Annotated in this window: 55 protein-coding genes (1 of these 55 cut by a window edge); 24 read left to right on the forward strand and 31 right to left on the reverse strand. The window is 70.8% G+C overall.

The genetic code is table 11. The features are described 5' to 3' along the window. Positions 1–61 precede the first annotated feature (61 nt). From MED15_RS14780 to deoC, 3 genes are read right to left on the reverse strand one after another with little or no spacing between them, the layout of a single operon-like run. Positions 62–886 (reverse strand): aldehyde dehydrogenase family protein, encoded by an 825-nt coding sequence (locus MED15_RS14780; protein ID WP_112588223.1) that lies wholly within the window; start codon positions 884–886, stop codon positions 62–64. After that, entirely contained in the window at positions 879–2,309 is a 1,431-nt protein-coding gene (locus tag MED15_RS14785; protein WP_112601949.1) for an aldehyde dehydrogenase family protein, read from the reverse strand. The genes MED15_RS14780 and MED15_RS14785 overlap by 8 nt, the downstream gene beginning before the upstream one ends. A gap of 6 nt (positions 2,310–2,315) precedes the next feature. After that, positions 2,316–3,275 (reverse strand): deoxyribose-phosphate aldolase, encoded by a 960-nt coding sequence (gene deoC, locus MED15_RS14790; RefSeq protein WP_091394490.1) that lies wholly within the window; start codon positions 3,273–3,275, stop codon positions 2,316–2,318. Positions 3,276–3,408: 133 nt separating this feature from the next. On the opposite strand from deoC, the gene upp reads away from it, so the two are divergent. Both upp and MED15_RS14800 read left to right on the forward strand, forming a co-directional pair. After that, positions 3,409–4,041, forward strand: a complete 633-nt coding sequence (gene upp, locus MED15_RS14795) for a uracil phosphoribosyltransferase (RefSeq protein ID WP_091394488.1) — start codon at positions 3,409–3,411, stop codon at positions 4,039–4,041. A gap of 72 nt (positions 4,042–4,113) precedes the next feature. Continuing rightward, the gene (locus MED15_RS14800; RefSeq protein WP_112735926.1) at positions 4,114–4,791 is read left to right on the forward strand and encodes a GOLPH3/VPS74 family protein; all 678 of its coding nucleotides are present in this window, start codon (positions 4,114–4,116) and stop codon (positions 4,789–4,791) included. A gap of 13 nt (positions 4,792–4,804) precedes the next feature. On the opposite strand, the gene MED15_RS14805 is transcribed toward MED15_RS14800, so the two are convergent. Together MED15_RS14805 and MED15_RS14810 are read right to left on the reverse strand one after the other, a co-directional pair. After that, positions 4,805–6,472 carry a phospho-sugar mutase gene (locus MED15_RS14805; RefSeq protein WP_112731528.1) on the reverse strand — a complete coding sequence of 556 codons (1,668 nt, stop codon included), beginning with the start codon at positions 6,470–6,472 and terminating at the stop codon, positions 4,805–4,807. Between the two features lie 48 nt (positions 6,473–6,520). Then, positions 6,521–8,587 carry a serine/threonine-protein kinase gene (locus MED15_RS14810; protein WP_112735928.1) on the reverse strand — a complete coding sequence of 689 codons (2,067 nt, stop codon included), beginning with the start codon at positions 8,585–8,587 and terminating at the stop codon, positions 6,521–6,523. Between the two features lie 206 nt (positions 8,588–8,793). Between MED15_RS14810 and MED15_RS14815 the strand changes: the two genes are divergently transcribed. Continuing rightward, positions 8,794–10,377: an acyl-CoA mutase large subunit family protein gene (locus tag MED15_RS14815; RefSeq protein WP_112601946.1), complete on the forward strand. Its 1,584-nt coding sequence runs from the start codon at positions 8,794–8,796 to the stop codon at positions 10,375–10,377. Between the two features lie 456 nt (positions 10,378–10,833). After that, on the forward strand, positions 10,834–12,093 hold the full coding sequence (locus tag MED15_RS14820; protein ID WP_112601945.1) for an amidohydrolase: 1,260 nt from the start codon (positions 10,834–10,836) through the stop codon (positions 12,091–12,093). Here the strand turns inward: MED15_RS14820 and MED15_RS14825 are convergent. Next, a complete protein-coding gene (locus MED15_RS14825; RefSeq protein WP_112736274.1) occupies positions 12,050–13,000 on the reverse strand; it encodes a DUF4349 domain-containing protein in 951 nt (316 codons plus the stop codon). The two genes, MED15_RS14820 and MED15_RS14825, sit on opposite strands and share 44 nt — an antisense overlap. 93 nt (positions 13,001–13,093) lie before the next feature. On the opposite strand from MED15_RS14825, the gene MED15_RS14830 reads away from it, so the two are divergent. From MED15_RS14830 to MED15_RS14845, 4 genes are all read left to right on the forward strand, one after another. Beyond that, positions 13,094–13,726, forward strand: a complete 633-nt coding sequence (locus MED15_RS14830) for an MBL fold metallo-hydrolase (RefSeq protein WP_112601943.1) — start codon at positions 13,094–13,096, stop codon at positions 13,724–13,726. Between the two features lie 4 nt (positions 13,727–13,730). Then, complete coding sequence (locus MED15_RS14835) at positions 13,731–14,714, forward strand: hypothetical protein (protein WP_112735930.1); 984 nt, start codon at positions 13,731–13,733, stop codon at positions 14,712–14,714. Between the two features lie 104 nt (positions 14,715–14,818). Beyond that, positions 14,819–15,553, forward strand: coding sequence for an SCO6745 family protein (locus MED15_RS14840; RefSeq protein ID WP_112735932.1), 735 nt, complete (start codon positions 14,819–14,821; stop codon positions 15,551–15,553). 61 nt (positions 15,554–15,614) lie between these two features. Beyond that, positions 15,615–16,574 carry a GNAT family N-acetyltransferase gene (locus MED15_RS14845; protein WP_112601942.1) on the forward strand — a complete coding sequence of 320 codons (960 nt, stop codon included), beginning with the start codon at positions 15,615–15,617 and terminating at the stop codon, positions 16,572–16,574. A gap of 75 nt (positions 16,575–16,649) precedes the next feature. On the opposite strand, the gene MED15_RS14850 is transcribed toward MED15_RS14845, so the two are convergent. Continuing rightward, complete coding sequence (locus MED15_RS14850) at positions 16,650–17,105, reverse strand: gamma-glutamylcyclotransferase family protein (protein WP_112588201.1); 456 nt, start codon at positions 17,103–17,105, stop codon at positions 16,650–16,652. A 106-nt stretch (positions 17,106–17,211) separates the two neighbouring features. On the opposite strand from MED15_RS14850, the gene MED15_RS14855 reads away from it, so the two are divergent. Further along, positions 17,212–18,615: an NAD(P)H-quinone dehydrogenase gene (locus MED15_RS14855; RefSeq protein ID WP_112588199.1), complete on the forward strand. Its 1,404-nt coding sequence runs from the start codon at positions 17,212–17,214 to the stop codon at positions 18,613–18,615. 13 nt (positions 18,616–18,628) lie between these two features. Here MED15_RS14855 and MED15_RS14860 read toward each other — a convergent pair whose 3' ends face one another. From MED15_RS14860 to MED15_RS14880, 6 genes are all read right to left on the reverse strand, one after another. Further along, entirely contained in the window at positions 18,629–19,198 is a 570-nt protein-coding gene (locus tag MED15_RS14860) for a hypothetical protein (protein ID WP_146766719.1), read from the reverse strand. A gap of 34 nt (positions 19,199–19,232) precedes the next feature. Continuing rightward, the gene (locus MED15_RS14865; RefSeq protein WP_112735936.1) at positions 19,233–19,859 is read right to left on the reverse strand and encodes a DUF998 domain-containing protein; all 627 of its coding nucleotides are present in this window, start codon (positions 19,857–19,859) and stop codon (positions 19,233–19,235) included. A gap of 152 nt (positions 19,860–20,011) precedes the next feature. Continuing rightward, positions 20,012–20,344, reverse strand: coding sequence for a helix-turn-helix domain-containing protein (locus MED15_RS14870; protein WP_112735937.1), 333 nt, complete (start codon positions 20,342–20,344; stop codon positions 20,012–20,014). Next, entirely contained in the window at positions 20,341–20,538 is a 198-nt protein-coding gene (locus MED15_RS34215; protein ID WP_244220463.1) for a type II toxin-antitoxin system RelE/ParE family toxin, read from the reverse strand. The genes MED15_RS14870 and MED15_RS34215 overlap by 4 nt, the downstream gene beginning before the upstream one ends. A 28-nt stretch (positions 20,539–20,566) precedes the next feature. Continuing rightward, entirely contained in the window at positions 20,567–20,707 is a 141-nt protein-coding gene (locus tag MED15_RS34220; RefSeq protein WP_244220464.1) for a hypothetical protein, read from the reverse strand. Positions 20,708–20,751: 44 nt separating this feature from the next. Then, entirely contained in the window at positions 20,752–21,375 is a 624-nt protein-coding gene (locus tag MED15_RS14880; protein WP_112735939.1) for a DedA family protein, read from the reverse strand. Positions 21,376–21,883: 508 nt separating this feature from the next. Here MED15_RS14880 and thrS point away from each other — a divergent pair. Next, positions 21,884–23,101: a threonine--tRNA ligase gene (gene thrS, locus MED15_RS14885; protein WP_112736276.1), complete on the forward strand. Its 1,218-nt coding sequence runs from the start codon at positions 21,884–21,886 to the stop codon at positions 23,099–23,101. Positions 23,102–23,140: 39 nt separating this feature from the next. Here thrS and MED15_RS14890 read toward each other — a convergent pair whose 3' ends face one another. Genes MED15_RS14890 through MED15_RS14905 form a run of 4 tightly spaced genes read right to left on the reverse strand, consistent with a single transcriptional unit; the run spans position 23,141 to position 27,924 of the window. Continuing rightward, positions 23,141–25,246, reverse strand: coding sequence for an ABC transporter ATP-binding protein (locus tag MED15_RS14890; protein WP_373861103.1), 2,106 nt, complete (start codon positions 25,244–25,246; stop codon positions 23,141–23,143). Next, the gene (locus MED15_RS14895; protein WP_112588189.1) at positions 25,243–26,976 is read right to left on the reverse strand and encodes an ABC transporter ATP-binding protein; all 1,734 of its coding nucleotides are present in this window, start codon (positions 26,974–26,976) and stop codon (positions 25,243–25,245) included. Before MED15_RS14895 ends, MED15_RS14890 begins: the two co-directional genes overlap by 4 nt. Beyond that, positions 26,970–27,452 (reverse strand): MarR family winged helix-turn-helix transcriptional regulator, encoded by a 483-nt coding sequence (locus MED15_RS14900; protein ID WP_112730727.1) that lies wholly within the window; start codon positions 27,450–27,452, stop codon positions 26,970–26,972. Before MED15_RS14900 ends, MED15_RS14895 begins: the two co-directional genes overlap by 7 nt. 25 nt (positions 27,453–27,477) lie before the next feature. Continuing rightward, positions 27,478–27,924 carry a DoxX family protein gene (locus MED15_RS14905; protein WP_112735941.1) on the reverse strand — a complete coding sequence of 149 codons (447 nt, stop codon included), beginning with the start codon at positions 27,922–27,924 and terminating at the stop codon, positions 27,478–27,480. 83 nt (positions 27,925–28,007) lie between these two features. Between MED15_RS14905 and MED15_RS14910 the strand changes: the two genes are divergently transcribed. Further along, a complete protein-coding gene (locus MED15_RS14910) occupies positions 28,008–28,568 on the forward strand; it encodes a TetR/AcrR family transcriptional regulator (protein ID WP_112735943.1) in 561 nt (186 codons plus the stop codon). A gap of 188 nt (positions 28,569–28,756) precedes the next feature. Here MED15_RS14910 and MED15_RS14915 read toward each other — a convergent pair whose 3' ends face one another. Then, positions 28,757–30,196, reverse strand: a complete 1,440-nt coding sequence (locus MED15_RS14915) for a GuaB1 family IMP dehydrogenase-related protein (protein WP_112581885.1) — start codon at positions 30,194–30,196, stop codon at positions 28,757–28,759. 159 nt (positions 30,197–30,355) lie between these two features. Continuing rightward, positions 30,356–30,952 carry a LysE/ArgO family amino acid transporter gene (locus tag MED15_RS14920; protein ID WP_112581887.1) on the reverse strand — a complete coding sequence of 199 codons (597 nt, stop codon included), beginning with the start codon at positions 30,950–30,952 and terminating at the stop codon, positions 30,356–30,358. A 70-nt stretch (positions 30,953–31,022) separates the two neighbouring features. Between MED15_RS14920 and MED15_RS14925 the strand changes: the two genes are divergently transcribed. Next, positions 31,023–31,916 (forward strand): LysR family transcriptional regulator ArgP, encoded by an 894-nt coding sequence (locus MED15_RS14925; RefSeq protein ID WP_112581889.1) that lies wholly within the window; start codon positions 31,023–31,025, stop codon positions 31,914–31,916. A gap of 15 nt (positions 31,917–31,931) precedes the next feature. Here MED15_RS14925 and MED15_RS14930 read toward each other — a convergent pair whose 3' ends face one another. Continuing rightward, entirely contained in the window at positions 31,932–33,683 is a 1,752-nt protein-coding gene (locus tag MED15_RS14930; protein ID WP_112601936.1) for an acetyl/propionyl/methylcrotonyl-CoA carboxylase subunit alpha, read from the reverse strand. A gap of 150 nt (positions 33,684–33,833) precedes the next feature. Between MED15_RS14930 and MED15_RS14935 the strand changes: the two genes are divergently transcribed. The 3 genes from MED15_RS14935 to MED15_RS14945 all read left to right on the forward strand — a co-directional run bounded on the left by MED15_RS14935 (position 33,834) and on the right by MED15_RS14945 (position 36,300). Further along, positions 33,834–34,445, forward strand: coding sequence for a PadR family transcriptional regulator (locus tag MED15_RS14935; protein WP_112581892.1), 612 nt, complete (start codon positions 33,834–33,836; stop codon positions 34,443–34,445). A 121-nt stretch (positions 34,446–34,566) separates the two neighbouring features. Next, the gene (locus MED15_RS14940) at positions 34,567–35,526 is read left to right on the forward strand and encodes an ATP-binding cassette domain-containing protein (protein WP_112735945.1); all 960 of its coding nucleotides are present in this window, start codon (positions 34,567–34,569) and stop codon (positions 35,524–35,526) included. A gap of 18 nt (positions 35,527–35,544) precedes the next feature. Beyond that, positions 35,545–36,300, forward strand: coding sequence for an ABC transporter permease (locus MED15_RS14945; RefSeq protein WP_091394415.1), 756 nt, complete (start codon positions 35,545–35,547; stop codon positions 36,298–36,300). A 96-nt stretch (positions 36,301–36,396) separates the two neighbouring features. On the opposite strand, the gene MED15_RS14950 is transcribed toward MED15_RS14945, so the two are convergent. The 5 genes from MED15_RS14950 to MED15_RS14975 form a co-directional block, all read right to left on the reverse strand. Beyond that, positions 36,397–37,050 carry an O-methyltransferase gene (locus tag MED15_RS14950; RefSeq protein WP_112601934.1) on the reverse strand — a complete coding sequence of 218 codons (654 nt, stop codon included), beginning with the start codon at positions 37,048–37,050 and terminating at the stop codon, positions 36,397–36,399. Next, complete coding sequence (locus MED15_RS14955) at positions 37,047–37,715, reverse strand: Maf family protein (RefSeq protein ID WP_112581895.1); 669 nt, start codon at positions 37,713–37,715, stop codon at positions 37,047–37,049. The genes MED15_RS14950 and MED15_RS14955 overlap by 4 nt, the downstream gene beginning before the upstream one ends. Before the next feature lie 236 nt (positions 37,716–37,951). Continuing rightward, positions 37,952–39,070: a type VII secretion-associated serine protease mycosin gene (gene mycP, locus MED15_RS14960; protein ID WP_244220488.1), complete on the reverse strand. Its 1,119-nt coding sequence runs from the start codon at positions 39,068–39,070 to the stop codon at positions 37,952–37,954. 1,429 nt (positions 39,071–40,499) lie between these two features. Continuing rightward, a complete protein-coding gene (locus MED15_RS14970; protein ID WP_112601932.1) occupies positions 40,500–40,958 on the reverse strand; it encodes a hypothetical protein in 459 nt (152 codons plus the stop codon). Between the two features lie 90 nt (positions 40,959–41,048). Then, a complete protein-coding gene (locus MED15_RS14975) occupies positions 41,049–41,243 on the reverse strand; it encodes an acyl-CoA carboxylase subunit epsilon (protein ID WP_112601931.1) in 195 nt (64 codons plus the stop codon). Between the two features lie 90 nt (positions 41,244–41,333). Between MED15_RS14975 and MED15_RS14980 the strand changes: the two genes are divergently transcribed. Beyond that, positions 41,334–43,355, forward strand: a complete 2,022-nt coding sequence (locus MED15_RS14980) for a serine/threonine-protein kinase (RefSeq protein ID WP_112735947.1) — start codon at positions 41,334–41,336, stop codon at positions 43,353–43,355. Positions 43,356–43,420: 65 nt separating this feature from the next. Continuing rightward, positions 43,421–43,648, forward strand: a complete 228-nt coding sequence (locus MED15_RS14985) for a hypothetical protein (protein ID WP_112581902.1) — start codon at positions 43,421–43,423, stop codon at positions 43,646–43,648. Positions 43,649–43,730: 82 nt separating this feature from the next. On the opposite strand, the gene MED15_RS14990 is transcribed toward MED15_RS14985, so the two are convergent. Continuing rightward, positions 43,731–44,483: a GH25 family lysozyme gene (locus MED15_RS14990; protein WP_112581905.1), complete on the reverse strand. Its 753-nt coding sequence runs from the start codon at positions 44,481–44,483 to the stop codon at positions 43,731–43,733. A gap of 126 nt (positions 44,484–44,609) precedes the next feature. Beyond that, on the reverse strand, positions 44,610–45,161 hold the full coding sequence (locus MED15_RS14995) for a Uma2 family endonuclease (protein ID WP_112581907.1): 552 nt from the start codon (positions 45,159–45,161) through the stop codon (positions 44,610–44,612). 101 nt (positions 45,162–45,262) lie between these two features. On the opposite strand from MED15_RS14995, the gene MED15_RS15000 reads away from it, so the two are divergent. The 4 genes from MED15_RS15000 to MED15_RS15015 all read left to right on the forward strand — a co-directional run bounded on the left by MED15_RS15000 (position 45,263) and on the right by MED15_RS15015 (position 48,427). Next, on the forward strand, positions 45,263–46,006 hold the full coding sequence (locus MED15_RS15000; protein WP_112581909.1) for a M50 family metallopeptidase: 744 nt from the start codon (positions 45,263–45,265) through the stop codon (positions 46,004–46,006). A 22-nt stretch (positions 46,007–46,028) separates the two neighbouring features. After that, the gene (locus MED15_RS15005; protein ID WP_112601929.1) at positions 46,029–47,012 is read left to right on the forward strand and encodes a ketopantoate reductase family protein; all 984 of its coding nucleotides are present in this window, start codon (positions 46,029–46,031) and stop codon (positions 47,010–47,012) included. Between the two features lie 61 nt (positions 47,013–47,073). After that, on the forward strand, positions 47,074–47,574 hold the full coding sequence (locus MED15_RS15010; protein ID WP_112581912.1) for a SigE family RNA polymerase sigma factor: 501 nt from the start codon (positions 47,074–47,076) through the stop codon (positions 47,572–47,574). Continuing rightward, positions 47,567–48,427: a hypothetical protein gene (locus MED15_RS15015; protein ID WP_112725728.1), complete on the forward strand. Its 861-nt coding sequence runs from the start codon at positions 47,567–47,569 to the stop codon at positions 48,425–48,427. Before MED15_RS15010 ends, MED15_RS15015 begins: the two co-directional genes overlap by 8 nt. Positions 48,428–48,528: 101 nt before the next feature. Here MED15_RS15015 and MED15_RS15020 read toward each other — a convergent pair whose 3' ends face one another. Then, entirely contained in the window at positions 48,529–50,112 is a 1,584-nt protein-coding gene (locus tag MED15_RS15020; RefSeq protein WP_112581914.1) for an acyl-CoA carboxylase subunit beta, read from the reverse strand. 84 nt (positions 50,113–50,196) lie between these two features. Between MED15_RS15020 and MED15_RS15025 the strand changes: the two genes are divergently transcribed. Together MED15_RS15025 and MED15_RS15030 are read left to right on the forward strand one after the other, a co-directional pair. Next, positions 50,197–51,072, forward strand: a complete 876-nt coding sequence (locus MED15_RS15025) for a biotin--[acetyl-CoA-carboxylase] ligase (RefSeq protein ID WP_091394370.1) — start codon at positions 50,197–50,199, stop codon at positions 51,070–51,072. Between the two features lie 107 nt (positions 51,073–51,179). After that, a complete protein-coding gene (locus MED15_RS15030) occupies positions 51,180–51,752 on the forward strand; it encodes a PH domain-containing protein (protein ID WP_091394367.1) in 573 nt (190 codons plus the stop codon). A gap of 44 nt (positions 51,753–51,796) precedes the next feature. On the opposite strand, the gene MED15_RS15035 is transcribed toward MED15_RS15030, so the two are convergent. The 3 genes from MED15_RS15035 to MED15_RS15045 all read right to left on the reverse strand — a co-directional run bounded on the left by MED15_RS15035 (position 51,797) and on the right by MED15_RS15045 (position 53,763). Then, the gene (locus MED15_RS15035) at positions 51,797–52,459 is read right to left on the reverse strand and encodes a MaoC/PaaZ C-terminal domain-containing protein (protein WP_208646661.1); all 663 of its coding nucleotides are present in this window, start codon (positions 52,457–52,459) and stop codon (positions 51,797–51,799) included. Continuing rightward, the gene (locus MED15_RS15040; RefSeq protein ID WP_091394363.1) at positions 52,456–53,163 is read right to left on the reverse strand and encodes a GtrA family protein; all 708 of its coding nucleotides are present in this window, start codon (positions 53,161–53,163) and stop codon (positions 52,456–52,458) included. The genes MED15_RS15035 and MED15_RS15040 overlap by 4 nt, the downstream gene beginning before the upstream one ends. Positions 53,164–53,226: 63 nt before the next feature. Further along, entirely contained in the window at positions 53,227–53,763 is a 537-nt protein-coding gene (locus tag MED15_RS15045; RefSeq protein ID WP_112581975.1) for a GtrA family protein, read from the reverse strand. A gap of 439 nt (positions 53,764–54,202) precedes the next feature. On the opposite strand from MED15_RS15045, the gene MED15_RS15050 reads away from it, so the two are divergent. Continuing rightward, positions 54,203–55,678: the 5' portion of a phosphoenolpyruvate carboxykinase (GTP) gene (locus MED15_RS15050; protein ID WP_112581919.1), read on the forward strand. It continues 369 nt past the right edge of the window; 1,476 of the gene's 1,845 nt are visible here — the first part of the coding sequence; its start codon is at positions 54,203–54,205; its stop codon lies off the right edge, out of view.

Genomic DNA, 55,678 nt, shown 5'->3' on the forward strand with positions numbered 1-55,678 from the left:
AGCCTGACCGCCCGGAGCGGGCGGGGCTCCCCGGAAAACCCAAAAGGCCGAGCAAAGACGATCACACCCCCTTGGGGTGCCACACCGTCTTCGTCTCCAACAGCGCCGTCATCCGATCCAGGCCCGGGTCGACCGACCAGTCGTGGTCGGCCGGGGCCGGTCGGAGCACCCGCTTGAGGTTCTCCGCCGCCTTGACCTCCAGATCGGTGGCGAGCGCGGCGTCGGTGACCCCGGTCAGGTCGATCGCGTTGACGTCCATGTGCGCGGCCAGCGTCGGCGCGGTCTCGGTGATCGCGCCGGTGAGGATGTTGACCACGCCGCCGGGCAGGTCGGAGGTGGCCAGCACCTCGGCCAGCGTCACCGCCGCCAGCGGCTCGCTCGGGGATGCCGCCACCACGACTGTGTTGCCGGTGACGATCGCCGGGGCGATCACGCTGACCAGGCCGAGCAGCGCCGGGCTTTCCGGGGCGACCACCGCGACCACGCCGGTCGGCTCGGGCGCTGAGATGTTGAAGTACGGGCCGGCGACCGGGTTGGCGCCGCCGTACACCTGGGCCAGCTTGTCGGCCCAGCCGGCGTACCAGACCCAGCGGTCGACTGCGGCGTCCACCTCGTCGCCGGGGATGCCCAGGGCGACGAACTGCTCGCGGCGGCCCTCCAGCATCTCGGCGGCCCGGTAGAGGATCTGACCCCGGTTGTACGCGGTCGCGCCGGCCCAGCCCTTGACGGCGGCGCGGGCGGCGACCACCGCGTCCCGGGCGTCCTTGCGGGAGGCCAGTGACACATTCGAGGACTGCACGAGATACGACCGTCCCGACTCGCTGCGCGGGAACTTCCCGCCGATGAAGAGCTTGTACGTCTTGCGTACCGCGACCCGCTCAGACATTGAGGTAGCCCTCCAGCCCGTGCCGGCCGCCCTCGCGACCGTAACCCGACTCCTTGTAGCCACCGAACGGCGAGGTGGGGTCGAACTTGTTGAACGTGTTGGCCCAGACCACGCCGGCGCGCAGCCGGTCGGCCATCCACAGGATCCGGGAACCCTTGTCGGTCCAGATCCCGGCCGACAACCCGTACGGCGTGTTGTTGGCCTTCTCCACGGCCTCGGCCGGGGTGCGGAAGGTGAGCACCGACAGCACCGGGCCGAAGATCTCCTCGCGGGCGATCCGGTGTGCCTGGGTGACCCCGGTGAAGATGGTGGGCGCGAACCAGAAGCCACGGTCGGGCAGGTCGCACGGCGGTGACCAGCGCTCGGCGCCCTCGGCCGAGCCGGCGTCGGACAGCTCGCGGATCCGCTCCAGCTGGGCTGCCGAGTTGATCGCGCCGACGTCGGTGTTCTTGTCCAGCGGGTCGCCGACCCGCAGCTGAGCCATCCGTCGCTTCAGCGACTCCAGCACCCGGTCGGCCACGTTCTCCTGGACCAGCAGTCGGGAGCCGGCGCAGCAGACGTGCCCCTGGTTGAAGAAGATGCCGTTGACGATGCCCTCGACGGCCTGGTCGATGGGTGCGTCGTCGAAGACGATGTTGGCGGCCTTGCCGCCCAGTTCCAGGGTGAGCTTCTTGCGGGTGCCGGCGACGGACCGGGCGATGGCCCGGCCCACGTCGGTGGAGCCGGTGAAGGCGACCTTGTCCACGCCGGGGTGCTCGACCAGCGCGCGGCCGGTGTCGCCGGCGCCGGTGAGGATGTTGACCACACCGGCCGGCAGGTCGGCCTGCTGGCAGATCTCGGCGAAGAGCAGCGCGGTCAGCGGGGTGGTCTCGGCCGGCTTCAGCACCACGGTGTTGCCCGCGGCGAGCGCCGGGGCGATCTTCCAGGCCAGCATGAGCAGCGGAAAGTTCCACGGGATGACCTGCGCGGCCACGCCGATGGGCTGCGGATTCGCGCCGAAGCCGGCGTGCTCCAGCTTGTCGGCCCAGCCCGCGTAGTAGAAGAAGTGCGCGGCGACCAGCGGCAGGTCGACGTCGCGGGACTCGCGGATCGGCTTGCCGTTGTCAAGCGATTCCAGGACGGCCAGCTCGCGGGAGCGTTCCTGGATGAGCCGGGCGATCCGGTACAGGTACTTCGCCCGGTCCCGGCCCGGCATCGGGCCCCAGACCTTGTCGTACGCCCTGCGGGCGGCGCGCACCGCGCGTTCCACGTCCTGGGCGCCGGCCTCGGCGACCTCGGCCAGCACCTCCTCGGAGGCGGGGTTGATCGACTTGAAGCTGCCACCGTCGGTCGGGTCGACGAACGTGCCGTCGATGAACAGCCCGTACGAGGGTTTGAGGTCCACCACCGAGCGGGACTCGGGGGCGGGGGCGTATTCGAACATCGGCTATCAGTCCAGGGTGAAGTAGTCGGGACCGGAGTAGGTGCCGGTCGTCAGCTTGGTGCGCTGCATCAGCAGGTCGTTGAGCAGGCTGGACGCGCCGAAGCGGAACCAGTCCGGGTCGAGCCAGTCCGGGCCGACGGTCTCATTGACCATCACCAGGTACTTGATGGCGTCCTTGGTGGTCTTGATGCCACCGGCGGGCTTCACGCCCACCTGCCGCCCGGTCGCTTCGCGGAAGTCGCGCACCGCTTCCAGCATCACCAGGCTCACCGGCATCGTCGCCGCGATCGGGACCTTGCCGGTGGAGGTCTTGATGAAGTCGCCGCCGGCCAGCATGGCCAGCCAGGAGGCCCGGCGGACGTTGTCGTAGGTGGCCAGCTCGCCGGTCTCCAGGATCACCTTGAGGTGGGCATCCCCGGAGGCCTCCTTGGTGGCCACGATCTCGTCGTAGACCTCCTTGTACCGCCCGGCCAGGAACGCACCCCGGTTGATCACCATGTCGATCTCGTCGGCGCCGGCCGCGACGGCGGCCCGGGTGTCGGCCAGCTTGATCTCCAACGGCGCCTGCCCCGACGGGAACGCGGTCGCCACGCTGGCCAGGTGCACCGCACTTCCGCGCAGCACCTCCGCCACGTAGGGGACCATCGCCGGGTAGACGCAGACCGCGCCGACGTGCGGGCAGGACGGGTCGGCCGGGTCGGGACGCAGGGCCTTCGCGGCGAGCGCGCGCACCTTGCCCGGGGTGTCCGCCCCTTCCAGGGTGGTCAGGTCGACCATCCGGATCGCCAGGTCGATCGCCTGGGCCTTGGCGGTGGTCTTGATGGAGCGGGTGCCGAGCTGTGCCGCCCGCTGCTCCGCGCCGACCTGGTCCACGCCGGGCAGGCCGTGCAGGAAGGTCCGCAGAGCGGTCTCGGATCGTCCCAGCTCGGAGAGCTCCGACCGGGCCGACGTCGTTGTCGCCGTCATGCCGAGAAGTCTACGCACGAGACCGCCGAGTGATCTTGCTCACGACCGCTCGACGACGTGCCGACGTGAGCGGCGTCCCTGGTCCGACCGCACCCGCACCGCCGCGCGGTACGGACCGGTAGGTTGAGCGATCGTGGACGTACACGTCATTGACCACCCGCTGGCCCAGTCCAGGTTGACTGCCATGCGGGACGCGCGCACCGATTCCTCGACGTTCCGGGCGGCGCTGCACGAACTGACCACCATGCTGGTGTACGAGGCGGCGCGCACCTTCCCCGTCGAGCGGTACCCGGTGCAGACGCCGGTCACCGGCACCGAGGGCACCCGGCTGGCCAACCCGCCGCTGCTGGTCCCGGTGCTGCGCGCCGGCCTGGGCATGGCGGACGCCGCGTTGGGCCTGCTGCCCGAGTCGTCGATGGGTTTCGTGGGTCTGGCCCGCGACGAGGTGACCTACGAGCCCCGCGCGTACATGGAGTCGCTGCCGCGCGACCTGGCCGGGCTGCCGGTGCTGGTGCTCGACCCGATGCTGGCCACCGGTGGTTCGCTGGAGCACTCCTGCCGGCTGCTGGCCGACCGCGGCTGCACCGACATCACAGTGCTCTGTGTGCTCGCCGCCCCGGTCGGCATCGAGCGGCTGGAGCGCTCCGGCCTGCCGTTGCGCCTGGTCACGGCCTCGATCGACGAGGGGCTCAACGACAGCATGTTCATCGTCCCCGGGCTCGGCGACGCCGGCGACCGCCAGTTCGGTGGCATGCCCCGCTTCTGAGGGGATACCCGGTCGGTGCCGGGTCCGGCGGGTCCGTGCGCGGGGTGCCCGGACCCGCTACCGTCTCCGGCCATGACTGGTGTTGCGCTCGCCGAGGAGCTGCTGCTCCTCGCCTACGACGACACGACCGGCAAGGCGACCATGCCACGGATCAGCCTGGACCTGGGCATGGCCGCCGCAGTGCTGGTCGAGCTGGCTCTGGCCGGCCGGATCGCGTACGCCGACGGGTCCCTGACGGTGATCGACCCGACGCCGACCGGCGAGCCGTTCAGCGACGACGTCCTCAGCCGGATCGCCGCCGACACCCCGCACACCCCGGCGTCCTGGGTGCAGCGTCTGCGGCACGGTCTGCGCGACCGGATCCTCGCCGACCTGTGCCGGCAGGGCGTCGTCCGGGACATCGACGAGACCGAGCTGGGCTTCATCCACGTGCACCGTTACCCGGTCGTGGACACCTCCGTCGAGGCGGAGACCCGGCAGCGGCTGGCCGAGGCCCTGACCGGCGCGGCAGCCCCGGACGAGCGGACCGCCGCGCTGGCCACCCTGGTCGTGGTGCTCCGGATGGAGTCCGCGCTCGGGGTGAGCGGCGAGGCCGCCGCCGACGCCCGCCGCCGGCTGGCGGAGATCGCCACCGGCGCCGGGTTCTCCGGCGAGGTGAGCACCGACGACTCGGTGGTCCGCCCGTCGGTCGGTCTGGTCGTCGCCGCCCTGGCCAGGGCCGTCGACCAGGCCCTCGGCCCGCGCCGCTGACCCAGCGCGCCGGTCAGAGCCCCAGAGCCGCGGCGATCTCGCCACGCAGGGCGGCGACGGCCGACGCCGCGCTGCTGCGGGCCGTCCGGACGTCACCGTCCACGACCGGTTCCACCACCTCGAGGTACGCCTTGAGCTTCGGCTCGGTGCCGGAAGGGCGGATCACCACCCGGGCCACAGCGGTCCGCAGGATCACCACGTCCGACTCGGGCAGCAGGTCCCGGACGCTGTCCACCGGCTGCCCGAGCAGTGTGGCCGGGGTGTCCGCCCGGATCCGGGCCATCGCGTCGGCGATGACCCGCAGGTCGTCCACCCGGGCGGAGAGCTGGTCAGTGTGGTGTACGCCGAACTCGGCGGCCAGCTCGTCCAGCCGGTCGGTCAGCGTGCGACCCTGCGTCTTCAGGCCGGCGGCCAACTCGGCCACTGTCAGCGCGGCGGTGATGCCGTCCTTGTCCCGGACGTGTTCCGGGGCCACGCAGTAGCCGAGCGCCTCCTCGTAGCCGAAGACCAGCGGCGCGCTTCCGCCGCCGGCCCGCACGATCCACTTGAAGCCGGTCAGCGTCTCGTCGTAGGGCAGGCCCCGAGCCGCGCACATCGCCCGCAGCAGTGACGACGACACGATGGTGGTGGCGTAGAGCCCGGTCACCCCCCGGCGCATCAGGTGGTCGGCGAGCAGGACGCCCACCTCGTCGCCGCGCAGCATCCGCCAGCCGTCGCGGTCGTCCCGGACGACCACCGCGCAACGGTCGGCGTCCGGGTCGTTGGCGATGGCGAGGTCCGCGCCGGTGGAGTCGGCCAGGGCGATGAGCCGGTCCACAGCACCCGGCTCCTCCGGGTTGGGGAACGACACGGTGGGGAACGCCGGGTCCGGCTCGGCCTGGTCGGGCACCACCCCGGGGGTCGGAAAGCCCGCGCGGGCGAAGGCGGCGGTGAGCACCGCCGCGCCCACACCGTGCAGCGGGGTGTACGCCACCGTCAGGTCCCGGGGCCCGTCCGGGTCGATCACCGCGGTGGCCCGTTCGACGTACGAGGCGACCAGGTCGTCGCCGAGCACCTGACCGGGCTCGCCCAACGGCACCTGGGCCAGTGGCCCGACCGATCGGATGGCGGCCTCGATACCGGCGTCGGCGGGTGGCACGATCTGCGCCCCGGCGCCCAACTCGCCGCCCAGCTCCGCGCCGAGGTAGACCTTGTAGCCGTTGTCCTGCGGCGGGTTGTGGCTGGCCGTGACCATCACTCCGGCGACACCGCCGAGGTGCCGCACGGCGTACGCCAGCACCGGGGTGGGCAGCGGGCGGGGCAGCAGCAGCGCCGGACGGCCAGCGCCGGTCGCCACCTGGGCGGTGCGCTCGGCGAACTCCCGGGAGCCGTGCCGGGCGTCGTACCCGATCACCAGCGGGCCGGTGCCGCCCTGGGCCGCGAGCCAGGTGACCAGGCCGGCAGCGGCCTGGGTGACCACGGCGAGGTTCATGCCGTTCGGGCCGGCGCGCAGCGGGCCGCGTAGCCCCGCCGTGCCGAAGGTCAACGGGCCGGCGAACCGGTCGGCCAGCTCCGGGGCGCTCCCCGGCAGCCCGTCGAGCACCGCCGTCAGCTCGTCCCGGCTGGCCGGGTCGGGGTCGTCGGCCAGCCAACGCCGGGCTTGCTCGCGAATGTCGTCGATGTCAGTGGTGTCCGCCGCCATGCCCCTTGATAGCACGGCGACGGATCACCCCTGTGGGTTCCCTCCGGCTCAGCCGTTCCCGGTGAGCTGGAACGTCTTCACCATCTCGTCGAAGATCGGCTTGCTCTCGGCGAACACGTCCTCGGTGGCGGAGAGGTAGAACGAGTACGACTTGCCGTCCTTGACGACCGCGCGCCACACCCCGTGGCGCATCTCGCCACCGGAGCCGCAGGTGTACTCGAATTCGACGCCCGGGCTGCCCGCCAACTGCTGCTCGGCGATGGCCACCTGCTCGTACGGCTTCTTGCAGTTGGTGCTCTTGGTGCGGAGGAAGTTTTGCGCGCTCTCCGCCCAGCGGGTGGGCGTCCCGGTCCACTTCTCGGTGAGGACCCGGATCTTGCGACCGTCGTCCTCCGGGTCGATGTAGTCGGTGTACGAGCCGCCGGTGGCCTTCTTCCAGCCCTTCGGCACCATGACCTGGATTCCGCGGGCCGTGTGCTCCTGCATCTCGACAGTGGGGGCCGCCGGGGCGGACGTGGTGGGCTGTGCGGCCGGGGTGCTCGGCGGGGGGTCTTCGCCGCCGGAGAGCGCCACCGCGGTGATCAGCAGCACGACGACCAACCCGCCGGCCGCGGCGAGCTGCACCTTGCGCGGCCAGCCCTTGACAGTGGTGACGAGCTGACCACCGGTGGCCCGGACCTTGTCCAGCGCGCTGCCGCCCGAAGCGGCGGGCGCGGTGGCCCAGGGCTGGCCGGTGCCCGGCACCGACCACTGGTTGCCGCCGCCGTAGGTGCCGCCGACGCGCTGGGTGGCCTCCGGTGCCGCGCCGCCGTACCCGACCTGCTGGGTGGCATCGGCCGGGCTGCCGTAGCTGACCCGCTGGGTGGCGTCGGGGTGCCCGCCGGCGTCCACCCGCTGGGTGGCGTCCGCGTTGCCGCCGTAGGTGCGCCCGGCCGCAGGTCGGCCGGGAGTCGGCATCGCGCCGGTCGGCGTGTGCAGCGGGCCGGCCAACGCGTCGGCGCTGGTCTCGTCCAGCCCACCGGTGGTGCCGGCCGCTGGAGCTGCCTGCGGGCGCTCGCCCCGGCGCAGCGAGGCCAGCCGGTCGGTCAGGGACTCGCCCGGGGCCAGCATCGCCTTGCCACCGATCTGGCTGTCCGGCTTCGGCTCCGGCTGGGCCGGCGGGAGGACGGGGATGGGGCGCTGCTGCACCGGCACCACTGCGTACGGGTCGGTGACCGAGTGCACAGCCGTCGCCGTGCTGCCCAGCGGGCCGGCGAGCAGCTCGCGCAGCATGGCCCGGGAGGTGTGCACGTCGAGTCGGCGTGCCGGGTCCTTCTCCAGCAGACCCATCAGCACCCGGGTCAGCGGGCCGCTGCGCTGCGGTGGGGCGGGCGGGTCCTCCACCACGGCGTGCATGGTCTCGATCGGGTCGCCCTTGTCGAACGGGGGCCGCCCCTCGACAGCGGTGTAGAGCGTCACACCCAGCGAGAAGAGGTCACTGGGCGGGCCGAACTCCTGGCCCATGGCCCGCTCGGGTGAGATGAAGTGCGGCGAGCCGAGCACCATGCCGGGGGTGGTGAGCTGCACGTCGGTGGGCATCCGGGCGACCCCGAAGTCGGTCAGCACGCAGCGCCCGTCGGTGCAGATCAGCACGTTCGCGGGTTTGACGTCGCGGTGCAGCACGCCGATCGCGTGCGCGACCTCCAACGCGCCGAGCAGCGCGATGCCGATCTTGGCGACGGCGCGGGGCGCGACCGGCCCGTCCTCGATCACCATGTCGGCGAGGCTGCGGGCGTCCAGCAGCTCCATCACGATCCACGGCCGACCGGCCTCGGTGACCACGTCGTACACCTGCACCACAGCGGGGTGCTGGATGGCGGCGGCGGCGCGGGCCTCGCGCAGGGTGCGTTCGTACATCGCGTCGCGGTCGCTGGGGGCCAGCCCCGGGGGCAGGACGACCTCCTTCACCGCCACGTCACGGCGCAGCAGGGTGTCTGTGGCGCGCCACACCGTGCCCATGCCGCCGTTGCCCACCGAGGACCGCAGCGAGTACCGGCCACCAATGGTGGTGCCGGGCGCCGCTCGTCCGTTGGCGGGACTAACTGGTCCGCCGCTCCACGTCGGGATCTGAGTCACAGAAAAGCCACCGGGGGAAATCGAGGGGGGCTGGGACACAACCCCCCTATCTTGCTGGTTCCGACGCCCGATGCGAAAGCCGACGCGGCGGACGTTTATCGAAGTCGACAGAACGTGCCCTGTCGTTCACCTGGTGTCGACCGGTCGGGACGCACTGTGCGGTATCCCTCACCCGACGACGTGGCCAGGCGTCCTACCATCCGGGGATGAACCAACGGCGGTCAAGTGAGTCCGGTTTCCCGATCAACGGCGTCTACACCGAGGCCGACCTTCCGGAGGACCTGGACTCCCGGCTCGGCAGCCCGGGCGAGTTTCCGTACACCCGGGGTGTCTACCCCACCATGTACACCTCCCGCCCGTGGACCATGCGCCAGTACGCCGGCTTCGGCACCGCCACCGAGTCCAACGCCCGGTACCACCAGTTGTTGCGGGCCGGCACGATGGGCCTCTCGGTCGCGTTCGACCTGCCGACCCAGATGGGCTACGACTCGGACGAGCCGATCGCGCACGGCGAGGTCGGCAAGGTGGGTGTCGCGATCGACTCCATCGAGGACATGCGGCTGCTCTTCGCCGACATCCCACTGGACAAGGTGTCCACCTCGATGACCATCAACGCGCCCGGCTCGGTGCTGCTGCTGCTCTACCAACTCGTCGCCGAGGAGAACGGGGTGCCGGGCACGGCGCTCAACGGCACCATCCAGAACGACATCCTCAAGGAGTACATCGCCCGGGGGACGTACATCTTCCCGCCGAAGCCGTCGCTGCGCCTGGTGGCCGACACGTTCGCGTACTGCCGCAGCGAGGTGCCGAAGTGGAACACCATCTCCATCTCCGGCTACCACATGGCGGAGGCCGGCGCGACGCCCGCGCAGGAGATCGCGTTCACGCTGGCCAACGGGGTGGAGTACGTACGGGCGGCGCTGGCCGCCGGGCTCGCCGTCGACGACTTCGCGCCCCGGCTGTCGTTCTTCTTCGTGGCCCGCACCACGCTGCTGGAGGAGGTGGCGAAGTTCCGCGCCGCCCGGCGGATCTGGGCCCGGTTGATGCGGGACGACTTCGGCGCCAAGGATCCGAAGTCGATGATGCTGCGGTTCCACACCCAGACCGCTGGCGTGCAGCTCACCGCCCAGCAGCCGGAGGTGAACCTGGTTCGGGTGGCGGTGCAGGGTCTGGGTGCCGTGCTCGGTGGCACCCAGTCGCTGCACACCAACAGCTTCGACGAGGCGATCGCGCTGCCCACCGAGAAGGCGGCCCGGCTCGCGCTGCGTACCCAGCAGGTGCTGGCCTATGAGACGGACCTCACCGCCACCGTCGACCCGTTCGCCGGGTCGTACGTGGTGGAGGCGATGACCGCCGAGATCGAGGCCGCCGCCGTCGAGTTGATGGAGCGGGTGGCCGACCACGGTTCGGCGGTGGACGCGATCGAGGCCGGGTTCCAGAAGCGGGAGATCGAGCAGTCCGCGTACCGGATCGCCCAGGAGATCGACTCGGGGGAACGGGTGGTGGTCGGGCTCAACCGGTTCACCGTGGACGAGGAGGAGCCGTACGAGCCACTGCGGGTCGACCCGACGATCGAGGCGGCCCAGGCCGACCGGCTGGCCCGGCTGCGCTCCGAGCGGGACGCCGACGCGGTGACGAGGGCGCTCGCCGATCTTCGGGCCGCTGCCGAGGGCACGGAGAACGTGTTGTACCCGATGAAGGAGGCGCTGCGGGCCCGGGCGACAGTGGGTGAGGTCTGCGGGACGTTGCGTGAGGTCTGGGGGTTGTACCGACCCACCGACCGATTCTGAGCGGCAGGCGGCGACTGCGGCCTCGGGGCGCGGTGTGTCCGGTGCTCTCAGCGGGTATCCGGTCGGTTGAGCCGGGACGCACACCCTGTGCGCCCACGGTGGGTGGGTGCGTGTGAGCGTCCTTATCCGGCTCGTTGCGGTGTGTGGTCGGCTAATTGTCGGAGTGTCAGTTCATCACCCCGACTAATGCGACAATTTGGCAACGGGTCTCCGACTGGCGCCGGGATTCGTGACCGCCGCGATCGGTTACGCGTTGTAGGAGGTGAGGGGCTGATGACGGCGTTTGACCGTGATCTACCTGCTGTCCCCCGCCTTGACGAGCGCCCCCAGCAGGGCATACGTGACTCTGTGCGGTCCGATCATCACCGTAACGAGGTTGCGCAGCGTCACCGTCGGAGGTCTAGGCTGTCTGCTGTCCCCGATGATCCATCCATTCCTAGTGATCGAGAATTCGACGTGACGAGTGCGTTGACGCTGCCCACAAGCGGCCAGCTGGCGTCGTCCTGGCCGGAGACGCCACCGGGATCCCAGCCCCTGCCCCGCGAGCTGGACCACCTTCTCGCGCTCCGGGTACCGGGGCTGATCGCTACGCGCCGTCACCTCCACTCGCACCCGGAGCTTTCCGGCAACGAGTTCGAGACGGCCGCGCTGATCGCCCGGGAGCTGTCGCTGGCCGGGCTGAACCCGCGTCTGCTGCCCAAGGGCAACGGCGTGATCTGCGACGTCAACGGAAGGCCGGACGGCCCGGTCGTGGCGCTGCGCGCCGACATCGACGCCCTGCCGCTGGACGATCCCAAGGACGTCCCGTACCGGTCGACAGTGGAGGGCGTCTGCCACGCCTGCGGGCACGACGTGCACACCACGGTCCTGCTCGGCGTCGGCATGCTGCTGGCCCAGCTCGCCGACCTCGGTGAGCTGGACGGCCGGGTCCGGCTCATCTTCCAGCCGGCCGAGGAGATCCTGCCCTGCGGTTCGCTGGAGGTCATCGAGGCCGGTGGCCTGGACGACGTGGTGCAGATCTTCGCGCTGCACTGCGACCCGAACCTGCCGGTGGGTCAGGTCGGCCTGCGGGTCGGCCCGATCACCGCGGCCGCCGACAACGTGACTGTCCGACTCTCCGGCCCGGGAGGGCACACCGCCCGCCCGCACCTGACCGTCGACATGGTCGACGCGCTCGGTCGGCTGATCACCGAGGTGCCGGCCCTGGTCAGTCGTCGGGTGCCGGCCAACAGCGGCCTGCTGCTGGTCTTCGGCCACGCCTCGGCCGGCACCCGCTACAACGTCATCCCGTCCGAGGCGAGCGCCTCCGGCACCCTCCGGGTGATGGACCGCGACACCTGGGAGCAGGCTCCCAAGATCGTCGCTCAGGTGGTGCGGGACGTGATCGCGCCGACCGGCGCCACTGTCGACCTGGAATACCTGCGCGGCCGGCCGCCGGTGTGCAACGACGCCCGCGCCATCCAGGTGCTGACCGCCGCCACCGCCGCCGCCCTCGGCCCGGACGGGATCGCCGAGACACCGCAGAGCATGGGCGGCGAGGACTTCTCCTGGTATCTGGAGTACGTCCCCGGCGCCCTCGCCCGGCTCGGCGTGGGGCGCTCCGGCCCCAACGTCGACCTGCACCGGGCGAGCTTCGACGTGGACGAGCGGTCCATCGCGGTCGGCGTCCGGGTCATGGTGCAGACCGCGTTGCGGGCACTGGCGGCGGCGCGCTGACCGGCGCGACCAGAGCCGGGGACTTACGTCGTCGGCGCAGCACCACCAGCAGCGCCACCAGCGGTACGCCGAGCGCCACCAGCCAGGGCAGCAACGCGCCCAGCACCGTGAGCAGGACGGTCATCGAGACGACGAAGGCCTTCCAGCCGCCCCTGAGCCCGACCAGGAAGCCGGTCTCGGTGTCCTTGGCCGCCGGCCCCGCCAGCGACACGGTGATCGTGGAGAGGGCGGTCAGGTCGGCCAGGCGTCGCTTCTTGGCCTCCAGCGAGGCCAGGTCGGCCTCCCGGCGACCCAACTCGTTCTCCAGCGACACCAGGTCGGTGATCGAGGTGGCCCGAGACAGCAACCGGCGGGCGCTCTCCACCCGGGCCCGCTGACTGGTGATCCTGGCCTCCAGGTCGACGGTCTCCTCGGTGACGTCCTGGGTGTCGATCTGCCGGCTCTGCTGCCGACCGAGCTTGGCGATCTCCTCCACCACGCCGTTGAACTTCGCCGCCGGCACCCGCAGCTCCAACTCCGCCACCGCGTCGGCGTCGGCACTGCGCCGCTGGTCGCCGCCGACGAAACCGCCGGCCTGGGTGGCCACGGCGGTGGCCTCGCGGGCGGCGGAGTCCACATCGTCCACCTGCACCCGCATCCTCCCGGTGTAGATGATCGCCCGCTGGTCGACCCGTAGGTCCGGTGCGCCGGCGCCGGCACCCTCCGGCGCGCCCGCGGCGGCGTCCCGGCCCACCTCGCCGCCGTTGGCGGCTGGCGCCTCGGCCGCCGTGCCCGCGCTGTCCTGCGCCCCGCTGTCGCCGGCGCCGCACCCCGTCAGCGCCAGGGCCGCCGCCAGTGTCGTCGCCGCCAACAGCGCACCGCGGCGTCGTCCCACCTGTCCGTCCATCCCCGCTCCCATCGTCGTCAACCGGTGTGGCGATAGCTCGGACGCGACGCACACACCGGCTGGTTCCGGCAGACTGCGCTGAGGACGTCACGATTCGATAATCGAGGAGTCACGATGCGGCTCACCAAGTACGCCCACTCCTGCCTCCGGGTGGAACACGACGGGGGAGTGCTCGTCGTCGACCCCGGTGTGTTCAGCGACGCCGCGGCGGCGCTGGACGGTGCGGACGCGGTGCTGATCACCCACGAACACCCCGACCACCTCGATCTGGCAGCGGTGCGCCTCCAACTCGACCGACAGCCGTTCCCGATCCACGGGCCCGCCTCGCTCGGCGAGACCCTGGGTGACGCGGCCGACGTGCTGCGCCCGGTCAGTGTCGGTGAGTCGTTCACCGCCGCCGGGGTCGCGGTGCGCGCGTACGGCGGGCGGCACGCCGTGATCCACCCCGACATCCCGGTGGTCGACAACCTCGGTTACCTGATCAACGACGTGGTCTACCACCCGGGAGACTCGCTGGTGGTGCCCGACGAGACACCCGTCGACACGCTCTTCGCGCCGATCCACGCGCCCTGGTCGAAGTTCTCCGAGGTGGTCGACTTCATCCGCGCTGTCGCACCGCGTCGCGCGTACGCCCTGCACGACGCGTTGCTCAACGACAACGGGCTGGGCGTCCTCGACCGGCAGTACACAGCGCTGTCCGGCACCGAATACCAGCGACTGGAGCCCGGTAGCCGGGTGGACGTCTGACCCGATGCCCGGCCTCTCCGCGGAGCTGGTGCAGCAGCTCTACCGCACCCCACCCGACCGGTTCGTGGCCGCCCGGGACGCCGCCGTGGCCGAGGCCCGCCGTGCCGGTGACCCGACCACCGCCCGGCAACTGGCCCGGCTGCGTCGCCCGACGGTGGCCGCCTGGTTGGTGAACCTGCTCGCCATCCGACGCCCGGAGCTGGTCGCCGATCTGGTCCAGCTCGCCGACGCCCTGCGAGTCGCCCAGCGGGAGTTGCGCGGGCCCCGACTGCGGGAGCTGTCCGCGCAGCGCCGGGCGGTGGTCGGCGCCCTGGTCTCCGAGGTTCGCAAGCTCGCCGCGGCCGAGCCGGACGCGCCACCGGCGAGCCGGCTGCCCCTGGCCGAGGTGGAGGCGACGCTGAACGCGGCGTTCTCCGACGCCGAGGTCGCCGAGCAGGTGCGGGCGGGCCGCCTGCTGCGGGCGGCCAGCTACGCCGGCTTCGGTGAGGTGCCCCGGCCGCAACTGCGGCTGGTCACCGACGATGACGAGGAGCGCGAGGAGGAGCGCCCGGCCCGCCGACCCGGCCCCCAACGCGGCCGTCCCGAGGCGGCACCTCGTACGGACCGGGCGGCCGAGCGTGCCGAGCAGGCCGAACGGGCCGCACAGCGGGCGGCCCGAGCCGAGCGGGCCCGGCAGCGCCGCGCCCTGGACCGGGAGTTGGCGAAGGCCCAGGCCGACCAGGAGCGAGCCGAGACCGAGCTGACCGAGGCGACCGGGCAGGAGCGCGACGGTGCGGCCGTACTCGATCGCCTTGAGGCCGAGCTGGCCGAGCTGGAGCGGCGGCGCGCGGTCGCCGAGCAGGACCTCAGCCGGGCCAAGCTCGCCCGGCGTGCCGCCGAGCGGGCGGTCACCGTGGCCCGGCGGCGCGCCGGTGAGGTCGAGGCGGCGGTCGAGGCACTGGCGGCCGAAGAGGGGGATGCGGACGCGGGCGGTGGCGCGGCAGACTGACCATCGATGGACGACGACGAGTGTGCGGGCCGTACACGGCGAGTGGCCCCGGGCCGGGGCGTGGTCGTGGTCGCCGGGGCGGGTTGCCCGAGCGGGGCGGCGCTGTGACTCCGGAGCAGGTCGCGGCCGCCAGCAAGCCCGTCGTGCTCGACCTGGGCGACGCCTTCAGCCGGGACCCGACCACGTTGCGCCGGGCCCGACTGCTCGGCATCTCCGGCTGGGCCTTCTACATCAGCGGCCGGGCCGGCGCGCTCGGCGGTGTGCGGGCCGAGACGGCCGCCGCCGCCCTCGGGTTCATCGCCCCGGACGCGGTCGCCGACGGTTGGGACGCCGCCGCCCGGGTCGTTCCGCCGTTCGAGGTGGCCGCCGCGAGCCTCGCCGAATGCTGCCGGTGGGGTGCGCAGCAGCTCGGCCCCCTGCCCGGCACCGAGCGCCTGTCGGCGCTCGTCGAGCGGGCGGTGGTGGCGGCGGAGGCCAGCGGGATGCCGCTCTTCGCCGCGTGGCGGGCCATGCCGCTTCCGGATCTCTCGCCCGGGGCTCGCAGCGCCGCCGGGCTGCGGCTGCTCCGGGAACACTTCACCGGCGCCTACCTGCTGGCGGTACGCGCCGCCGGGATGACCCCGCTGGAGGCCGTGCTGGCCGGGCCGGAGGGCGAGGCCGGGGCGGTGGCCTGTGGTTGGCCGCCGCCGTACCCGCCGATCGGGCCGCTGGTGCGCCGCCGGCTCTGGGCGGAGGCGGTGACCAACCGGTTGGCCGCGCCGGCGTTCACGGCCCTCGGGCCCGCCGACGGCGCGGAGTTGGCGGAGTTGCTGCACCGCACCCGGGCCGACCTCGGCTGAGCCTTTCGTCGGCCGAAAAATGGGCGGCGCCGCAACCGAGTGGCTGCCAGGATGTCCTGCCGTGACCCTTCCCGCTGGTTGGACGACGCGCCGACCCACCCTCGACGACGTGCCGGCGATCCTCGCGGTGGTGCACGCCGCCGACACCTTCGCCATCGGCCATCCCGACTTCGACGCCGAGGACGTCGCGGCGTCGCTGACCGCCCCCCACTTCGACCCGACCCGGGACTCCTGGCTGGCCATCGACCCGGACGACACAGTGGTCGGCTGGGCGACGGTGGACAACCCGACCGCTGTGGGCCGGGAGTTCGTGGAGGTCTACGTCGATCCGGTACGGGCCGCCGCCGTCCGCGCGCCGTTGCTGCTCCGCCAACTGGACCGGGTCGCCGAGCGCGCTGCCGAGCGGGGGCTGCCGTCGCTCACCGTCCGCTGCGCGGTCTTCGCCCCGGAACGTGACTGGGAACACGCCCTGCGCGGGCTCGGGTTCGCCCTCGTCAAGCGGTACGTGCGGATGAGCCGGCCGTTGGACGACCTGCCCGACGATCCGGCCGGTCCATCGGACGTGACTGTGCGACCGGTCCGCCCGGACGACGAGGCCGACCTGGTGGAGTTCCACCGGATCTACGAGGCCGCCTTCGGCGACACCCCGGACCACGAGCCGCTGTCGTACGAGCGGTGGCGGGCCCGGATCGGCGACCTGACCGCCTGGGACGAGTGGTTCGTCGCCGAGGTGGACGGGGTGCCGGTCGGCGCGTTGCAGTCCTCGGACCAGGCGCTCGACCAGCAGTCGGGCTGGGTGAAGAGTCTGTCGGTGCTGTCCGGGTACCGGCGCAGGGGAGTGGGGGCGGCGTTGCTGCGCCGCGCCTTCGCCCGCTACGCCGAGAAGGGGCGGCGGGCGGTCGGCCTCGGGGTCGACCTCACCAACCCGACCGCCCCACTGTCGCTGTACCGGTCCGTGGGCCTGCGGGAGACCCAGTGGACCGACATGTACGAACTTTCCGTTCCGGCGGCCGGTGTGTGATTGACGACCCCGGTCCGGCCCGCCCGGCGCTCCGGTCGACAGCGGTAGCACACTGGAGGGGTGCGATACGCGCTGCTACGCCGAGGCGGTGCCGGTGGGGCGGGCCCGCAGCTCGGTGACGTAGTCGTCCGGGGCGCCCGCCTTCTCGGCGGCGTTCGCGATCTCCGACAGATACCACGAGGTCGGCAGACCACCCTCGTACCCGTTGAAGACGTAGATCCACGCGGTCACGTCGCCGTCGAGGGTGGAGACCCGCACGTGCAGCTTGCGGTACGTGCCGGCGGTCACCCCCTCGATCTCGTCGAGTTGGCCAGCGTCGTAGGGGTGGATGTCGTAGAGCGCCACGAAGACCCGGTCACCGGGAGACTCGACAAGGGTGCTCACCGCACCCTCCCAGCCGATCACGTCCGCCCCGGCGAAGGTCAGCCGCCAGCCCTCCAGCCAGCCGGTACCCACCATCGGCGAATGCGGACAGTAGGCGCGCATCCGGGCGGGATCGAGATTTGAGCCGTAGGCGGCGTGATGACGCACGGCGATGACGATAGCCCGGCCGACGGGTGGGGGAGAATACGACAGTGCGTGTCGAATGCGCTCGGGAGAAGAAAGTCACTGTGAGCATGGACGAAGGGCGAAAGCTGTGAGCCGGATCGTGATCATCGGCGGGGGGCCGGCCGGGTACGAGGCGGCACTGGTCGCCGCCCAGCTGGACGCCGATGTCACAGTGGTGGAGGCCGACGGTGCGGGCGGTGCCTGCGTGCTCTCCGACTGCGTACCGTCGAAGACCTTCATCGCCAGCTCGGGGGTGGTCACCGGCTACCGCGACACCGAGGAGTTCGGGGTGCACTCGGACGGCCTTGAGGCGGTCACCGTCGACGCGCGGGCGGTGCACGGGCGGGTCAAGCGGCTGGCCCTGGCGCAGTCCGCGGACATCCACGCCAAGCTGCTGAAGGCGGGGGTCACCTTCGTGGCCGGCACCGCCCGGCTCGGCGAGGACTCCCTCGGGCACACCCACCGGGTCGTCGTCACCCCCGCCGACGGCGGCGAGGAGTACTCGATCGACGCGTCCACCGTGCTGGTGGCCACCGGCTCGACGCCCCGCCAGCTGCCCACCGCCGTACCGGACGGTGAGCGCATCCTGACCTGGCGCCAGGTGTACGACCTGCCGGAGCTGCCCGAGCACCTGATCGTGGTCGGGTCCGGTGTGACCGGCGCGGAGTTCGCCAGCGCGTACCTGGCGATGGGGGTCGAGGTGACACTGGTCTCCAGTCGGGACCGGGTGATGCCGCACGAGGACGCCGACGCCGCCTCCGCCATCGAGCGGGTGTTCCGCAACCGGGGCATGGAGATCCTCAACAACTCCCGGGCCGACGCGGTCCGGCGTACCGCCGACGGCGTCGAGGTGGAGCTCTCCGACGGCCGCAAGGTGACCGGCTCCCACGCGCTGATCACCGTCGGTTCGATCCCGAACACCGCCAACCTGGGTCTGACCGAGTACGGGGTGGAGCTGGGCCGGGGCGGCTACCTGACTGTCGACCGCGCCTCCCGGACCAACGTGCCCGGCATCTACGCCGCCGGCGACTGCACCGGCGTGCTGCTGCTGGCCAGCGTCGCCGCCATGCAGGGCCGGATCGCCATGTGGCACGCGCTCGGCGAGGCGGTCCGCCCGCTGCGGCTGCGTACCGTCGCGGCGAACGTCTTCACCGACCCGGAGCTGGCCACCGTGGGTGTCTCGCAGGACGAGGTGGACGCGGGCAAGGTGCCGGCCCGGCAGGTGATGCTGCCGCTATCCGGCAACGCCCGGGCCAAGATGGACGACCTCTCCGACGGTTTCGTGAAGCTGTTCTGCCGTCCCGCCAGCGGCCAGGTGATCGGCGGTGTGGTGGTCGCTCCGAAGGCCAGCGAGCTGATCCTGCCCATCACCATGGCGGTGGAGAACAACCTCACCGTCAACGAGCTGGCCCAGACCATCACCATCTACCCGTCGCTGTCCGGCTCCATCACCGAGGCGGCCCGCCAGCTCATGCTGCACGAGCTGGAGTGACGGCGGCGGGCGCTCAGTCCCAGAAGCACTCCAGGTGGCCGTCCAGAACGACGGCGTCGGCCTCGGTGCAGAACGCGGTGGCGTCGGTGCTGAGGCCGGCGTCGACGCGTTGCGCGTAGATGCTCTCGATCGAGGTCCGGTAGTCCTCCCGGTCCGTGCTCACCACGTACCCGGCCGCCCGGACCTCGGGATGGGCGCACAGGAAGCGGAAGATCTGCCACACCGGCGGCGCGGCGTTCTGGCGGTCGTACGGGTCGACGAACCGTGACTCGAGCAGCTGCGCCAACCCGCCGGCGTCCAGTTCGTCGAAGGACGCGATGCCGCCCAGGTAGGTCGTCGGATCGACGCCGACCAGCTGGTCCCGCCGGGCGGCATCGCGGTTGAACCGGAACTCGTCGACCTCGGCCGGGGCGGGCGCGTCGCAGAGCGGCGGGGAGTCGACCACCGCCGGAGTCGCGGTGGCGCTCGGCGCGGGGACGGTTCGCGGGGCGGCGGCGGGCTCCGGTGCCGTGCAGCCCACGCCTGCGGTGAGCAGGAGCAGCAGACCGACCGCATGGCCGAGCGGCCGATTTCTGACGCCCACCGCGCCCACCCTTCGTCGTCTCGGGGTGAGGAGCTTAAACGGCGACGACTCGGGTCGATGAGCCGGAGCGGGCGAGGACGAGTGCCACCACGGTGAGCACACCGACCTCGGTGAGGATGAGCAGGCGCTCGGCCAGTCCGAGCAACACACGGTCTCCCGGATAGGCCGACCACACCATGGCCGCGGCCAGGACGAGACTGGCCACCGCCAGCCCGCGCAGCCATCGGGCGGCCGGGGTCAGCTGGTCCCGTCGGGCGAGCAGCCAGCCGCCGACCGGCAGCGCCAGGAAGGCGATCACCGACGCGTACCGGTGCAGGTAGGCGGCGGTGGTCATGGCGGTGCCCGGCTCGTTCGTCGGCACCACGGCGGCCAGCAGCAGCCCACCCACCCATGCGCCGAGCAGCAGCTCGGCCGTTCGACCGGAGCGCGGCCGGGGTGGGCTGGCGCGGCGCAGTCCGTACAGCAACGCCACTGTGGCGAGCGCGAGCACCACCATGGCGATGTCGATGACGCCGCCGCGGTCGGAGACCGCAAAGTCGCTGATGGTCAACGCCCAGGGGTTGAGGTCGTCGTTGACTTCGAGGTGGCCGATCACGGTGAGCAGCGCCGCCAGGGCGATCCCGCCCAGGGCCAGCAGGCCGGTACTCCGGGTAACAGGCATGCCTCAGCCTGTCGCCGCAGACACCCCAGCCGAATCCGGGACAGCCACCGAAATCGACCCCCGGGACCACCCCTAGAGGCCTTCCGGCATTTGGCCGTCACGTGCTTCCGCGCATCCGTGAACTTCCGATGGTTGCGAAGACCTTCGCCAGGTCAGGCGACGTTCAGCTGGATGTTCCCAATGCGGGCGACGACGTCGAGATGACCACCCAGGCCGGTGACGTAGGCACGGAGCGATTCCAGGCTGGTGTGCTCGCCATGCTCGATCTGGCTGATCCTCGCCTGCGTCAGCCCTGCCGCCTCGGCCAGTTGCACCTGAGTCATACCCAGGTGCTTGCGAATTTCTGCCAGTTGCGCCCCACTGACCGCTGCCAGCATCTGCTCACGGTGTTGAGCACGCCGGGAGACCCGGTCCGGATCTGCCCAGGATGGATCGAGCGCGCGGGCCTTCGCCTTGACGTCCTGCCAGTCAGCTCCATCGGTCATCTCTGTGTTTCCCTCAGCCTGGAGAGGTGCTCCTGAAACCGGTCGTCCGCCAACGGGACCGCCGTCTTGTACCAAGTCTGCCACTGGCCCGACTTGTCGCCAGCGACCAGAAAAACAGCTTCTCGAACGGGATCAAAAGCGAAGATCATGCGGACCTCCGTGGAGCCAGTCGACCCGGGCCGCAACTCCTTCATGTGGTGGAAGATGCTGCCTTTGAGGCGGTCAACCAGGGGGCCCGAGCGCCGGCCCGTGTTCGGCGAGGAGGTCGATGGCCTCGCTGATGAGGTCGGCGCTGGCGGGATCCGTCCTGCAGAGGTCGAGGAACCACTCCTCGACCTCAGGATGAAGTTTGACATCCCACATGCTGCCAATATAAGTCCAGTTTATACCCGCAGATGCAACGACACTCAGTCGATGGAGACGTCGACAGCGGCGGCGGCGGCTCGGGCGTGACGGGCGCTGACCACTGTCATCGCCCATCCGGCCGCGGCGAAGCCGGCCGCCGCGGCGGTGGCGATGATGGCCAGCCGCCAGGCCGACTCGGTCAGTGCGGTGCCGCCCAGGTGCCCGACCAGCGCGCCGTAGGTGGCCCAACCCAGCGCGGCGACGGCCTCGTAGAGCACGAACAGGCGGTACGGGTAGCGACTGCGCCCGGCCGAGAAGCAGGCCGCCATCCGGCCGCCGGGCACGAACCGGCAGAGCAGGATGACCAGCGGCCCGGGTTGTCGCAGCCCCTGGGTGACCCGGCTGGCCACCCGGCGGGCGCGGCTCAGCTCGGCGTGCCGGGGTTGCCGCCGATCCGGTGCGCTGCGCCCGAGCAGATAGCAGGCCAGGTCGCCGGCGAATACGCCGAGCGCGCCGACGGCGATGGTGACCGGCAGGCTGAGCCCGCCGTAGACGGTGAGCGCACCACTGGTGATCATGACGATCTGGGTGGGGATCACCGGCACGAAGGCGTCCGCGATCAGCAGCGCGAGCAGCACCAGGTACGCCCACGTCGGCGACGCGACGTCAGTCAGAAGTTCGGGCACGCCTGCCACCTCGCCGGATGCGGCCGATTGGGTGTCTTGAGCCTGACGTCGTGTCCGGCGTCACGGTGGACGGCCCCGGCCCGTCGTGACCGTCGACACGACTGGGCCACCCAGCTACAACGAGGCCGATCGTTGCCGAGTAACGGGTTCGGAGGCTGTTCCACCCGTTCGGGGCGGGCGGCAGAACGCCGTTCGTCGGCGTACCGTTGTCGGCGCGGCCACGCCCGTCGGGTCCCCCGTTCCTGACGATTCGGCCGCCAGGGCCGCCGGCGGGTCCCGCGCCGGCGGCCCACCCCTCCGCCGCAAATGCGGGTGCATCCCCGAACGTCGCGCGGGTACGGTCGCCGTATGCGCAGCGCGGTAGTGATGACCACGACGCCGGGTGTCCCCGGCGCGCCGCTCTGACGTCACCACCGTCGACCAGGCCCCGGGGCGATCCGCCCCCGAGGGCAGCGCGCCGTTCGGAGCTCAGGTCGCCTCCGGGTCGTACCCGATCCAGGAGCCCGACATGATCGACCACCGTAGGCTCGGCCGCGAGCTGGACCTCTTCGTCTCCGATCCGCTGGCCGGTGCCGGCCTGCCGATCTGGCTGCCGGCCGGCGCCGCCGCCCGGCACGCCGTCGAGGAGTACGTCCGGGAGTTGGAGCGTCGCTCCGGGCACCAGCACGTCTACTCGCCGCCGCTGGGCAAGCGGGAACTCTTCGAACTTTCCGGCCATCTCGGCTACTTCGCCGACGACATGTTCCCGCCGATGCGGCTGAGCGCCGACGACGAGTTCGTGCTCCGGCCGGCGCTCTGCCCGCACCACGCGTTGGTGTTCCGGGCGCGGGGCCGTTCCTACCGGGAGTTGCCGTTGCGGATCGCGGAGCTGGGCGGGATGTACCGCTCGGAGCGCTCCGGTGTGCTCGGTGGGCTGTCCCGGGTCCGCGCCATCTCGCTCAACGACGCGCACACCTTCTGCGCCCCCGAGCAGGTCGGCGCGGAGGTCGTCGAGATCCTCGGGCTGATCCGTGCCGCGCACGCCGCGCTCGGTGTCCGGCCGGCCGGGTTCCGGCTGTCGCTGCGCGGGCCGGGCGAGAAGTACGTCGGAGACGACGCCCAGTGGGCCCGCGCCGAGGAGTTGCTCCGGGAGGCGCTGGCCGGGGTGGAGTACGTCGAGGCGCCGGGGGAGGCTGCCTTCTACGGTCCGAAGATCGACATTCAGATCGTCGATGCCGCTGGCCGGGAGTCGACCATCTCCACCATCCAACTGGACTTCGACAAGCCGGAACGGTTCGACCTGTCGTACACCGACTCGGACGGCAGCCGGCGTCGGCCGGTGATGGTGCACCGCAGCCTGGTCGGCAGCATGGAGCGGCTGTTCGCGTACCTCATCGAGGTGCACGAGGGGGCGTTCCCGGCCTGGTACGCGCCCGTCCAGTTGGTGCTGCTGCCGGTCGACGACGGTCAGGCCGACGCGGCGGCCGACCTGGCCCGACGGGCGGGCGACAGCGGCCTGCGGGTCGAGGTCGACGCCGCCGGCTCGCTGGGTGCCCGGGTCCGGGACGCGGCCCGCCGCCGCGTCCCGTACCTCGGGGTGTTGGGTGCCCGGGAGGTGGCCGACGGTCACCTCGCGCTGCGCCTGCGCGGCGGCCGCGCCCTGGCCCCGATGCCCGCCGACGAGGCTCTCGCCCTGATCGGCGGGCAGGTCGCCGCCCGCGCGACCGACCTGCTGCCGTCGGACTGACACGCCCACCGATCGTCTCGCGCGCACGGCCGCCCGACCTCAGACCGACGCCGGTTGGGCGGCCGGTTCCTCGTCGACCACCGCGCCGGTGAACTGTGAGCGGTAGAGCCGGTGGTACGCGCCCTGGGCGGCGAGCAACTGCTCGTGTGTGCCCTGCTCGACGATCCGACCGTCCTCCATCATCAGGATCAGGTCGGCGTCGCGGATGGTGGAGAGCCGGTGTGCGATCACGAAGCTGGTCCGGTCCGAGCGCAGCGCGGCCATCGCCCGTTGCAGCAGCACCTCGGTGCGGGTGTCCACCGAACTGGTGGCCTCGTCGAGGATCAGCAGTGACGGCTCGGCGAGGAACGCCCGCGCGATGGTGATGAGCTGCTTCTCGCCGGCGCTGACGTTGCTGCCCTCCTCGTCGATGACGGTGTCGTAACCGTCGGGCAGGCTGCGCACGAACCGGTCCACGAAGGTGGCCCGGGCGGCGGCGAGGATCTCCTCCTCGGTCGCGTCGGGCCGCCCGTAGGCGATGTTGTCCCGGATGGTGCCGCCGAACAGCCAGGTGTCCTGGAGCACCATGCCGATCCGGCCGCGCAGGTCGTCGCGGCGCATCGTGGTGATGTCCACCCCGTCGAGCGTGATCCGGCCGGCGTCCAGCTCGTAGAACCGCATCACCAGGTTGACCAGGGTGGTCTTGCCGGCACCGGTCGGGCCGACGATTGCCACTGTGTGCCCGGGCTCGGCGACCAGCGACAGGTCGTCGATCAGCGGCTTGTCCGGCTCGTAGCGGAACGAGACGTGCTCGAACTCGACACGACCGTGCGGGTCGGTGACCCGGGCCGGCGCGACCGGGTCGGGGGTCTGTTCGTCCGCGTCGAGCACCGCGAAGACCCGCTCGGCCGAGGCCACCCCGGACTGGAGCAGGTTGGCCATCGAGGCGAGTTGGGTGAGCGGCTGGGTGAACTGGCGGGAGTACTGGATGAAGGCCTGCACGTCACCGAGGCTCATCGTGCCGGAGGCGACCCGCAGCCCGCCGACCACGGCGATCGCCACGTAGCTCAGGTTCCCGATGAACATCATCGACGGCATGATGATCCCGGAGATGAACTGTGCCCCGAAGCTGGCCCGGAACAGCTCCTCGTTCTTCGCGTGGAACGCGGCCTCCACCTCACGCTGCCGGCCGAAGACCTTCACCAGCTCATGACCGGTGTACGCCTCCTCGATCTGGCCGTTCAACTCGCCGGTGTGCGTCCACTGGGCGATGAACTGCTTCTGCGAGCGCTTGGCGATGCGCTGGGTGACCAGCACCGACAACGGCACCGCGACCAGGGCCACCAGGGCCAGCACCGGCGAGATCCAGAACATCACGGCCAGCACGCCGACGACAGTCAGCAGCGAGGTGAGTAGCTGGCTGAGGGTCTGCTGGAGGCTGGTGGAGATGTTGTCGATGTCGTTGGTGACCCGGCTGAGCAACTCACCGCGCGGCTGCCGGTCGAAGTAGGGCAGCGGTAGCCGGTTGAGCTTCTCCTCCACCTCGGCGCGCAGCCGCAGCACGGTGCGCTGGACCACGCCGTTGAGCAGCCAACCCTGCCACCAGGACAGCAGGCTCGCCGCGAGGTAGAGCCCGAGCGCCAGCAGCAGCACCCGGCTCAGGGCGCTGAAGTCGATGCCCACCCCGGGCACCACGTCCATCCGGGCCAGCATGTCGGCGAAGCTGTCGTTGCCGCTGGCCCGGGCCGCCGCGACGGCCTGCTCGGCGGTGGTGCCGGCGGGCAGTTGCCGACCGATCACCCCAGTGAAGATCAGGTCGGTGGCGTGGCCGAGGATCTTCGGCCCGGCCACGCTGAACCCGACGCTCACCACTGCCAACGTGATGATCGCGGCCAGGTGCAGCCGGTGCGAGCGCAGCCGGCCGAGCAGCCGTCGGGCCGACGGCCCGAAGTTCATCGACTTCTCGGCGGGCATTCCGGCGCTCATCCATCCCGGGCCGCCGCCCTGACGGCCGGGCGGCAGCCGCTTCGGCGTCGGCGCGCCACTGCTGGTCTCCGGCGCGGTTTCCCCGCCGGCTTGCTGCGCGGTCTCATCCGGCGTCCGTCCGTCGCCGGCCGGCTTCTGACTGGGTACGGCCGCGGTGCGCGGCTCGTCACGCTCGCTCATGCCGCCACCTCCGTGGTCTGCTGCGAGGCCACAATCTCGGCGTACGTCGGGCAGGTTTCCAACAACTCGGCATGTCGTCCCACTCCGACGACCCCTCCGTTTTCCAGGACGATGATCTGATCGGCGTCGATGATCGTGGAAACCCGCTGGGCCACGATCACCACCGCCGCCTGCGCGGTGACCGGCCGCAGGGCCGCTCGCAGCCGCGCGTCGGTGCCCAGGTCGAGCGCGGAGAACGAGTCGTCGAAGAGGTAGATCTCCGGTTGCCGGACCAGGGCCCTGGCGATGGCCAGGCGCTGCCGCTGCCCACCGGAGACGGTGGTGCCGCCCTGCGCGATCGGGGCGTCCAGCCCGCCGGGCATCTGGGCCACGAAGTCCCGGGCCTGGGCGATCTCCAGCGCCGTCCACAGCTCCTCGTCGGTGGCGTCCGGGTTGCCGTAGCGCAGGTTGCTGGCGACCGTCCCGGTGAACAGGTACGGCCGCTGCGGCACCAGGCCGATGCGTCGCCACAGCTCGTCCGGAGCCAACTCCCGCACGTCCACCCCGTCGACCAGCACGGCGCCGTCGGTGACGTCGACCAGGCGGGGGATCAGCGACAGCAGCGTCGTCTTGCCCGCGCCGGTGCTGCCGATGATCGCCGTGGTGGTGCCCGGGGTCGCCCGGAAGGAGATGTCGCGCAGCACCGGCTCCACCGCGCCCGGGTACTGGAAGCGCACCCTGCGCAGCTCCAACTCTGCTCGGGTGGGCAGTTCGGTGACCGGCGCGGCGGCCGGGACCACCGAGGAGTCGGTGTCCAGCACCTCGACGATCCGCTCGGCGCAGACCGCTGCCCTCGGCACCATCATCAGCATGAAGGTGGCCATCATGACCGCCATCAGGATCTGCATCAGGTACTGCAGGAACGCGGTGAGCGCGCCGACCTGGATCGCGCCGGCGTCCACCCGCTGCGCACCGAACCAGAGCACCGCCACGCTGGAGACGTTCAGCACCAGCATGACCACCGGGAAGATCAACGCCAGCAACCGACCGGTACGCAGCGCGGTCGCGGTCAGGTCGGCGTTCGCGACGCCGAAGCGGTCCGTCTCGTACGGCTCTCGAACGAACGCACGGACCACCCGGATGCCGGTGATCTGCTCCCGCAGCACCCGGTTGACAGTGTCGATGCGGGTCTGCATCAGCCGGAAGCCCGGCACCATCCGACGGATGATCGCGCCGAGGGCGATGGCCAGCACCGGCACGCTGACCAGCATCAGCCAGGAGAGCCCGACGTCCTCACGCAACGCCATGAACACACCGCCGACGCTCATGATCGGTGCGGCGACCAGCATCGTGCAGCTCATCAGCACGAGCATCTGCACCTGCTGCACGTCGTTGGTGTTGCGGGTGATCAGCGACGGTGCCCCGAACCGGGCCACCTCACGGGCGGAGAAGCGGTTGACGTGCCCGAACAGTTCGGCGCGTACGTCGCGGCCGAAGCCCATCGCGACCCGGGCGCCCAGGTAGACCGCCGCGATCGAGCAGACGATCTGGATCAGGCTGACCAGCAGCATCCAGCCGCCGGTGCGCACGATGTAGTCGGTGTCGCCCCGGGCCACACCCTGGTCGATGATGTCCGCGTTGAGGCTGGGCAGGTAGAGCGAGGCCATGGTGCCCACGAACTGGAGCAGCACGACCGCCAGCAACGGTCTCTGATAGGTGCGCAGTTGGCCGCGCAGGAGTCGGATCAGCACGCCGGGTCCTTCGTTTCGGTTGGGCGTCCGGTCATCCGCGGGTCGTCTCCGCTGCCGATGACCTCAAGCAGGAACTCCCGGATCACCTGGGCCTTCACCGGGTCGGCGTCGACCGAGGTGAGGGGCCGTCCGGAGTGCATGAGCGCGCCGAGCGCGGCCACCCGTTCCCGCCCGGCGGGGGTGATGGCGAGTCGGATGCTGCGTCGGTCGTTGTCGTCGCGCTGGCGCTCGACCAGACCGTCGCGCTCGAGCGTGTCGACGATGCCGGTCAGGGTCGCCGGCCGGACGAACCCCTTCTCGGCGACCGTCCGGTGCGGCAGCTCGCCGTGTCGGGCGAGCGTCATCAGGGTGATCATGCCGGCCTGGGTGAGGCCGTGCTCCTCGGCGAGGTAGCGGTTCCACCGCTGCCCGACCAGGTGCCCGGCCACCACCAGCAGCCGGCCGAGCGGCACGTCCTGGAGGGTCACGAGTTCCACGAACGGTAGGTTAGCCCCCTGATAGTCAGGGGCCAAACGAAATTGCCGCAGCGGTGGCCACGAACACGATCTGTAGGGCGGTCCGCTGTGCGAGCGGGGTGACCGGGCGGCCGGCGAGGGTCAGTTCGCGGCGGGCGGCCGAGACGTTGGCCGGGAACATGGCGAGCATGAGTAGGCCGAGGCCGGCCGCCGCGACCCGGGCTGTCGCCGGCACCAGGAGGCCGACCGCGCCGGCCAGTTCCAGTACGCCGGTCACGGTGACCAGCAGGTCCGGCCGGGGCAACCGGGGCGGGACCATCGCGATCAGGTCGGCGCGGCGCTGGCCGACGAAGTGCGCGACGGCGGTGAGCGTGAACATCACGGCCAGCCCGACGCGCAGCGCGGGATGCCAGCCGTCCAGTGCGGAGATGCCCGCCAGGCCGACGATTCGGGCCAGCGCGGTGCCGACGATCAAGGCGATCAGGGGTGCCATCGGAATCCTCCTCCGTGAAACTTGCCAGTGACAAGATTGCGCGTCAGGGGTGCATCTTGTCAATGGCAAGATAGGATTCGCGTATGACCGACACCCGCGCCTACCACCACGGCGACCTGCGCCGCGCCCTGCTCGCCGCAGCGCTGGAGGCCGTCGGCGAGGTCGGACCCGCCGCGCTGAGCCTGCGCGACCTGGCCCGCCGGTCCGGTGTCTCGCACGCCGCGCCCGCACACCACTTCGGCGACAAGGCGGGCCTGCTCACCGCGCTTGCCGCGCAGGGCTTCGACCTGCTGGCCCAGACGTTGACCGAGGCGGATGACGACCTGTTGGAGGCCGGCGTCGCGTACGTCGACTTCGCCGTCACGCACCGGGCGTACTTCGAGGTGATGTTCCGGCCGGAGCTCTACCGGGCCGACGACGCCGAGCTGATCGCGGCGCGGGGTCGGGCCGGCGCCGCGCTCCGCTCCGGGGTGGCGGCGCTGTCCGGCGGCGGCGCGCCCGCCGACACCGACCGGGACTCGCTCGCGGCCTGGTCAATCGCGCACGGCTTCGCCACCCTCTGGTTGGCCGGCGCGCTGCCCGACCGGGTGGGCGACAACCCCCGCGAGGCAGCCCGCGCCGTGCTGCGCCGGCTGTCGACCTGACACCGAGGTTCCCCCGCCGACCCCGGCCCTCCTCGGACCGAGGTTCCCCCGCCGCCCCCCGGCCCTCCTCGGTTGATCATGAGGTTACCGCCACGACACGCCGATGCGGGACGCGATAACCTCATGATCAACTTTGTCGGGGCCGGGGGCCGGGGGCCGGGGGCCGGGGGCCGGGGCTGGGGCCGGGGTTACCAGCTGGTGGGGAGGGGCATTCCTTCGGTGAAGCCGGCGGCGCTCTGCACGCCGACGATGGCCCGCTCGTGGAACTGGGTGAGGTCCCGTGCGCCCGCGTAGGTGAAGGCGCTGCGTACCCCCGCGATGATCTCGTCGATCAGGTCCTCGACGCCGGGGCGGGCCGGGTCCAGGTGCATCCGGGCCGAGGAGATGCCCTCCTCGAAAACCGCCTTGCGGGCCCGGTCGTACGGGCTGTCGTCGGCGGTTCGGGCACTGACCGCCCGAGCCGAGGCCATCCCGAAGCTCTCCTTGTACCGCCGGCCGTCCGCATCGGTGTAGAGGTCACCGGGGGACTCGTAGGTGCCGGCGAACCAGGAGCCGATCATCACGTTCGACGCGCCGGCGGCGAGGGCCAGCGCCACGTCCCGGGGGTGCCGCACCCCGCCGTCGGCCCACACGTGCCGGCCCAGTTGGCGGGCGGCGGCCGCACAGTCGAGCACGGCGGAGAACTGCGGTCGGCCCACGCCGGTCATCATCCGGGTGGTACACATCGCCCCCGGGCCGACGCCGACCTTGATGATGTCCGCCCCCGCCTCCACCAGGTCGCGTACGCCCTCGGCGGTGACCACGTTGCCGGCCGCCACCGGCACCCCCGGGTCAAGCTTCCGGACCGCCTGAAGGGCGGAGATCATCCGTGCCTGGTGGCCGTGCGCGGTGTCCACGACCAACGTGTCCACCCCCGCCTCCAGCAGCGCCGCGGCCTTGCCGGTCACGTCCCCGTTGATCCCGACGGCCGCCGCGATCCGAAGCCGACCCCGGTCGTCCACGGCCGGTGTGTAGAGGGTGGCGCGCAACGCGCCCTGTCGGGTCAGCACCCCGACCAGCCGACCCTCGGCGTCCACCACCGGGGCGAGTCGGCGACGGCCCGCCGAGAGCAGATCGAAACCGGTACGAGGATCCGCGTCCGCCGGGACGGTGTGCAGTTCGGTGGACATCACGTGACGCAGCTGCGCGAAGCGGTCCACGCCCGTGGTGTCCGCCTCGGTGACCACACCCATCGGCCGGCCGGCGTCGTCGACCACGATCACCGCACCGTGCGAGCGCTTGGGCAGCAGGTGGATGGCATCGCCCACGGTCTCGGTCGGGCCCAGCGTGATCGGCGTGTCGTAGACCAGGTGGCGCTGCTTGACCCAGGCGACGACATCCGCCACCACCTCGATCGGAATGTCCTGCGGGATCACCGTGATGGCACCCCGGCGGGCGACCGTCTCCGCCATCCGCCGTCCGGCGACCGCGGTCATGTTCGACACCACCAACGGAATGGTGGTGCCGGTGCCGTCGCCGGTGGAGAGGTCGACGTCGAGCCGGGATCCCAGATCGGAGCGGGCCGGCGCCATGAAGACGTCGGTATAGGTCAGGTCGTGCGCGGGAGCCGCGCCGTGAAGGAACTGCACCAGGCAATCATTCCCGCTCGCGGCCAGTTCCACCGTCGGTGGTCGCGGAAAACACTCGCATCGTCGTTGGTCCTGGTCCCGGTGGCGCCGTCGGTGCTCGCCGGATGTGCCGGCAGCCCGGTGGAAGTGCCACGGAGGGCGCGGCCGGGTACGAACCGGTCAGCCCAGCAGAAGTGCCACGGCGAGCACTGCCATCACGACGGCGATGACCGCGTCCAGCACCCGCCAGGCGACGGCGCGGGCGAGCAGCGGTGCGAGGCGCTGCGCGCCGACGCCGAGCGCGGTGAACCAGACCACACTGGCCAGGGCGGCGCCGGCGCCGAAGACCCACCGATGTGGGTGTTGTTGGGCCACGCTGCCCAGGAGCAGCACGGTGTCCAGGTAGACGTGTGGGTTCAGGTAGGTGAAGGCGACGCAGGCGAGCAGGGTCACCCCCAACGTGGCCGGCGGCCGCTCGGTGGGCAGCAGGGCGCCGGGATGCAGGGCGCGGCGGGCGGCGAGCCCCGCGTAGCAGAGCAGGAAGGCCGCACCGCCCCAGCGGATCGCCATCAGCAGGCCCGGTCGGCCGGTCACCAGCGAACCGACCCCTGCCACTCCCGCCATGATCAGCAGTGCGTCCGACGCGGCGCAGGTGAGCACCACGGGTACGACGTGCTCCCGTCGCAGGCCCTGGCGCAGGACGAAGGCGTTCTGGGCGCCGATGGCGACGATGAGCGCGATGGAGATTGAGAAGCCGGCGACGGCGGAGGTGAGCACGGAGTCGACGCTAGGACCGTCGACAGCCACCAGTCCAACTAAAGATTCTGACGCAACTTAAGCTCTGCTGATGCATGGTCTCGACTCGGCACAGCTACGGACGCTCGCGGCGGTGGTGGCGGAGGGCAGCTTCGACGCGGCGGCCCGGCTGCTGCACGTCACGCCGTCGGCGGTGAGCCAACGGATCAAGGCGCTGGAGGAGACCGTCGGCCAGGTGCTGGTCCGCCGCGCCCGTCCGTGCGTGGCAACCGACGCCGGCCGTCCGCTGCTGCGCCTGGCCGGCCAGCTCGCGCTGCTCGAACGGGAGGCTCTGGCCGATGCCCGCGGCCCGCTGGCCGGTGGTGGCCGGATCCGGGTCGCGGTGGTGGTCAACGCGGACTCGCTGGCCACCTGGTTTCCCGCCGCGCTGGCCCGGTTGCCGCAGCGGGCCGGGCTCTCGTTCGACCTGCGGCAGGACGATCAGGACCACACCGCCGAGCTGCTCCGCGACGGTTCGGTGACGGCAGCGGTCACCGCCCAGCGGGAGGCCGTGCAGGGCTGTCGCGTGCTGCGACTCGGGGCAATGCGCTACCGCGCGTTGGCCACCCCGGAATTCGCGGCGTCCCACTTCGCCGGAGGATTCACCGCCGCCGCGATGGCGAGCACCCCGCTCGTGGTCTTCGACCGGAAGGACCGGGTGCAACACCGGTTCATCAGGGCGGTGGTCGGTCGACCGCTCGACCCGCCGGTGCACTACGTGCCGTCGGTGCCGGCTTTCAGCGAGGCGATCCGGCTCGGGCTGGGCTGGAGTCTGGTGCCGGAACAGATCGCTCAGGCCGACCTGACCGCCGGTCGGTGCGTCGACCTCGCGCCGGGCCGACACCTCGACGTTCCGCTGTACTGGCAGCACTGGCGGTTGGAGTCCGACGTGCTGAACGCCCTGACCGCCACCGTCCGCGCGGTCGCCGCCGAAGCCCTGCGCTGACCGCCGCCAGCCGGCTCAGGCGATGGTGCAGATGGGGGCACCGGCGGTGATCACGGCGCCGACCTCGGCGCTGAGACCGCTGACCGTACCCGCCTTGTGAGCGTGCAGCGGCTGCTCCATCTTCATCGCCTCCAGCACCACGACCAGGTCGCCCTCGGCCACGGTGTCGCCGTCCGCCACCGCGATCTTGACGATGGTGCCCTGCATCGGCGAGGTGAGCGCGTCGCCGCCGACCGGAGCACCGGCCTTGGCACCGCCGCCGCGCCGGGTCGGCTTGCGGGCGGCGGGTGCCGCGGTGGTCGTACTCCCGCCGAAGCCGGCGGGGAGGCTGACCTCGAGGCGCTTGCCGCCCACCTCGACCACGACGGTGTCGCGCTCGGCCGGCGCCTCGGCGGCGCCGGCGGCGGCGGTGAACGGCGGCACGGTGTTGTGGAACTCGGTCTCGATCCACCGGGTGTGCACGGCGAACGGCTCGGCGGTGAACGCCTCGTCCCGCACGACGAGCCGGTGGAACGGCAGCGCCGTGGCCATCCCGTCGAGGACCATCTCGTCCAGCGCGCGGCGGGCGCGCTCCAGCGCCTCGGTCCGCGTCTCACCCGTGATGATCACCTTGGCGAGCAGTGAGTCGAAGTTGCCGCCGATCACGTCGCCGGCCGAGATGCCGGTGTCGACCCGCACACCCGGCCCGCTGGGCAGGCGCAGCGCGGTGACAGTGCCGGGGGCGGGCAGGAAGTTGCGGCCCGGGTCCTCGCCGTTGATCCGGAACTCGATCGCGTGCCCGCGCGGCGTCGGGTCCTCGGTGATCCGCAGCTTCTCTCCGTCGGCGATCCGGAACTGCTCGCGGACCAGGTCGATGCCGGCGGTCTCCTCGGTGACCGGGTGCTCGACCTGGAGTCGCGTGTTGACCTCCAGGAAGGAGATGGTGCCGTCGACGCCGACCAGGTATTCCACAGTGCCGGCGCCGTGGTAGCCGGCCTCGCGGCAGATCGCCTTGGCGCTCTCGTGGATCTGCGCGCGCTGGGCGTCGGTGAGGAACGGCGCGGGCGCCTCCTCGACGAGCTTCTGGTGACGTCGCTGCAACGAGCAGTCCCGGGTGCCCACCACGATCACGTTGCCATGCTGGTCGGCGAGGACCTGCGCCTCGACGTGCCGGGGCTGGTCGAGGTACCGCTCGACGAAGCACTCGCCCCGACCGAACGCCGCGACCGCCTCCCGGGTTGCCGACTCGAAAAGCTGGGGGATCTCCTCCATCGTGCGGGCGACCTTGAGGCCGCGCCCGCCGCCACCGAAGGCGGCCTTGATGGCGACCGGCAGGCCGTGGTCGACGGCGAACGCCATCACCTCGTCCGGGCTGGCCACCGGGTCCGGGGTGCCGGGGACCAGCGGTGCGCCGGCCCGCTGGGCGATGTGCCGGGCGGTGACCTTGTCGCCCAGGTCGCGGATCGCCTGCGGGGTGGGGCCGATCCAGGTCAGCCCGGCGTCGATGACGGCCTGGGCGAAGTCGGCGTTCTCACTGAGGAAGCCATAACCCGGGTGTACGGCGTCGGCACCGGCCCGAGCGGCGACATCGAGCAGCTTGTCGATGCGCAGGTAGGTCTCGGTCGCGCTGTCCCCGCCGAGCGCGTACGCCTCGTCCGCGAGGGTGGCGTGCAGGGCGTCGCGGTCGGAGTCCGCGTACACGGCGACGCTGCCCAGGCCGGCGTCGCGGCACGCGCGGATCACCCGGACGGCGATCTCGCCGCGGTTGGCGATGAGTACCTTGCGCACCTTCGTGGCTCCTCCCGGGCAGGTTACTGACGGGGAGTGTATCGGCCGCCCTCGGCGGCCCTAACGATCGCTCAGTGTGGGATGCCGCACTGCACCCGCCACGGTTTAGTCAAACTTGGCTATTACGCTTGTCGGGTGTCTTCGACTCGGATGATGATTCTCGGTCTGGTGCGGTGGATGCAGCCCGTGCACGGCTATGACGTGCGCCGTGAGCTGCTGAGCTGGAGCGCCGACAAGTGGGCGAACATACAGCCCGGATCGATCTATCACGCCCTGCGCAAACTCACCGAGGAAGGGCTGCTCCGCGCCGTCGCGACCGAGCAGGTGGGCGCCCGTCCGGCGCGGACCACGTACGAGGTGACGGTCAAGGGGGAGGACGAGTTCGAGACGCTGCTGCGCAACTCCTGGTGGACCATCACCGAGCCCGCCGACCCGTTCGTGGCGGCCTTCTCCTTCCTGCCGGCCATGCCGCGCGCCGAGGCGGCCGCCGCCCTGCGTAACCGGGCCAACCTGCTGCGCGCCGGCGTCGAGTCCATGCGCGCCTCGCTGGAGTCGGACTGGGTGCGCAACCGCAAGCCGGCGCACGTCGGCTGGATGTTCGAGCTGTGGTCGGCGCGGGCGGAGGCGGAGATGACCTGGTGCGAGCGGATCGCCGAGCGGATCGATTCCGGAGTGTCGTACCTGCCTGCTGAGCTGGATGAAGCGCAGGGTTGGTCGGGGTGGCGGGACGGCGTGGAACCGCTCGACACCGACGCGGAATAATCAACGTTGACTAAAAAAGCTATATCGCGTTAGCCTGCTGGCGGCACAGCGGGGGAGTGCGCCGTCCGGCGCCGTCCCACCCGACGGCCGGCCCGACCGGCCCGAACGACCAGGAGCAGAAATGATCGAGACCAGGGGGGTGCGGAAGTCGTTCCGCTCCCGCGCGGGTCGAGAGACGAAGACGGTGGACGCCGTGCGGGGCGTCGACCTTGACGTTGCCAAGGGCGAGATCTTCGGCTTCCTCGGCCCGAACGGCGCCGGCAAGACCACCACGCTGCGGATGCTCGCCACGCTGATCGAGCCGGACGGCGGCGAGGCCACCATCGCGGGCGCCGACCTGCGCAAGGACCCGGCCGAGGTGCGCCGCCGCATCGGGTACGTCCCGCAGGGCGGCAGCACCTGGGACGAGTCCACCGCCCGCGAAGAGCTGGTGCTGCACGCCCGGATGTACGGCATCAGCAAGGCCGACGCGCAGCGGCGCGCCGCCCGCGCACTGGACGCCTTCCAGCTCACCGAGTACGCCGACCGCAAGTGCAAGACCTACTCCGGCGGCCAGCGTCGCCGGGTGGAGATCGCCCTCGGCATCATCCACGAGCCGAAGATCGTTTTCCTGGACGAGCCGACCACCGGCCTCGACCCGCAGAGCCGCGCCCACATGTGGGACGAGATCCGCCGCCTCCGCGCCGACGGTATGACCGTCTTCATCACCACGCACTACCTGGACGAGGCCGACGCGCTCTGCGACCGGATCGCGATCATGGACAACGGCGAGGTGGTTGCCGAGGGCACGCCGACCGAGCTCAAGCGGGAGATCTCCGGCGACGTGGTGCTGGTCGGTCTCGACCTGGCCGCCACCCCGCAGGCCGCCCAGACGCTCGACGGCGAGCCGTACGTCAACAAGCTGGAGACGGTCGACGAGGGTGGCCTGCGCCTCTACGTCGACGAGGGCGCCACCGCCATTCCGCAGGTGCTGCGCCGACTCGACCACGCCGGGCTGGAGCTGCGCTCGATCGAGCTGCACCGACCCAGCCTGGACGACGTCTTCCTCACCAAGACCGGCCGCTCGCTGCGCGAGTCCTGACCACCGGAGACGACTCCCATGAAATTCGCCCGTGACACGTGGCTGATCTTCCAGCGCCAGACCCAACTCCTGCTACGCAACCCGGTCTGGGTCTTCGTCGGCGTGTTCCAGCCGGTCATGTACCTGCTGCTCTTCGCCCCGCTGCTCAAGCCCGCACTGAACGCGCCCACCCAGGCCGCCGCCTACAAGATCTTCGTACCGGGTCTGCTGGTGCTGCTGGCCATCTTCGGTGGCCTGTTCCAGGGCTTCGGCCTGATCGCCGAGCTGCGAGCCGGCGTCATCGAACGCTCCCGGGTCACCCCGATCAGCCGGCTCGCCCTGCTGCTCGGCCGCTCGCTGCGCGACGTGGTCTCGCTCATGGTGCAGGCGGTCATCATCACGCTCCTGGCGCTCATCTTCGACCTGCGGGTGTTCATCGGGGACCTGCTGCTGGCGTACCTGATGCTCGCCCTTATCGCCCTCATGACCTCGGCCGTCTCCTACGGCGTCGCCCTCAAGGTCAAGAGCGAGGACGCGCTGGCCCCGCTGATGAACACCGTGGCGCAGCCGGTGCTGCTGCTCTCCGGCATCCTGCTTCCGCTGACCTTCGCACCCGGCTGGTTGCAGGGCATCGCCAACTGGAACCCGTTCTCCTGGGCGGTCGACGGCACCCGGGCGCTGTTCGCCGGTGACCTGGGCAGCGACAAGGTCTGGCAGGGCCTCAGCATCACCGCGGTCCTCGCCGCGCTGGGCGTCTACTGGGCCGCCCGCCAGTTCGCCCGCAGCGTCCGCTGACGCCGCCTTCGCCGTTCCTTGATATTGGGGTGTCCCCTGGTGGGGACACCCCAATATCCGTGTTCGGCGTTGCCGACGGTCAGCGATTGTCGGCGGTCAGCGGACGCGCGCGAGGGTGAGGCCGTCCGCGATCGGCAGCATCACCGGGTCCACCCGTACGTCCGCGAGGACCTCGTCGTTGAACGCGGCGATGGCCCGGTCGCCGGCGTCCTGCGGGGCGATGACCCGCCCGCCACGCAACACGTTGTCGACGGCGATCACCCCACCCGGACGCATCCGGGGCACCAACTCCGCCCAGTAGATCGGGTAGCCGGTCTTGTCCGCGTCGATGAACGCGAAGTCCAGGTGCCGCTCGTGCGGCAACTCCCGCAGCCCGTCCGCAGCCGGGCCGATGCACAGGTCGATCAGATCCTGCACGCCGGCCCGCGCCCAGTAGCGCCGGGCGATTCCGGTGAACTCCTCGGAGATGTCGAAGCAGGTCAGTCGCCCGCCCTCGGGCAACCCGCGGGCGATCGCCAGCGACGAGAGCCCGGTGAACGTGCCGACCTCGACGGCCTGCCGCACGTCGAGCAGCCGGGTGAGGAATGTCAGGAACGCGGCCTGCTCCGGAGCCACCTGCATGGTGGCGTGCTCGGGCAGCACCGCCCGGGTCTCCTCGGCCAGGTCACGGATGATCTCGTCCGGCGGGGAGCCGTGTGCGACCAGATAGGCGTGCAGCTCGTTGGTGAGCGGGATCGACTTGGTGGTCATGACCGGACGTTACCGAGCGGCTCGACCGTTTGGCCGCCCGGCGCGACAGTCGTCCACAGGTCGGTGATCCGCAGATCCAGCTCGGCGAGGAGCTGGCGCAGCAGCGGCATCGACAGCCCGACCACCGTCCCCGGGTCACCCTCGATCCGTTCCACGAACGGCCCACCCAGCCCGTCGATCGTGAACGCGCCAGCCACCGCCAGCGGCTCACCCGTGGCCACGTACGCGGCGATCTCGTCGTCACTGATGTCGGCGAAGTGGACCGTGGTCGACGCGACCGCCTCCGCCCGCCGACCCGCAGTAACGTCGACCAGGCAGTGCCCGCTGTGCAGAACGCCGCTGCGTCCCCGCATCCGCAGCCACCGCCGGGTCGCATCAGCCGCATCCGCCGGCTTGCCGAGGATCTCCCCGTCGAAGGCGAGCACCGAGTCGCAGCCGATCACCAACGTCCGCTGATCGGCGGTCGGGTTCAGCCGGGTCAACACCGCCTGCGCCTTCAGGCGAGCCAACTCCAGGCACAACTCCTCGGCCCGCTCGGTCACCACCAGGGACTCGTCCACCCCACTGACCAGCACCTCCGGCTCGACGCCGGCAGCCTGGAGCAACTTACGACGGGCAGGGCTCGCCGAAGCGAGCACGAGGCGGAGCGGCAAAGTCTCAGACACCAGCCCGACGTTACCGCCCAGCCCTCACCAAGACCGACACCCCGCCCAGCACCCACCGCCCGACCGCCGGTCGGGCGTCCTTGCGGTCGGGCGTCCTTGCGGTCGGGCGTCCTTGCGGTCGGGCCCCTGCGGTCGGGCGCCCTTGATCCACTCGACTTTCAGAAAAACGCGCTATCCCGTCGCCCCGGACACCGCGATTTCCTGAAAGTCGAGTGGATCACGGCTTCGTTGATCGATCAGCGACTGATTCTGGGCGGCGGATCATCACCACGCCGGCGTCGTCGCGCCATCACGGCCCACCCAACCCCGGCAGCCACGAGCACCCCGAGAGTGGCCAGGCCGCGCGCAGTCGCGTTATCGCTTTCGTCACCTGACTGAGCGCCAGCCGTCGTGGTCGGGCCAGCACCGGCCGGAGCGCTCACCGATTCAAACCCGAGCGGCGGTACGTCTGCCGTCAGCGCCGCCACAAGATCGATCACTCCGTAGCCGTACTCGTCGTCGCGGCCAGGAGGTCCCTTGTCGACGGCGGTGGCCGTGAGCCGGTGCGCCACCTCCCGGGCCGGCAGGTATGGGTACTTGGACCTGATCAAGGCAGCCGCGCCCGCGACGATCGCCGTCGCGTCAGAGGTGCCGGTGCCCTTGCGATACTTGCCGTCGATGCTCGTGCTGTAGATGTCGACGGCGGGCGCAACCACGTCAATCTCCGGCCCAGTGACCGAGACGGCGGCACGCTTGCCGTCCCGGTCGATTCCACCGACAGCGATAACCCCATCCTCTGACGCTGGATAACCAACTGCAGAATCCTGCGGGCGGTTGCCACTCGATGCCACCACGATCACACCTGCCGCGAGCGCTGCTCTTATTGATCGCCGCAATTGGATGCCGGCGCCGCCCACCGAGGAGATACTTATAACATCAGCTCCGCTGAGGACCGCAAAATCGATTCCGGCGGCCAAGTCTTCGGCCTTGCCTTCGCCATCGACGGGCGTGTCTCGAATTGGAAGTATCTGCGCATCTGGAGCTATTCCCAAGGCACCTGAGTTTCCCCCTTGCCCATGCGCAGCGATTAAACCAGCCATCCCGGTGCCATGGCTGTTCTGATCGTACTGCCCGCTGCCATCTCCGCCGGCGATGATGTCAGTGCCTTTGAGAAGGTTTTTTCGGAGGTCGGGGTGCGGTTGCACTCCTGTGTCTGGGACTGCGACAGTTACCCCTGCTCCTCGGGTAATGCGTTGAGCGTCGGAAGTATTGAGGTAACTGAGGTGCCACTGATCCGATCTGATTCTGTTAATCTCGCCGGGCTCGCCACTCGGGAGTTGAGCACCTGTTCCCGCCGAAGCTTGCACTGCGGACAGTGTTGCCGAAAAAATAGCCGACAATATCCGCAGGGCTCGACGGTCGCGATTCATTAGCGGTTGAAGCCGATTGCGGGGCCAGGATCAGGCGGGCTCTGTTCCTCTGGTGGGCGGACGACAGGGTCTACCCCTTGGTCGATCTCCCACGGATGATCGGGATCCCAAGCTCGCCGATCTGCGTTCTGTCCCCTTTGCGGGGGATGGTTGGGCGGGTAGATGGCGCCCAGACCCGAAGCCGTAGCGCCGCCCGTCCCGGGGGCGCCACCGATGGGCGGAAGTTGATGCCGTCCAGGTAAACCCCGGCCTCCGGCTGGCCGGGAACCGGCTCCACCGGTAGGCGCGGTGCCAGCGCCACCGCCACCAATTATGCCGCCAATTGGATTAACCTTTCGTGTCGGGCTAGATGGGGATACTGGCTGACCTAGCCCCAGGCCAGGTGGTCCACCGATAATTCCGCTCGGCGGCATTGACCGCGTCGGCGTCTGTGGGGAGGGGGTGCCATTGTTATTTCCGCGAACCTGCCGATTTTCGACTCCTGGCTTGCCCTCGGAGGGCAAGATTGGGGCCCGAGGTATCGGGCCAGGTGGGATCGGCGTCGGCGTTCCCATGCCGGGGGACGGGGTGGTAACTCCAATTCCGGGAATTCCAGGAATCTGAGCACTTGGCGCAGTTGCGGGGCTGGTGCCGCCAAGTATCGGACCTATCACAGGGGTGATCGAGGCGGGTTGCGAACCACCCGTCGCGCTAGGTGGAGGCGAAGACGGTGCTGCGCCGACAGTCATGGGTAGAGGTAGGATTGGCGGAATTATTGGCGCGGAGTCATAAGCGTCTGAGTCTGACGGGTCTCGCCTTGGGCGCGGAGGAGCCGCGGGTGGTTTTTGAAGGGTTGCTTGGGCTTGTTGGAGTTCGCCGCTGAGGTTGAACATCATCGATCGAGCCTGCACGTTGAGCCGTTCCAGTTCCCCATCAGCAACAGGCGGCGCGGTGGCTCGGTTGCCCATCACCGCTTTCGGGTCGGCGACCATTGACTCGTACGCCTGCTTCTGCTGGAACTTGGTCGCGTACTCCTCGTAGATCTTGCGGAGTGCGGCGCGGGTGGTGCCGATGGCCTGGGTTGCGGCGGAGAGTGCGGTGTAGTTCGCGGCGGCGGCGTCGTGGGTGCGCTGCACCTTGTCGATGAGTTCGTCGAGTTCGGCCAGGTAGGTGCGGGAGGCGGCGCTGGTTTCGGGGGGCCATGCCTCGGCGAGTCCGCGTCGGTACTGCTGGAGGCGGCCGAGGTGGGTTTGCGCCAGGTCGCAGACCTTGCGCCAGCCGGCGACCTGTTTCCAGTGGTTGGCGGTGTCGTGGTCCTGGAGGCAGGCCCACATGCTGTTGACGTCCATGAGGTGCCAGTCGGTGAGGCCGGAGGTGCGGCCGGTGCCCCGTTCGATCACGGCAGCACCACCGGTCCTTCGGCGTTGGGGCTGGTCGGGTCGGTCAGGGTTGGCGTCGGGCCGCCGGGGAGGACGCTGGCCGGGTTGGCGAGGGCTCGTTGCACGTCCACCACTCGGGCGGCGGTGAAGGCGTCGCTGTCGGCGTAGTGGGTGGCGACCTGATCGGCGGCGGCGGCCAGGTGGCCGGTTGCGCCTCGGACGGCGTACACCATGTCTGCGGTGGCCTGCTGCGTCTCGTGGTGGGCGTGCAGGAAGGTGACCAGCTCGATGAAGGCGTCGCAGGGGTTGGGCAGCTTCGCGGACATGTCTTCGGCGATGTACGACAGGTGCGGCGCGTAGTTGCTCTCGACCTCGGCGGCGAGCCGGTCGGCGAACTCTCTGAGCTGGCTGATGTCGGCTTCGATGCCGCCGTAACCGCGTAGCCAGGGTGCTGGCCGGTCCTCTTCGGGGATCATGGATCCTCCCTACCCGTAGCGGCACCGTTTCCCTGAGTGAGGTTAACGGCTCAACGCCACCGTGGCAGCCCCCGTGCGGCAGGTCTCGGGTTAGCGGGGCAGGCCGGCGGCGCGCCACCCGCGGGAGCCGCCGGGTCGACCGCTGCGCGCCCAGGCGGATTCGGTCGCCGGGGCGGGGGCGGCGGCCGGACGGGTTCGGACGATGATCGCCCCCACCAGAGCGGCCAACTCCTCGGCGGTGGGCACGCCGCGGACGACCCGGAACAGCGGCTCTTCGGCAGACATGCCGACAGGGTACGCGGCGCGAAGTTACGCGAAGCGCACAGTGGCGTGCCGGCGGTGTGAGCGTCAGCGGGTCCGGGTACCGTCTCACCGATGTCGAACGCGCTTCCCCAACTCGTCGCTGACCGATACCGGCTCCTGTCGCCGCTCGGCCAGGGCGGCATGGGCCGGGTGTGGAAGGCGCGCGACGAGGTGCTGCACCGGGACGTCGCCATCAAGGAGTTGGTGCCGCCGCCCGGTCTCACCGATGAGGAACGCCGCGAGATGCGCGAGCGCTCGTTGCGGGAGGCGCGGGCCATCGCCCGGCTCAACCACGCCAACGTCGTCCGCATCTTCGACGTGCTGCGCACCGACGGCGATCCGTGGATCGTCATGGAGTACGTGGCGTCGAAGTCGTTGCAGGACACTCTCGCCGAGGACGGCCCGGTGTCGGTGGCCCGCACGGTGGAGATCGGCCTGGGCGTGCTGGGTGCGCTCAGCGCCGCGCACAAGGCGGGCGTCATGCACCGCGACGTGAAGCCCGGCAACGTGTTGCTCGGCGACGACGGCCGGGTGGTGCTGACCGATTTCGGTCTCGCCACGATCCCCGGTGACCCCAACGTGACCCGCACCGGCATGGTGCTCGGCTCGCCCGCGTACATCTCACCGGAGCGCGCTCGGGACGGCACGGCCGGGCCGGAGGCCGACCTGTGGTCGCTGGGCGCGACGCTCTACGCGGCGGTCGAGGGCAAGTCGCCGTACGCCCGGCCTTCGGCGATCGGCACCCTGGCCGCGTTGGCCACCGAGCCGATTCCGCCGCCGAAGAACGCGGGTCCGCTCAAGGCCGTCCTCAACGGGCTGCTGCGCAAGGACCCGAACGAGCGGATCACCGCCGAGGTGGCCGAGCGGTTGCTGCGCCGCGCCGCCGGCAAGCGGTCGCGCGGGATCTCACTGCTCGATGGCGTACGCCGGCCTGGGCCGAACGGTCCGCGCGAGCCGCGCCTGCCCGTGGTGCCGGCCCCCCGACCGGCCGAGAGTGTCGACCGGCCGGTGTCACCGCCGCCGGCCGCCGCCCCGACGACCTCCGCCGCGACCTCCGCTGCCGCCGCGACCCCCGCCGCCGATGCCACTCCGACGGCCGTCGTCTCCTCCGGTGCGGTCGCCGACCCGACCGCGGTTGTGCCGGCCGAGCCGACCGCAGCGGCGCCGGCCGAGCCGACCGCCGCGGTCGACCGTCCGTCCGATGCCGAGCCGATCGATGCCGAGCCGACCGCGAAGGTCACGGCGGCCTCCGACACGAGCGGCGGCGGTACGACTGACGTCGACGACGAGCCGACAGTTGTCGACGGTCCGCCGGTGGCTCCGGAGCAGCGCAAGCCGACCACGCCGACGTCGCTCATGCCGCCGGTGAGTCCGGCTGGCCGCGCGGCGGTGCCGCCCTCGGATGGCACGAAGCCGAACAACACCCGACGTAACCTGCTGATCGGGGCCGTGGTCGCGCTGCTGCTGATCGGCCTCGTGGTCGTCGTGCCGATGCTGACCAAGGACGGCGACAAGAGCCCACAGGCCAACCCGACCGGTGCCGCCGCGACCTCCGCGCCCGCGCCGACCTCCGCTGCCGCGCCTCCGCAACCCACCACCGGTGCGCCGAGCCCGTCGGCCTCGGCCACCCCCTCGGTGGACCCGAACGCGCTGCCGGCGGGCTGGAAGCTGCACAAGGATCCTGCCGGCTTCTCCCTGCCGCTGCCCGATGGCTGGGTGCGTAGCCAGGTCGATGGCATCACGGTCGTCTTCAACCAGTCCAACGGGCCGGGTGAGCTGCTCGTGCAGTGGACCGACACGCCGGCGAAGGACGCGGTGAAGGACTGGCGGGAGCAGGAGCCGAACCGCGCAAGCCGCGTCAACAACTACCAGTACCTCAGCATCGTGGCCTGCGACTTCTGGAAGACCTGCGGGGACTGGGAGTGGCTGGAGACCCGGGACGGGCAGCGGATCCACGTACGTAACCGTGGGTTCGTGACGGCCAAGAACCGCGGTTACGCCCTGCGGTGGGAGATCGCCCAGAAGGACTGGCAGGCCAACCTGCCGAACTTCGACCGGATCGCCAAGGGTTTCGTGCCCGACCGTCAGGACTGAAACTCATTCGCATGACCTTGCGTCGTCGTGGGTAATTGACCTTCGACGACGGAAGGAGGCACGACATGGGTTACCGACGGAGGGACACTCGGCCCCGGCTGGCACTGTGGATGCTCGTGGCGCTCGGCGACGCGATTCTGCTGCTGGTCAGCGCGGGGGTTTCGGTGCTCATCGCACTGCTCGGCGTCGTGATCGTTGCCGGCTTTGGCGTGGCTGCCTGGCGGTTGACCCGCAGGGGTGCGCTGGCTAGTGAGGATGCTGTGGTGCCGGTGTTGAGCCGGCGGCGGGCCTGACCCGTACCCGGTGGTGTGGCGGCAGCCGGACCGATTGTCGACCGTGTGGTGACCGTCGATCCCGCTGCCGCCAACGGCCCGGTCAGGTGTTGTTGGCCAACGCGATCAGGCGGCTCCGGTCACCGTTCCAGTAGTTGCGGTCCACGTTGCCGCTGATCCCGGAGACCGCGCCGGTGCTGGTGTACTGCCAGAAGCTCCACACCGACGCACCGGCCGGCAGGGCACCGGGGGTGCTCGACCAACGGGCCAGCCAGAGCGGGTGGTTCGCCCACGGGCCGGTCCAGCTGCCGGTGCACTGGTTCCACCAGCTCGTGGTGGTGTAGATGACCGCGTACCGGCCGGTGCGGGAGCGGTAGGTGTTCAGGAAGTCCTGGACCCAGTTGCGCATTCCGGTCGTGCTGAGCCCGTAGCAGTAGCCACCGGCGTACGGGTTGCCCTCGATGTCCAGCGCGGCCGGCAGGGTGCGGCTGTCCGCGGACCAGGCCCCGCCGTTGGAGGCCAGGTAGTTGGCCTGGGTGGAGCCGGCGGAGATGTTCGGGCGGGCGAAGTGGTACGCCCCGCGGATCACCCCGGCGTTGTACGCGTTGACGTAGTTGGCGTTGAAGTTCGGGTCCTTGTAGCTGGTGCCCTCGGTCGCCTTGATGAACGCGAACTGGATGCCCGCGTTGCGGACGCTGGTCCAGTTGATGCTGCCCTGGTAGCGGGAGACGTCGACACCGGGTGTGGTGGCGGCGGCCGCCGGTCCGGCGGTCGCGACCAGGGCCGCCGCCGCGGTGGCGAGGACGGTGAGGCCGGCCGCGAGCGCGCGGCGCAGCGATGATCGGGTACGGGCCATGAGTGCCTCCAAGGACGTCGTTCTATCGACACTCATCTTTGGAGGTAAGTGCCCTAGATCACAAGGCCGACCGGAAAAAAGTTTCATCGGCGGGCTGTGAAGGCCCGATGATCGGGGCAGGACGGATCAGCGGAGCGTGGCCGGGTCGAGCTGCCAGCGGAACGGCTCGACGACCGCCAGCGTCTCGCCGGGCTTGGCAACCTGGTCCTCGACGTAGTGCTCACCGTCCAACCGGAACAGCCGCAACGAGTGAGCGTCCCCGTCCTGCTCGACCAGCAGATACCAGGGGATTCGCGCGATGGCGTAGAGCTGCATCTTGATCAGCCGGTCGGCAGCGGCGTTGCCGGGCGAGACGATCTCGCAGACGAGCACCACCTCGGCGGCCTCCACCGCCGTGCCCTCGTCGTCGGTGTCCGCGACAACCACATCGGGGATGACGATCCGATCCACCCCGAGCCGCACATTGACCGCCTCGAAGACGAGCAGGGGTTGTGGTCGCACAGCTCGACGCAGGCTGTAGACGAGTTCCCACGACACCAACTGGTGCCGCTTGCTCGGGGCAGGGCTCACGATCAGGCTCCCGTCGAGCAGCTCGATCCGGTCCGGGGTTTCACCCAGGGCGAAGTAGTCGGCCTCGGTCCAGAGGCCGACGTGGTGTCCCAGGGGTTCCGCACTCATCAGCGCTCACCTCCCGCTTCACTCGCCACCCGATCAGTTTCACAGGATACGAGCCGATGCCTCGGGAGCGACACGGAACGCCGCCGGTAGGCTCGCGCCCCATGATGTCGATCGACGGGCTGGGCGACCTGTGGGACACGCTGTTCGGCGCGCAGACGGACCCGCCCGCGCTGCTGGTGCTGATCACCGGGGCCGTAGCGCTCGTGGTGGTCTCCACGCGGCTGCCGTGGCGGATCGCCCGTAACGCCATCACCATCGCGCACGAGGGCGGGCACGCCCTGGTCGCCCTGCTCACCGGCCGCAAGCTGCACGGCATCCGGTTGCACTCGGACACGTCCGGGCTGACGCTCTCCGCCGGCCGCCCCACCGGGCCGGGCATGATCCTCACCCTGCTCGCCGGATACGTCGCGCCGCCGCTGGTGGGGCTGGCCGGCGCCTGGCTGCTCGGCGGCAACCGGATCACCCTGCTGCTCTGGGTGGCAGTGGCGTTGCTGCTGGCCATGCTCGTCATGATCCGCAACGTCTTCGGCGTGGTGTCGTTGCTGATCACCGGGGCGCTGGTGTTCGCCGTCTCGTGGTACGCGACGCCGCAGGTCCAGGCCGCGTTCGCGTACGCCGGGGTGTGGTTTCTGCTGCTCGGTGGGGTGCGGCCGGTGGTCGAGCTGCAACGGCTGCGCTCGCGGGGCCGCATGCCCGCCTCCGACGCCGACCAACTCGCCGGGCTCACCCCGTTTCCGCCGCTCTTCTGGGTTGGCGTCTTCGCCCTGGTGAACCTGGCGGCCCTGCTAGCGGGCGCGCTCCTGCTGGCCGGCCCGTTCCTCACCGACGCCGGCCTGACACTCTGACCCCACCGGGCAGAATGAGGCAATGCGATACGTGATCATCGGCGCGGGTGCGGTCGGCGGGACCATCGGCGTACGGCTGGCCCAGGCCGACCGGGACGTGACAGTGGTGGCCCGCGGCGCCCACCTGGACGCGATCCGCGCGCGGGGTCTGACACTGCGGCAGCCCGACGGTGAGGTCACCGCCCGGCTCGCGGCGGTGGACCGGCCCACGGATCAGCCGCTGCCGGCGGACACCGTGCTGATCCTGACGGTGAAGTCGCAGGACACCGCCGGCGCGTTGGCCGCCTGGGTGGACGCGCCGGTGGTCGGCGGCGGCACGGCGGGCGAACGTCTGCCGCTGGTGACAGCGCAGAACGGGGTGGCCAACGAGCGGGCCGCGCTGCGCCTCTTCGCCGACGTGCACCCGGTCTGCGTCTGGCTGCCGGCCACCCACCTGGACCCGGGTGTGGTGGTCGCCAACGGGTACCCGCATCCCGGGATGCTCCACATCGGGCGGTACCCCGCAGGCGCCGACGACACGGACCGGGCGATCGCCGCCGACCTGACCGCCGCCGGCTTCGTCGCCCCGGTCCGCAACGACGTGCTGCGCTGGAAGTACGGCAAGCTGCTCAGCAACCTCGGTAACGGCCTACAGGCGTTGCTCGGCCGGGACATCCCGGACGCGCTTGTCGAGCGGGTACGCGCCGAGGGCGTCGCCGCGCTCGCCGCCGCTGGCATCGCGCACACCTCGCCGGAGGAGGAGAAGGCCGAACGCGGCGACCTGGTGGGGCAGCGCCCGGTCGACGGTGAGCCCCGCTCCGGCGGCTCCACCTGGCAGAGCCTGGCCCGGGGCACCGGCTCGACCGAGGTCGACCACCTCAACGGCGAGATCGCGCTGCTCGGCCGGTTGCACGGCGTACCGACGCCGGTCAACGTCGCCGTGCAGCGGGCCGTACGCCGGGCGGTCCGGGAGCGGATCGGGGCCGGGGCGTTCCCGCTCACCGAGCTGGAAAAGTCGATCGCCTGACCGGGCAACCAACGGCCCTTGCCGGTGCGTGTTCCCAGCGACCGACACGGGGAGGTAGCGGGTGCCGGACGTCGACGGGTTCGACGAGTTCTACCGGGGGAGTCGGCAACGACTCCTCGGGTTCGTCTACGCCCTCACCGGCGATCGGGGTGAGGCGCAGGACGCCGTGCAGGAGGCGTACGTCCGGGCGTGGCAGCGCTGGTCGACGGTCAGCGCGTACGACGACCCGGAGGCGTGGGTGCGGGTGGTGGCCAGCCGGATCGCCGTCAGCCGGTGGCGCAGCCTGCGTAGCCGCGCCCGCGCCTACCTGCGACACGGGGCCACCGAGACCGTTCCCGGCCCGGGCACCGACACTGTCGCTGTGGTCGCCGCCCTGCGTCGGCTGCCCGAGGAGCAACGCGTCGCCATCGCCCTGTACTACCTGGTAGGCATGCCGGTCGCCGAGGTCGCGCGGGAGACCGCGGCCCCGGTGGGCACCGTCAAGGCCCGTCTCTCCCGGGGGCGTACCGCGCTCGCCGGCCTGCTCGCCGTCTCTGATCTGGAGGAGGCAACCGATGCGTGACGACCCGACGTTCGTCGAACAGATCCAGCGGGACCTGCGGGACGTGCGGTGGCTCGGCCCGGAGGAGATCCGCTCCCGGGGCCGCCGCCGCAGCCAGCGCAAGATCGTGGTGGCCACTGTCGTGCTGGCCCTCGCCGGGGTCTCCGCCGTGGCGGTCGCCGCCCCGAGGAAGTCTCCGTCGCCGGCCCTGCCGGCCGCCGCGCCCTCCGCCTCGCCGACCCGGCACGAGATCACCACCGACGCCCTGTTGCAGCCAGCCGACCTGCCGCAGCAGGTCGATGTGCAGCTCAGCCAATCGGGGCTGGGCGAGCCGGTCCGGCTGGCGGACATGCTGAGCTACTGCCGGACGAGCCAGGGACGGTCGGAGGGCTGGCAGACGTCGATCCTGTCCCGTTCACAGACGTTTGTGCCCAAGCGCGCTGCGCCGATCCTCACCCAGTCGGATGGTCTGGTCACGCAGGATCTCTTCCGGCTGGTGCCCGAGACGGCCAGACAACTCTTCGCCAGTTTGGACGACCTGGTCGCTCCGTGTGCCACGTGGCTGAGCGTGGGGCCGGTCATGACGGCGGGAGGGACCCGCACGGGTGAAGCGCTGCACCGGTGGTCAGTGGTGCGGCGGGGCTTCGCCGGGGACGACGCCGCCATCCTGCGGGACTCGCTCACCGTCACCCGGGACCTGGAGACCGGGCAGCCGCTCGGCGACCAACCGTCGCCGATCCTGGTGGCGGTTGTCCGGGTCGGCGACACCGTCTCGGTACTCCGCCTCGGCTACGACGGCACCGAGGCCGAACTCGTCCAGCTCGCAGTGGCGGCGGCAGCCCGGATGTGTGCGGCCGCCAACCCACCCTGCTGACGCGGCCGGGGCGATGATCCGCACAACATCAGGGTTGTTGCTGCCTCCTGTTGCCCGGAGGCAGCACTTTCCCCGAAGTTGCGCGGATCAAGGGACCGAGATCAGAGCGGGATGTTGCCGTGCTTCTTCGGGGGAAGGGTCTCGCGCTTGGTGCGCAGGACGCGCAGCGCCCGGACGATCTGGGTGCGCGTCTCGTGCGGCGGGATCACCGAGTCGATGTAACCGCGCTCGGCGGCCACGTACGGGTTGGCCAGGGTGTCCTCGTACTCGGCGATCTTCTCGGCCCGGACCGCCGCCGGGTCCTCGGCCCCGGCCAGCTCAGAGCGGTAGAGGATGTTCACCGCGCCCTGCGCGCCCATCACCGCGATCTGCGCGGTCGGCCAGGCGAAGTTCAGGTCCGCACCGAGGTGCTTGGAGCCCATCACGTCGTACGCCCCGCCGTACGCCTTGCGGGTGATCACGGTGACCTTGGGGACGGTCGCCTCGGCGTACGCGTAGATGAGCTTCGCGCCCCGGCGGATGATGCCGTCCCACTCCTGACCGGTGCCGGGCAGGAAGCCGGGCACGTCCACGAAGGTCAGCACCGGGATGTTGAACGCGTCGCAGGTGCGAACGAAGCGGGCTGCCTTCTCCGAGGCGGCGATGTCCAGGGTGCCGGCGAAGTGCATGGGCTGGTTGGCCACCACACCGACCGGTCGTCCCTCGACCCGGCCGTAGCCGACCACGATGTTCTGCGCGTAGAGCGGCTGGACCTCCAGGAACTCCCCGTCGTCGAGGACGTGTTCGAGGACGGTGTGCATGTCGTACGGCTGGTTGGCCGAGTCTGGGATGAGGGTGTCCAACTCCCGGTCCTCGTCGCTGATCGCCAGTTCGGCGGGGGCCTCGACGACGACCGGCTCGTCGAGGTTGTTCGACGGCAGGTACGACAGCAGCGCCTTGACGTAGTCGACAGCGTCCTCCTCGTCGCTGGCGAGGTAGTGCGCGTTGCCGCTGCGGGTGTTGTGCGTACGCGCGCCGCCCAGCTCCTCCATGCCGACGTCCTCGCCGGTCACCGTCTTGATCACGTCGGGGCCGGTGATGAACATGTGCGAGGTCTGGTCGACCATCACGGTGAAGTCGGTGACCGCCGGGGAGTAGACCGCGCCACCGGCACAGGGCCCCATCACCAGCGAGATCTGCGGGATGACGCCGGACGCCCGTACGTTGCGGAAGAAGATCTCGCCGTAGAGGCCGAGCGAGACGACGCCCTCCTGGATGCGCGCCCCGCCGGAGTCGTTGATGCCGACCACCGGGCAGCCGATCTTCATGGCCAGGTCCATCACCTTGACGATCTTCTCGCCGAAGACCTCGCCGAGCGAGCCACCGAAGACCGTGAAGTCCTGCGCGAAGACGCACACCTGCCGGCCGTCGACCGTGCCGTAGCCGGTCACCACGCCGTCGCCGTACGGGCGGTTCTTCTCCAGCCCGAAGGCGGTCGACCGGTGCCGGGCCAGCTCGTCGAGTTCGACGAAGGAGCCCTCGTCGAGCAGCATCTCGATCCGCTCGCGGGCGGTCTTCTTGCCGCGCGCGTGCTGCTTCTCCACGGCGCGGGCCGACCCGGCGTGCACCGCCTCGTCGACCCGGCGCTCCAGGTCCGCCAGCTTGCCCGCGGTGCTGTGCATGTTGGTCCCGGTCTCGGTAGTCACCCAGGGAATATAACGATGGTTCAGGTGGGTGCCGCTGTGCAGTACGCCTCAGTGTCGATCGGAGCACCGCCGTAGGCTGGCGGAATGTCGGGCTCCCCGTACACCGATCTGGACCGGCCGCCGCTGTCGGCGGCCCGGCTGCGCCGCGCGTTGACCGCGCCGAACGGGCCGTGGGCCCGGTTGGAGCTGCGTGCCGAGACCGGCTCCACGAACGCCGACGTGGCCGAGGCCGCCCGGGCCGACGAGCCCGAGGGCCTGGTCGTGGTCGCCGAGCGGCAGACCGAAGGGCGCGGCCGGCGCGGTCGGGTCTGGCAGTCGCCGGCGCGGGCCGGCATCGCGACGAGCGTCCTGCTGCGGCCCGGAGAGGCCGTGCCGGACCGCGGCTGGCTGCCGGCGACACCCACGGGGTACGGGTGGCTGCCGTTGCTGGCCGGCGTGGCGCTGGTCGAGGCGGTGGCCCGGCTGGCCGAGCTGGAAGCCACCCTCAAGTGGCCGAACGACCTGCTGATCGACGACGCGAAGTGCGCTGGCGTGCTTGCCGAGGCGGTGCCCGGACGGGCGCCGGACCAACCGCCGGCGATCGTGCTGGGCATCGGGCTCAACGTGACGCTGCGCGCCGACGAGCTGCCGGTGAATCCGACCGGGCTGCCGGCCACCTCGCTCCAGCTGGCCGGCGCGGTGGCCACCGATCGGGACCCGCTGCTGCGGGCGCTGCTGCGGGCGGTCGCCGACTGGTACGACCGTTGGCGTTCGGCGGGCGGCGACGCTGTGGCCAGCGGCCTGCGCGACGCCTACCTGGCGGCCTGCGCGACGATCGGCCGCGAGGTACGCGTTCTGCTTCCCAACGGCGACTCCCTGACCGGCACCGCCACCGGAGTGGACCCGGACGGCCAACTGATGGTCACCACGTCGACCGGAGCCCGAACCCTGGCCGCCGGCGACGTCCTGCACCTCCGCTGAGGACGGGCAAGATCACGAAGAGCCGAGTGGGCCCGCGCGGCGGATGTTGTGGTGGGGCCTGGGGGGTTTACCGTCTGCGCGTCCAGAAAATCGCGTTGGAGGTTCCCGTGGCGTTTCCTGAAGACGTGCTCACCGAGGACGAGCACGTCGTGCTGCACCTGCATCCGCACTGGAAGGCGTTGATCCGGCCGATCGCGGTGCTGGTGCTGGCCATCGCCGCGGTGGTGGTCGGCGTGCTCCTGTTGCCCGAGAGTGGCGGCGGTTCGATCGCGCTGGCCGTGATCGGGGCGATCGCCCTGGTCGCGGTGCTCTGGCTCGGCCTGTGGCCGTTCCTGGTCTGGCGCACCACCCACTACCTGTTCACGAACGAGCGGGTCCTGCTTCAGCAGGGTGTGTTCTCCCGGGACCGGCGGGACCTTCCGCTCGCCCGGGTCAACGATCACTCGATGAACCAGCGTTTCGTCGAGCGTCTGCTCGGCTGCGGGACGCTCACCATCGAGTCGGCAGGTGAGCGCGGCCAGTCGGTGCTCCACGACGTGCCGGACGTCGGAAAGGTGCAGACCACCCTGTACGAGCTGGTCGAGGCACAGCACGACAAGCACTCGCTGGGCGATGGCGAGATGCGCGACATGCTCGCCGACATGCAGGACGGCAAGCCGCTGCGCGACACCACGACCTGAACCGGACGGTTGGGACCCGCCCCTGCCGCACCGTCGGGGGCGGGTCAGTCGGGTCGTTGAGCCTCGGGTGAGGCGCTGCTCTCCGTCGGATCGCCGTCGGACGATCCGCCGGTGGACGGGTCCGTTGCGGTCGGGCCGCTGTCGGGCTGGTCAACTCCGGGCTGGTCAGCGTCGGTCGGGACGGCTTCGGCTTCGGCCGGGTCGGCCTCGACCGGTCGCACGGCGAACCAGCCACGGAAGCGGGTCCGCAGCACCTCCTGCTCGGGCCGGTCGTCCGGGCCGAGGCGCAGCATGGTGCCGGTGAGGCTGACGGTGCCGAGCCCGGGGCGGGCGGTCGACGGCCGGGCGCCCATCACGTCGACCCGGACCGCCAGCCGGTCGCCGGCCCGCACGGGGGCGAGCCAACGCAGCTCCTCCAGGCCGGGGGACGCGTCCGCGGCGGCCCGGGACAGCAGGTGGTCGACGTACGCGCGCATGAACAGGCTGACCGTGTAGAAGCCGCTGGCGATCAGACCACCGTGTCGGCTCTCCGCGGCCAGGTCGCTGTCGACGTGGTACCACTGCGGGTCGAAGCGGCGGGCGAAGGCGACCATCTCGTCGGCGTCCACGGTGACCACGCCGAGGTCGACGGTGAGCCCCGGGACGAGATCCTCGAAGAACAGCTCGGCCGGTCGCCCCGTGCCCGAGCGGGCGTTGGGGGCTGTCACCGGCGGGGCGCGCGGCGGGTGCTGACGTGCAGCTCCGCGGCGAGTTCCGCGTCCAGGTCGACGGCGGGGCTGACGCTCAGCCGCGGGGGCCGGCCCTGAGCCGGTGCACCGGCTGGGGAGTCGAGGCGTTGCGCCGACTCCGCCTCCTCCAGCTCGGACACCGATTCCGCCAACTCGGCGACCGGGTCCATCTCCGCCATGGTGTCCCACTCGTCGCGCGGAATGTCGTGCCAGGTGGAGTCGGGCTTCGCGGCCTCGTCCTCGGCCGGTGCGACGGGCTGGAAGACGAAGGTGCGGTATGACCAGAACCGGAACAGCGTGGCCAGCATGACGCCGACGGTCTTGGCCAGATTCAGCGCCAGTAGGCCGTGTACGCCGAGGCCGTACTTGGCCGCCGCCACGGCCCCCAGCTCAATGAGCAGGCCGGCACCGTTAAAAAGGAAGAAAAGGAGATATTCCCGGCGAAGCGCCGATTTCGGGCGATCGCGGTACGTCCAGTGCCGATTCATGAGGTACGACGTGATGGTGGCGACGATCGTCGCGATCACGGTCGCCTTCAACTGACCGTTGACGAAAACAGTCAGTGCAAGGGCATTGAACACCGCGTAATTGATGACGGTGTTGATGCCGCCGACGATGCCGAACTTGAGCGCCTCGTGGATGAACTTCTGCCAGCGCTCAGGCAGCAGGCGGACAAGACGCATGCGAAACACCTTAGGGCAGTCGGTGCGGCCGGCGATCACCGGCCGAACGAGGTGGGCGGCAGGTCACGCCCCGTGGTCAGGGTCGGGATTCACCTGCGGAAGGGTCGGGGTTCCCGCTTCGACGAAGACGAACCGCCGGTACGACCAGAATCGAAACAGCGTGGCGAATCCCGTGCCGACGATGTAGCTGGCGAGATTGTCCGCCAGGCGCGTCTGGAACACCGCCGGCCAGATGGCTCCGAGCCCGTAGCGGCTGAGCGCGAGGCAGGCCACCGTGATGCCGAGACCGACCGCGTTGAAGAAGAAGAAGAGCGCGTACTCGCGCGCCGCGTTGTTGCGCTGACGGTGCCGCCACGTCCAGAACCGGTTGCCCACGAAGGCGACGGACGCCGCGATCACGGTGGAGATCGTCTTCGCCGTCAGCTCTTCGACGCCGTGCTTGCTCGTCAGGTAGTTGAAGAGCGCGAAGTCGACGAGGAAGGCGAAACCACCCACGGTGGCGAACTTGCTCATCTCGCGGATGAGGTGACCGAAGCGGTCGAGGAGTATGCCGACGAGACCCCGTCGGGTCTGCCGGGGACCCGGTTGTTCCCCGGTCATCGTGGCGGCCACGGAGGGAGCCTACCGGCTGCCGGCCAGTCAGAGGGGTAGCAACGGCAAGCGGGCGTGCCCTCCCGGAGGGGCCCAGCGCCGCGTACGTAACCACCGCACAGAGCGTAGCCAATTGGGAGGACTGAGCCGCCGCGGAACGGGAATCACCGCACCGGTCGGCGGGGCAGGTCCACGGCCCGACCGCAACAAGCGTCCGCCGGGGTGCTCAACAAGATTTGCGTGAAACTGCGCGGGAAAGCGGGTATCAGCTCGTGATGCCGCAGCGAGGCCGTAGCTTGTGCAGTTCTTCACAACCTGTCCCACTGACTCGGAAGGCTGCCCGGTTTACGCTGAGGCCAATCCCAGGTTTCCACGAAGGCGACGCATCGCGCCGCCGAGTCTCGTGCATCCCATAGATCGGTCAGCGTCGACCACAAGGAGATGTGTCATGGTTGCTCCGGCTGTTGTGCGGGGTATTGATCAGGCCCCGACGTCCCATCCGAAACTGCTCGCCTGGGTCCGTGAGGTCGCGGAACTGACCACCCCCGACCGTGTCGTCTGGGTGGACGGGTCCGACGAGGAGTGGCGCCGCCTCACCGATGAACTGGTCGAGGCCGGCACCCTGATCCGGCTCAACCCGGAGAAGAAGCCGAACTCGTTCTACGCACGCACCGACCCGACGGACGTCGCCCGGGTCGAGGAGCGCACCTACATCTGTTCCGTCGACGAGGCGGACGCCGGCCCCACCAACAACTGGATGGCGCCGGCCGAGATGAAGCGGACGATGACGGATTTGTACCGGGGCTCCATGCGCGGTCGCACCATGTACGTCATCCCGTTCGTCATGGGGCCGGTCGAGGCCGAGTCGCCGATGTTCGGTGTCGAGATCACCGACAGCCCGTACGTGGTCGCCTCGATGCGCATCATGACGCGGATGGGCGCCCGGGTCCTCGAGGCCATGGGTGACGACGCGGACTTCGTGCACGCGCTGCACTCGATCGGCGCCCCGCTCGCCCCCGGCCAGCAGGATGTCGCCTGGCCGTGCAACGACACCAAGTACATCTCGCACTTCCCGGAGAGCCGGGAGATCTGGTCGTACGGCTCGGGTTACGGCGGCAACTCGCTGCTGGGCAAGAAGTGCTACTCGCTGCGGATCGCCAGCGTGATGGGCCGGGACGAGGGCTGGCTCGCCGAGCACATGCTGATCCTCAAGATCACCTCGCCGGAGGGCAAGACCTACCACATCGCCGGCGCGTTCCCGTCTGCCTGCGGCAAGACCAACCTCGCCATGGTGGAGCCGACGATTCCCGGCTGGAAGGTCGAGACCATCGGCGACGACATCGCCTGGATGCGGTTCGGCCCGGACGGCCGCCTCTACGCCGTCAACCCCGAGTACGGCCTGTTCGGCGTCGCGCCCGGCACCGACTGGAAGACCAACGCCAACGCCATGCGCACGCTGGACCGGGGCAACTCCGTCTTCACCAACGTCGGCCTCACCGACGACGGCGACGTCTGGTGGGAAGGCATGGGCGAGCCGCCGGCACACCTGATCGACTGGAAGGGCAACGACTGGACGCCGGAGAGCGACAGCCTGTCCTCCCACGCCAACAGCCGGTTCTGCACCCCGATCACCCAGTGCCCGATCCTCGCCGACGAGTACTTCGACCCCAACGGGGTGCCGATCGACGCGATCCTCTTCGGCGGACGCCGCAAGGACACCATCCCGCTGGTGACCGAGGCCCGCGACTGGGTGCACGGCGTCTACATGGGCGCCACGCTCTCCTCGGAGACCACCGCCGCCGCGTCCGGCGCCGTCGGCGTGGTCCGGCGGGACCCGATGGCGATGCTGCCGTTCATCGGCTACCACGCCGGGGACTACTTCCGGCACTGGATCGAGATGGGCAAGGGCGCCGACGGCGACGAG

It is taken from the genome of Micromonospora noduli (assembly GCF_003264475.1).
GTDB lineage: Bacteria > Actinomycetota > Actinomycetes > Mycobacteriales > Micromonosporaceae > Micromonospora > Micromonospora noduli.

What these genes read in the sequence shown, in the direction of transcription:
- MED15_RS14780 (WP_112588223.1), bottom strand. Translation starts at nt 886, where the DNA reads ATGTCTGAGCGGGTCGCGGTACGCAAGACGTACAAGCTCTTCATCGGC.
- MED15_RS14785 (WP_112601949.1), bottom strand. Translation starts at nt 2,309, where the DNA reads ATGTTCGAATACGCCCCCGCCCCCGAGTCCCGCTCGGTGGTGGACCTC.
- deoC (WP_091394490.1), bottom strand. Translation starts at nt 3,275, where the DNA reads ATGACGGCGACAACGACGTCGGCCCGGTCGGAGCTCTCCGAGCTGGGA.
- MED15_RS14800 (WP_112735926.1), top strand. Translation starts at nt 4,114, where the DNA reads ATGACTGGTGTTGCGCTCGCCGAGGAGCTGCTGCTCCTCGCCTACGAC.
- MED15_RS14805 (WP_112731528.1), bottom strand. Translation starts at nt 6,472, where the DNA reads ATGGCGGCGGACACCACTGACATCGACGACATTCGCGAGCAAGCCCGG.
- MED15_RS14815 (WP_112601946.1), top strand. Translation starts at nt 8,794, where the DNA reads ATGAACCAACGGCGGTCAAGTGAGTCCGGTTTCCCGATCAACGGCGTC.
- MED15_RS14830 (WP_112601943.1), top strand. Translation starts at nt 13,094, where the DNA reads ATGCGGCTCACCAAGTACGCCCACTCCTGCCTCCGGGTGGAACACGAC.
- MED15_RS14835 (WP_112735930.1), top strand. Translation starts at nt 13,731, where the DNA reads ATGCCCGGCCTCTCCGCGGAGCTGGTGCAGCAGCTCTACCGCACCCCA.
- MED15_RS14865 (WP_112735936.1), bottom strand. Translation starts at nt 19,859, where the DNA reads ATGCCTGTTACCCGGAGTACCGGCCTGCTGGCCCTGGGCGGGATCGCC.
- MED15_RS14870 (WP_112735937.1), bottom strand. Translation starts at nt 20,344, where the DNA reads ATGACCGATGGAGCTGACTGGCAGGACGTCAAGGCGAAGGCCCGCGCG.
- MED15_RS34215 (WP_244220463.1), bottom strand. Translation starts at nt 20,538, where the DNA reads ATGAAGGAGTTGCGGCCCGGGTCGACTGGCTCCACGGAGGTCCGCATG.
- MED15_RS34220 (WP_244220464.1), bottom strand. Translation starts at nt 20,707, where the DNA reads ATGTGGGATGTCAAACTTCATCCTGAGGTCGAGGAGTGGTTCCTCGAC.
- thrS (WP_112736276.1), top strand. Translation starts at nt 21,884, where the DNA reads ATGATCGACCACCGTAGGCTCGGCCGCGAGCTGGACCTCTTCGTCTCC.
- MED15_RS14890 (WP_373861103.1), bottom strand. Translation starts at nt 25,246, where the DNA reads ATGAGCGAGCGTGACGAGCCGCGCACCGCGGCCGTACCCAGTCAGAAG.
- MED15_RS14905 (WP_112735941.1), bottom strand. Translation starts at nt 27,924, where the DNA reads ATGGCACCCCTGATCGCCTTGATCGTCGGCACCGCGCTGGCCCGAATC.
- MED15_RS14910 (WP_112735943.1), top strand. Translation starts at nt 28,008, where the DNA reads ATGACCGACACCCGCGCCTACCACCACGGCGACCTGCGCCGCGCCCTG.
- MED15_RS14925 (WP_112581889.1), top strand. Translation starts at nt 31,023, where the DNA reads ATGCATGGTCTCGACTCGGCACAGCTACGGACGCTCGCGGCGGTGGTG.
- MED15_RS14935 (WP_112581892.1), top strand. Translation starts at nt 33,834, where the DNA reads ATGATGATTCTCGGTCTGGTGCGGTGGATGCAGCCCGTGCACGGCTAT.
- MED15_RS14940 (WP_112735945.1), top strand. Translation starts at nt 34,567, where the DNA reads ATGATCGAGACCAGGGGGGTGCGGAAGTCGTTCCGCTCCCGCGCGGGT.
- MED15_RS14945 (WP_091394415.1), top strand. Translation starts at nt 35,545, where the DNA reads ATGAAATTCGCCCGTGACACGTGGCTGATCTTCCAGCGCCAGACCCAA.
- MED15_RS14950 (WP_112601934.1), bottom strand. Translation starts at nt 37,050, where the DNA reads ATGACCACCAAGTCGATCCCGCTCACCAACGAGCTGCACGCCTATCTG.
- MED15_RS14970 (WP_112601932.1), bottom strand. Translation starts at nt 40,958, where the DNA reads ATGATCCCCGAAGAGGACCGGCCAGCACCCTGGCTACGCGGTTACGGC.
- MED15_RS14975 (WP_112601931.1), bottom strand. Translation starts at nt 41,243, where the DNA reads ATGTCTGCCGAAGAGCCGCTGTTCCGGGTCGTCCGCGGCGTGCCCACC.
- MED15_RS14980 (WP_112735947.1), top strand. Translation starts at nt 41,334, where the DNA reads ATGTCGAACGCGCTTCCCCAACTCGTCGCTGACCGATACCGGCTCCTG.
- MED15_RS14985 (WP_112581902.1), top strand. Translation starts at nt 43,421, where the DNA reads ATGGGTTACCGACGGAGGGACACTCGGCCCCGGCTGGCACTGTGGATG.
- MED15_RS14990 (WP_112581905.1), bottom strand. Translation starts at nt 44,483, where the DNA reads ATGGCCCGTACCCGATCATCGCTGCGCCGCGCGCTCGCGGCCGGCCTC.
- MED15_RS14995 (WP_112581907.1), bottom strand. Translation starts at nt 45,161, where the DNA reads ATGAGTGCGGAACCCCTGGGACACCACGTCGGCCTCTGGACCGAGGCC.
- MED15_RS15000 (WP_112581909.1), top strand. Translation starts at nt 45,263, where the DNA reads ATGATGTCGATCGACGGGCTGGGCGACCTGTGGGACACGCTGTTCGGC.
- MED15_RS15005 (WP_112601929.1), top strand. Translation starts at nt 46,029, where the DNA reads ATGCGATACGTGATCATCGGCGCGGGTGCGGTCGGCGGGACCATCGGC.
- MED15_RS15015 (WP_112725728.1), top strand. Translation starts at nt 47,567, where the DNA reads ATGCGTGACGACCCGACGTTCGTCGAACAGATCCAGCGGGACCTGCGG.
- MED15_RS15025 (WP_091394370.1), top strand. Translation starts at nt 50,197, where the DNA reads ATGTCGGGCTCCCCGTACACCGATCTGGACCGGCCGCCGCTGTCGGCG.
- MED15_RS15040 (WP_091394363.1), bottom strand. Translation starts at nt 53,163, where the DNA reads ATGCGTCTTGTCCGCCTGCTGCCTGAGCGCTGGCAGAAGTTCATCCAC.
- MED15_RS15045 (WP_112581975.1), bottom strand. Translation starts at nt 53,763, where the DNA reads ATGACCGGGGAACAACCGGGTCCCCGGCAGACCCGACGGGGTCTCGTC.